Source organism: Cryptosporangium japonicum (assembly GCF_039524755.1).
Taxonomy (GTDB): Bacteria; Actinomycetota; Actinomycetes; order Mycobacteriales; family Cryptosporangiaceae; genus Cryptosporangium; species Cryptosporangium japonicum.
This window is the reverse complement of sequence record NZ_BAAAGX010000003.1, coordinates 172223-229036: the sequence shown is the minus strand read 5'-3', so window position 1 is coordinate 229036 and position 56814 is coordinate 172223. Positions and strand designations below refer to the sequence as shown.

Below are 56814 nucleotides of genomic sequence, written 5' to 3'. Positions count from 1 at the left end.
CGATCGGAGTCGTCAGCTCCGACGCCCGGGCGGACGCGATCCGCCGCCTCGGGTGCGACCTCGTCGTGAAGCGCTCCGACATCGGCCTGTCCGACGACGTGCCCGGCCCCGACGAGGTGAGGGCGATCGGGAGGCGCCTCGGATCCATCATCCGCGGACACCTCGGACGTGACCCGGACGTCGTCTTCGAACACGTCGGCCGGGCCACGTTCGGAATCTCGGTGTTCGTACTCAAACGAGGAGGCACCGTGGTGACTTGCGGTTCCAGTACTGGCTACCACCACGAGTTCGACAACCGGTACCTGTGGATGAAACTCAAGCGCGTGATCGGCAGCCACGCCGCCAACCTGCAGGAACAGTGGGAGTGTGCCCGCTTGTTCGAGTCCGGGGCCCTGGTGCCGACGCTCTCGGAGGTGTTCCCGCTGTCCGAGGCCCCGAAGGCGGCGCGCCAGGTACAGACCAACCGGCACGCCGGCAAGGTGGGCATCACGTGTCTGGCGCCCACGCCGGGGCTCGGGGTGACCGACCCGGCCCTGCGGGCCCGGATCGGCGCGGACCGGCTGAACCCGTTCCGCGTGGCCGCGGCGGTGACCGCGTGACGCCGCCGCGGGCCGTCGGCTTCTTGTCGACCGGTGCCTATCTGCCCGAGCGTGTCGTGACGAACGAGGAACTCGCTGACCGCGTCCCGGGCGTCACGGCGGACTGGATCGAGCGCAAGACGGCCATCCGTGCCCGGCGCTTCGCGGCCCCGGACGAGGCGACGTCGGATCTCGCCGCCGCCGCCGCGCGGCAGGCCCTGGCACGAGCGGAACTCTCCCCGGGGCAGATCAACTACCTCATCGTGTCGACCTCGACCGGGGACTTCCCCCAGCCACCGACCTCGAGCATCGTGCAGCAGAAGATCGATGCCCTGGCCGCGGCGTGCTTCGACGTGAACGTGGTCTGCGCGGGCTTCGTGTTCGGCGTCGAACTGGGGAGGGCGCTCGTGAGCGCCAACCCGGGTGCGCGAGCGCTCGTCGTCGCGGCCGACGTGTACTCGCGGATCCTCGATTTCGACGACCGGCGGACCGCGGTCCTCTTCGGGGACGGCGCCGGCGCGGTGGTGATCGGCGAGGTGGCCGACGGCTCCGGCATCCTCGACCTCGAGTTGAGCACGCACGGTGAAGCACAGGATCTGGTCAAGGTACCGGCCGGCGGGAGCCGGCGACCGACGTCCGCCGCGACCGTCGCCCGCGGCGAGCACTTCTTCACGATGCAGGGCCGCGAGGTGCGTGAGTTCGTGCTGGAGAAGGTGCCGCCCGCGCTGGAGAAGCTCTGCGGCCGGGCGGGCGTCGAGCTGTCGGACATCGACTGCTTCGTCCCCCACCAAGCCAACGGTGTCCTGCTCGACCAACTGGTCCAGCGAGCCGGGCTGGGTCACCTGTACACCCACTACACCTGCGGCAAGTACGGCAACGTCGGTAGCGCGTCGGTCCCGATCGCTCTGGACGACGCGGTCGTCAGCGGTCGGGTCGTCGGCGGCGACCTCGTACTGCTGTCGGCGATCGGGGGCGGCATCTCGGTCGGGACCTGTCTGGCGCGCTGGCCCGTCGAGGTGCCGGCCGGAGCCGGGCGATGAGCGGGCCGTGGCGGGTCGGCGTCATCGGGTGCGGCGTCATGGGTGCCGGTTTCGCCGAATCGTGTTGCCGGGCCGGTCAAGCCGTGACGGTCGTCGTCCGCGACGAGGACGCCCGCAAGCGGGGCGCCGACCGGCTCGCGGACGCACTCGGCCGGGCGGTGCGCAAGGGCCGGATCTCGGCCGACGAGCGGGACCGGGCCCTGACGCGGATCTCCTTCGCCACCTCGCTGTCGGCCCTGCGCGATTCCAACTTCGTATTGGAGGCCGTCCGCGAACGTGCCGAGGAGAAGGTGGAGATCCTCGCCGAACTCGACCGGATCGTCGACGACCCCGACGCGGTGCTGGCGACGAACACGTCGTCGATCCCGATCATGAAGCTGGCCTCGGCGACGCGTTCTCCCGAGCGGATCGTCGGCGTCCACTTCTTCAACCCCGTGCAGGTCATGCCGCTGGCCGAGCTGACCGGATCGCTGCGGACGAGCCCGGCGACGATGGACCGCGCGGAGTCGTTCGTGGTGGACGTTCTGTCCAAGCAGACCGTCCGTACGCAGGATCGCGCCGGTTTCCTCGTGAACGGGCTGCTCGTGCCGTACCTCATGTCCGCGATCCGCCTGCTGGAGTCGCGTGGGAACACCGCCGACGAAATCGATCGCAGCATGACGCTGGGGTGTGGGCATCCGATGGGCCCGCTGGCGCTCGTCGACCTCATCGGCCTGGACGTCGTGGCCGCGATCGGCACCGCGCTGTACGAGGAGACCAAGGAACCGCTCTACACTCCGCCGTCGCTGCTCCTGCGGATGGTCGAAGGCGGGCTGTTGGGCCGTAAGGCCGGCCAGGGCTTCTTCGGGTACGCGCGATGAGCGGCTCCCTGCACGCCATCAGCGATCTCCACGTCGCGTTCCCGGAGAACCGGCGGTTGCTCGACGAGGTCCGGCCGGCTTCCCCGGACGACTGGCTGATCGTCGCCGGCGACGTCGCGGAGTACGCCGCCGACGTCGAGTGGGCGCTGAGCGTCCTGGCCGAGCGGTTCCGCACCGTCATCTGGGTGCCCGGCAACCACGAACTGTGGACGCCGAAGGACGACCCGGTCACGCTGCGCGGCGCCGAGCGGTACGACCACCTCGTCGACACGTGCCGCCGGTTGGGCGTCCTCACCCCGGAGGACCCCTACCCGGTCTGGACCGGCGACGACGGCGCGGTCACGATCGCTCCGCTGTTCCTCCTCTACGACTACAGCTTCCGCGCTCCGGGCACGCATTCCACCAGCGAGTCGCTGCGGGCGGCGTACGAGTCCGGGGTGGTCTGCTCGGACGAATTCCTCCTGCACCCGGACCCCTATCCGACCCGCGAGGCGTGGTGCCGGGACCGGCTCGCGGTCACTCGCGAGCGCCTGGACGCCATCGCCGGGGAAACCGTCCTGGTCAGCCACTGGCCGTTGCTCCGCGCCCCGACGAGGGTCCTGCACTATCCCGAGTTCGCCCAATGGTGCGGGACGACGGCGAGCGCCGATTGGCATCTCCGGTACCGCGCTCGGGTCGCTGTCTACGGTCATCTGCACATACCTCGTACCACCTGGCACGACGGGGTGCGTTTCGAGGAAGTGTCGATCGGCTATCCGCGCGAGCACCGGGTCCGCGGGTTGCCCCGCGGGATGATGCGTGAAATCTTCCCGGCGCGGAGCGTGTCCCCGGCCGGCCGAGGTCCGGCGTGGTGATCGAGTCGATCCTGCCGCCCGGCGTGGCCGCTGCCGACTCGGTGGTGGATCCGCCCGACGCCGAGCTGTTCCCGGAGGAAGAGGCGTACATCGCGCGGGCCGTCGAGAAGCGGCGGCGGGAGTTCACCACCGTGCGATGGTGCGCGCGTCGCGCCCTGGATTCGCTCGGCCAGCGGGCCGTGGCGCTCTTACCGGACCGGCGGGGTGCCCCCGGCTGGCCGGACGGGGTCCACGGCAGCATGACGCACTGTGCCGGGTATCGAGCGGCTGCGGTCGCACCGACCGGCACGGTCGCCGGCATCGGTATCGACGCCGAGCCACACGAGGCGTTGCCGGCCGGGGTCTTCGACACGATCTCGTTGCCGTCGGAGCGGGCGTCGATCCGGCGCCGGCACGCTCGGGTGCACTGGGACCGGCTGCTGTTCAGCGCCAAGGAGTCGGTGTTCAAGGCCTGGTATCCCATGGCGCGGCGCGAGCTGGGCTTCAGCGAAGCGGAGCTGGACCTGGATCCCGGGGGCTCGTTCACCGCTCGTCTCCTCGTTCCCGGCCCGGTCGTCGACGGTCGGCCGGTGACCGGCTACCAGGGGCGGTGGCGGGTCGTCGATGGCCTGATCCTCACCGCGATCGTCGTTCCGAGGCGTGACGCCTTGTGATTGCGACCGTGCCCGCCACGGCGGGCACGGTCGCAATCCGTCCTGGTCGGATGGTCAGGTCACGTCCGCCGCACTGGCGAACAGGGCGGTCGGCAGGTCGGACCGGCAACGGACGTTGAGTTTGCGGTACACCCGGGTCAGATGTTGCTCGACGGTGCTGATCGTGATGAAGAGTGCCTTGGCGATCTCCCGATTCGTCTGACCCTGCGCGACCAGGCAGGCCACGCGGAACTCGGATTTGCTCAATGTCCGCGGTGCGGAGGGCTCGGGGACCGTCCGTCGGGCCGGCGATCGTCCCGCTCCGCTCCGGCCCCGCGCCGCGGTGAGCTCGTCCTGCGCGCGGACCAGCTCGTGGGGGTTCGGCGACCGCTGGAGCGTCGCGACCGCCTCGTCGAGCAACCGCAGCCGCCGAGACGGCTCGGAGACGGAGGCCAGGACGCACAGTGCCCGGCCCCGGTCCGTGTGTTGTAACGCGGAGAGGCTCGCCAGCTCTGTCGTCAGCAGCGCGGTAGCGGCGTCCGGGTGGCCGAGCCCGATCTGCGCCCGGGCCGCGTCGGTACGCCAGGGAACCAGGCCCGACCGTTCGAAACTCCAGCGCCGCAGGAGACTCCCACAGTGCTGGAAGTCCTCGAGGGCGGCCCGGTGCTGCCCGGCCGCGAGGAGGTAGTCACCGCGGGCATGGAGGTAGAGCACGCCCACCGGGGTCTGGAACATCCCCGCCGGAACCGGATGCCGGAGCACCTGCAGCGCTTCCTGGAACCTGTTCTCGGCGGTCAGCGCGCGGAGCAGCGAGGCGAGTGGTAGCCCGACCCCGACGCCCCAGCTCCGGGCCGGGAGCACGGCCAGCGCGCGTCGTGCCTGGGTCTGCGCAGCCGGGAACTCGCCGGTCCGGATGCTGATCGCGGCCCGGACCCCTGCGCCGAGCGCGCGGTGGACCGGGGTGCGCCGGTCACCCGGCGGGACGACGCGGTCGTACCAGTCGGCGGCTCGATCGGCGCGGTCGGCGACGATCAGCACGATCAGTGCCATGAGCAGGGGCATCATGCCGGTCGCCGGGGCGTGGGCGATGTGCAGGAAGTCGAGGACCTGCTCGGCGTCGGCCACCGACGCCTCGTCGGGACCGCCGACGAACACCCGGTGCAGCACTCCGGCGGCCTGGAGACCGACGGCCGTTTCGGCCGCGGCCGGCGGAGTCGCCGCCGCCTCGGCGAGTCGGAAGTGATCCGGGTACAGGCACCGCAGGAGCCGGCGGGGGAGCCTCAGCGCGGCGCCGGATCCAGGGAACCTCCGCAGTACCTGTGCGGCCGCGGCACCCTGCCCCTGCCACAACAGGAGCCGGACCGGCGCTCGGCTGTGGACCTCGTCCAGCCGGCCCTGACGAGCGGCCGTGGTAAGCACCGGGAGATGGCGCGTCGCGGTGTCCGGGTCGACCTGCCATTCGGCCTCCGCCAGCAGGGCGGTGGTCTCGGCCCGCTCGTCCTCGCTGCTGGCGGAGAGCGCGCGGTGCAGTAACCGCACCGCCCCGTCCCCGTCCTCGCCGGCCAGTGCCTGCGCCGCGGCCTCGGTGAGGGTCGAGCGGATCCATGGCCGATCAACTTCGCCGGAAGCCATCAGGTGTTCGGCGACCCGTCGGACGGGTGCTCCGTGCCGGTGCAGCACTTCGGCCGCGTCGGTGTGCAGGCGGGAGCGGGCTTCGGGAGGAATGCCGTCGAGGACGGCGGTACGGATCTGCTCGTGACGGAAGCGTCCGTCCTCGAGAAGCGCGAGGTCGTGGAGAGACCTGATGGCCGACTCAGTGACGACGGGGGACAACGACGCAATCTCGAGGAGCAGCTCCGGTTCACGGGCGTCACCGAGAATGGCCGCTGCCCGTGCCACGTCGCGTGCGGAACCTGCGGACCGATCGAGCCCGTGCCGGACGCTCTGCGCGAAGTGCCTCCCCGGACGCAACGTCCGACGCCTTTCTCCGTGCGGGCGTCGACTCCAGAGGCTGTCTTTCACGAGGGCCTGCATCAGCGCGGGGGAGCCACCGGTGATCCGGTGACAGTCGCTCGCCAACTCCTCGGCTTCGACGGGTTCGCCGCCGGCTTCCTCGAGGAACGTCGCGGCGCCGACCAGGCTGATCGGCTCGACCGGTAGGTAGGTAGCCTGCGGCAGATAAAGGAATTCGGAAAGAAGTCCGCCGCTCCACTGTCCGGTTTCGGTGCGTGTCGTCAGGATGAACAGGATCCGCGCGCGCGCCAGCCTTCGTGCTGCGTACAGCAGGCAGGCCAGCGACGCCTCGTCGGCGTGATGAGCGTCGTCGACGGTGATGACGAGCGGGCTCTCGGCGGCCAGCCGATCGAGCGTTCTGCGGACCGAACGCCGGGTCCGGGCCGACGGTTCCGCGGTTTCCTTGTCGGGAACGAGGACCTGAATTCCGGACGTCTGGAAAAGCTGGTCGAGCACGCTGAATTGCATGGTGCTTTCGGTGGCGGAGCACTGGGCCGCCAGGTGGACGGCTGCTCCGCCCCGGAACAGCTGTCCGGTGTGCTCGAGCAGCGCCGACTTACCACTTCCGATCGGTCCGCCCACGATCGCGATACCAGAGCTGCCATTCCGGCATTTCCGGTAAAGAGTTGTCAGAACCTCACACTGTTGTTCGCGTTCCACAAGCGCCATACAGCCTCCCTCCGCTGGATGCTGACGTGACTGCTGCTACCGCTCAATGAGCACGACGCTCTACGCCCGCATCGTCGAGTCGATGGGGCGACGGGTAGGTCAGGCGGTCAAGCAGCCGGCCGCGCAGGATGAGGCGGGCTCGGGGTGAGAAAAGACCCGGATGCCGGTATCGACAGGCGTCCGGGTCCCGCGAACAACTCTTTTCGCAGAGAGCCGTCAAGCAGTAAGAAAGAGCGCATTTGTCTATCTCCCCGTGTAACCTCTCCTGCCCGCCGGTCGGCAAGCAGAGGAGATTTCATGCCTTGTCGCCGCTGGCCGCTGCGGGATCGCCGGACCGGCCGCGACACCTTCGTGTGAATCCGTTATCAGGGTTGATGGGTGTCGGGATGAGCTGCCATGAATAGGACGACAATGTCCTATCCCGACTATAGTCGAGGAGGGTCGTCGCTGGGGCGATCGTGACAACCTGATCGATCGACGTCCGCCGACCGTCGGGCAAGAACCGCGCGGCGCCGAGCAGTTCGTCGTCGCTGGGCGGAGTACGGTCCAGATCCCCAGGTGCGCCAGGTTCAAGCCGTGCGTCAAGGGGGCGTCAGACGCCTGACCTCGGCCGCCTCGGGAACGTCACGGACATGGGTGAAGTGGGCAGCGGTTATCCGACGATCAGAGACGCACGCCACGCTGCGGTGTGTGCGTAGGGGTCGAACACGTCGAAGCTCTGCGGCGTTTGCTCTGGTCAGAGGACGCGCAAGCGCCGTTCGTGGTCAAGGGTGCGGGGTGACCCGCCCGGAACTGCAAATGATCATCGCTCCGGTGTCTCGCAATGTTTGAGCCAGCTAATTCGGCTCGGCGTCGTCTCCGCGGGGGCGGAGCGCGGCGAGGATGTGGTCTTCGCATTGGTAGACGGCCATGCGCTGGTGCGGCCGGTCAGGGCCGGCAGGGCACCTATCTGCGGCGCGGCTGGAAGACCGGCTCGACGACCTGCCGCGATCCGAACGCGGCACCGGCCGCGGACCTGGTCGAGCGGGACTTCACCGCCGGCGAGCCCAACCGGCTCTGGGTCGCTGATGCCACCCGGATCCCGTGCGGGCAGGGCGCGTTCTGGCTCGCCGCGGTCCGTGACGCCTACTCTCGCCGGATTGTCGGCAGGAAAACCTCTGATCGGTGTGACACCGATCTGGTTCTCGGAGCGCTCGAGTACGCCGTCTGGACCCACCGGTCCGGACCGGGGCAGCTACTCCATCACAACGACCACGGCTCGAACTACACGTCGTTCCGCTTCGGACAGACCCCGGCCGACCTGGGCATCACCGCCTCAATGGGCACCGTCGGGGACTCCTATGGCAACGCGCTGACGGAGAACTTCTTCTTACGCTGAAAATCGAACTGGTCTATCGAACCGCCTGGGCCACTCGTGAGCAGGCCGAGAACGCCCTGTTCGCCTACATCGACGGCTGGTACAACACCCACCGCATCCAACGCCGGCTCGGGTATCTCAGCCCTGACGAATACCAAACGATCCACGATCCTGAGAACATCGAACTGGCGCCTACCGGCGGCAGGTAACCAACCCTCCGGAGAAACGGGGGTTAGCTCCCGCTGCGAGAATACGAGGTCCCCACTACAAGTCGCGCAGATGAGGGTCGCACTGAGTAAGCAAGCGCAGTGCGCCTCCGCGGCGGGGAAGTAGGAATTCACGATCTGGTCCGACGGCGAGGACATCCAGGCGGTGACTAATCGGTGTTTACGGGTAGGTCAACGTCTCCGAATAGCGCCAGAATGTAGGGCTGGGGTTCAAGTCGGTCCTCGGACACAACCCATAAGCACATGGCCTTCGGGCCTGGCTTCGGCCGTGACGGTTCGCCGGCCCGGGTGGTAGGTCAAATCCAGATTCAAACTCCGGTAAGCCTGTGCCCGGTCGATCGGGTCGGCGTCGATCAGCACTCGCCGGATGCCACCCAAGCACTGACCAGCGCGTTCATCTCCTCGAGGTCATCCTCTGGCGGCCGGTCAGTTCTCGGATCTTCGCCTCGGCCTGGACGCGTTCGGCCTGCACTTCAGTGGTCCACTGCTGGATGTGGGTGAGCCACTCGTCGACCGGGCCGGCGAGCACGTCCTCCCGGAGGTAGACCGCCTTCGGGTGCTCGACGTGGTTGGCGGCGGCGTAGTCGGCCGGGTAGCGGCATCGGTAGTGGTTGCGGCCGTTGTTGAAGTTGCCCTGCATGAGCCGACCGCACAGCCCGCAACGGACGCGGCCCGAGAACAGGTAGTGCCGCTGCATGGTCCGGGTCTTCCGGACGTTCGGCCGGCGGCTAGCGGCTGCGGCGAGCGCCTGGACACACTCGAAATCCTCGGGGGTGACGATCGCGGGATGCGTCGGCTTCGCGGACCAGATCCAGGTGTCCTTGTCGTTCCAGCGCATCTTCGTCTCGTGGCCGAGCGCCACGTCTTCGACGTCGATCAGGACCTCGTCCTCACGCTGCTTGTTCCACTCCAGCAGCGCCATGAGCTCGGCGTAGGACGACTCCGGCATCGGTTTCGACGGCGTATACCTACACGCCGAGCCTCGCGCGGGTCACCGACCACGGCTCCGTCGCCAGCACCTCGCCGGCCGACAATCGATCGGCACGCTCAAGCATCCTCCGATGAGCGCGCTCGTCGCGCGACGACCACGTAACCCGCTGCCAGCGACGAAGCAACGCCAGGACACCGGTGAGCTCCAGAGTCTCGCCGGCCTCGCTCGTCGCCAGGCAGTACTCCCGGTCGAAGTCACCAACTTCCTCAGGCAGCAACGCGGCCGAATCGCCTTCCGGCCGGCAGGGGGACCGTCTGCTCGCGGTGGCCAAGAGCGGCGTCAGATCGCCCGCTCACCCGCCACGGCTGCGGGGCATTTCCACCACCGGCCCTGTGGCTGACGTCGTCGCCGGGCGCGTGCGTGGGCGACCTGATGGCCGATCAGGACGCAGTGCGTCGGTACGAACCCGGAGAAACCCCGAACGCTCGCCGGAACGCCTTGCTGAACGCGAACTCGGAGGTGTACCCCACCCGGGCGGCGACGGTCGCGAGCGTGCTGTCGTCGGCCCGCAGCATCCGGCCGGCGAGCGTCATTCGCCACCACGTGAGGTACGTCAGCGGCGGTTGTCCGACGAGGTCGGTGAAGCGGCGGGCGAACGCCGGCCGGGACAACCCGGCGACGCCGGCCAGACCGGCCACGGTCCACGGTCGCGCCGGACTGCGTTGGAGCTGGAACAGGGCACGACTGACCGCCGGATCGCGCAGAGCTGCGGCCCAGCCGCGGGCTCCCCGGTCGGCCTGCCGGTCGTACCAGGTGCGGACCGAGTAGAGGAGCAACAGGTCGAGCAGCGCGGGGATGGCCGCACTGGTGCCGGGTTGCTCACCGTCGAGTTCGGCGCCGAGGAGATCGACGACCGACCGCAGCCGCTGGTCGACGCCGGCGCGCGCCGGTAGGTGCATGGCCTCGGGCAGGCCGGCGATCAGCGGGTGAGGACGGGCATGGTGCAGCGCGAACGACCCGCAGAGCACGACGGTCGATGGTTCGCCTTCGCAGCGACCGACGGCCACGGCGTCGTCGTCCGGTAGTTCGAGGACCGCCACGTCGGGAAGCGGACTGTCCGGATCGTCGGCGAGCCCGTAGCCGGAGCCGTTGCGCACGACGACGACGTCCCCATTGCGAAGTTCGGTCGGGTTTTCGCCGTCCGGCGGAATGAGCCAGGCCGATCCCTGAAGCACGACGTGGAAACCGAGCCCGGGCCCGCCCGCGACCCGCAACCCCCACGGTCCGTGCAGCGCCGCTCGCCGCGAGACCGCAGGTCCCGCTCGCATCGTCATCAGCGCTTCACCGACCAGGTCCACGCGGTCAGAATAGACGATGGGACATGAATTCGACCGATGCGGACATGGATCGTCTTCAGGTGCGCGCTTACGGTCGAGTCAACGCCGTACCGACAAGGAGTCTCATGTCCCGCACCATCGCTGTTTTCGGCGCCGGCACCGGCCTCGGGAGCGCCATCGCTGACCGATTCGGTCGCGAGGGCTACCGCGTCGCGCTCGTCGCGCGCCGTCCGGGTCCGCTCCAGGACCTCGCCCGGAAGCTGAACGCAGACGGTATCGATGCCCACGCGTTCCCGGCCGATCTGACTGCGACCACCGACATTCCCGCCGTTCTCACCGCGATCGAGGAAACGGCCGGCCCGATCGATGTCGTCGAGTACGCGCCGATCACCACTGCTCCGTTCGTTCCGGCCGCGGAGTTGACGGCGGAGACAATGCGGCGATACCTCGACCTGTACCTCTTCACTCCGATGGCGATCGTCGGCGCGGTTGTGCCCGGCATGATCGAACGCGGCGACGGCGCCATCCTCGTCACGCACGGCGCGTCCGCGATCGCCCCTATGCCCGGCATGAGCGGCGTCGGCCCCGCGATGGCGGCGGCCCGCAACTACCTCGGCTCGCTGCACGGCGAGCTGGCAACCCGCGGGGTCTACGTCGGCACGATCAACGTCAACGCGCTCGTGCGCGGCAGCGCTGGGCACCGGGCGATCACGTCGGGAGAGCTGCCGGTCACGCTGCCACCCGGCGTCGAGCTGCCCAGTGTGGCACCCGAGGATCTCGCGGAACGCTACTGGGAAATGGTCACGACCCGGAAGGACTTCGAATTCACGATCCCGGCACTCGACCCCCGGCCGCACTGACGACTCGGCGCTGCCTACGGCTCACGTCATTCGGAGACGTGAAGGAATTCCCGATCGGCCGCGTGCCTGGCGGCTCGGACATCGAATCTAAACTGCGCATGCGGTTGAGGCCATGAACGGGATTCAGTGCAAATCCGGCCGCGCAGTGACTTGCCAGTTCATGCTGTGAGGAAGCGCGGAGAACTGCGTCCCGGCGGCGGGCCGAGGGACGGGCCGAAGGTCGCCGCGTCCGAGGCTGAACCGCCAGGGGTGACCGAGAAGGACCAGGACGAACTCACCCCTGTCCACCGCGTGCCGACCACGTTGCCCCCCGTCGAGGCCGGGGCACTCGTGGGCCGATGGACGCCGCCAGTGGCGGCGGAGCGGCGTCCGTCGAGTTCGCGGACGACGGCACCTGGACGGGGTGCGCCAGCGGCAACGGCCAGGGAGGCCGGTGGTCCGTGACCCCGACGTCGCCGCTGGCCACCGACGGTCCGAGCACGCTGATCGGCTGCGACGGCGCTCCCGTGGGTGGCTGGCTCGCCGCGACCGCGAATGGCGGGCTCATCGAGCGGTGTGCTGGTGCTCCTCGACCCGACCGGCGCCGAAGTAGGTCGTCTCCGGAAGCACTGGCGGCTTCCCAGAGTTCTCACAGAAGCTCTGCGACGCCGGCTAAGCGGGCCCGTCAGCATCACCGGCATGGCGATGATCGACGTAATCGGACTGACGAAACGATACGGCTCCACCACGGTGGTGGACGCCCTGTCGTTCACCGTGCGAGCCGGGCAGGTCACTGGCTTCCTCGGCCCGAACGGTGCCGGCAAGACCACCACCATGCGCATGATCGTGGGACTGGCCGCCCCGGACGGCGGCTCCGTCACGATCGACGGCCGCCGGTACAGCGACCTCCCGACGCCGCTGACCGAGGTGGGCACGCTGCTCGACGCCGGCGCGGTGCACGGAGCGCGGACGGCGTACGACCACCTGCTGGCGCTCGCGGTCAGCAACGGCCTCCCCAGGCGCCGCGTCGACGAGGTGCTGGCCCGAACCGGAATGGACAGCGCGGCGCGCAAGCGGGCCGGCGAGTTCTCGCTCGGCATGCGGCAGCGCCTCGGCATCGCGGCGGCTCTGCTCGGCGACCCACCGGTCCTGATCTTCGACGAGCCGGTGAACGGGCTCGACCCCGAAGGCATCCGCTGGGTCCGTGAGCTCATGCGCTCACTGGCCGCCGAGGGTCGCGGTGTGCTGGTCTCCAGCCACCTGATGAGCGAGATGGCACAGACCGCCGATCACCTGGTCGTCGTCGGCCGGGGCAAGCTCATCGCCGACACCGCGATGAGCGACTTCATGCGCGCCGCCGGCGGCGGCACGGTCCAGGTCCGGGTCGACGACCCGGGCGCCCTGGCGCGCCGGCTCACCGCCGCGGGCGCGACCGTGCGGAACGGGCTCGAGTCCTCGCTGGTGGTGTCCGGCATGACGGCCGGGGAGATCGGCGCGGCCGCGGCCGGTCTCGGCCTGGTGCTCAGCGAACTCACTCCGCAGCGGGCGTCGCTGGAGGACGCCTTCATGGAACTGACCAGCGACAGCGTCGAGTACCAGGGGGTAGTGGCGTGAACCGCGCGCTGCAGTCGGAGTGGGTCAAGTTCCGTAGTCTGCGCTCCAGCTGGCTGACGCTGGCGTGCCTCTTCTTCGTCGGACTCGGCATCACCGCCCTGTCCTCGCGCAACGCGGCAGCGGCGTACGCGGACGCCGGCGCGTCGTGGGACCCGACCGCCCACAGCCTCACCACCTATATCGTCGCCCAGCTGATCGTCGGGGTACTGGGCACGCTGATCGTGACGTCGGAGTACGCCACCGGTCTGATCCGCTCGACGTTGGCCGTCACGCCCCGCCGCCACCGCGTGCTGGGAGCCAAGGTGGTGATCGCCGTTCTCGTGGCCGTGGTGGCCGGGCAGGTGCTGATGTTCGCGGCCTTCCTCATCGGACAACCGCTGATCGCCGGTCAGGACGTACCGGACGCACGGCTCGGAGACCCCGGCGTGCTGCGCGCCGTGCTGGCCGGTGGGGTCTACCTCGCCCTGATCGCGCTGTTGGCCGTCGGGCTCGGCGCGATCATGCGGGCCACGGCGGGCGCGCTCACGGCCCTGGTGGGCATCGTCTTCCTCGTTCCCGCCCTGGCGGGCATCTTCCCGACGTGGATGCAGGACCTGTTCGCGATCTGGCCGACGCTCGGCGGGGCGGCCGCGCTGAGCACCGTCGCGGATCCGGACTTCCCCCACCCGTGGTGGAACCTGGCCGGCATGGGCGCCGCGATCGTCGGGGTGCTGGCCGTCGCGTTCGTGGTGGTGCGACGTCGCGACGTGTGAGTCGGCCGGTTGTGCCGGCGCGCCGTTCCAGGTGGTGCGGAACGACGTGGTGGGCCGGACGCCCGGCCCGGAGCGAGTCGCTACGCCGACGATCGGCGTCCGTGCACGCGCGACGGTTCTCTACGCGCGTGTCCGCCCGCGGCGGCCTTGGCGCTGGAGCTTGGGGTAGGGCGCGGAGTACGCGATAAGGCGGCTACTCAAGCCGCTACGAGACCGTTAGCCGTGCCCGCCACGCGCCCGCGTGTGCATACGGCACGACTTGATCCTCGGACACAATCCTTTAGTGCACGGCCTTCGGGTCGCGCTTCGGCCGTGACGACTTGCCGGCCCGGGTGGAACGTCAAACCGAGGTTCAGACTTCGGTAGACCTGTGCCCGATCGAGCGGGTCGGCGGTCAGCAGGATGCTACGGATGCCGCCTAGCGTGCTGACCAGTGCATTTAGCTCCTCGGTCGTCATCCGCTGGCGTCCAATCAGCTCGCGGACCTTGGCTTCGGCTTGGACGCGCTCGGCCTGGACCTCGGCGGTCCACTGCTGGATGAGCACCGGGTCGGCACCTGCTTCGAGCGCAGCGCGGTACCGCTGGAGCCGCTGCCGGCAGGAGTGGATGGCTTCTTTCGCGGCGGCGAGCGCTGCGTCGTCGGTGCTGTCCTCCGCCTCGCTCATCGCGGTGAGCGTCTCGGTCCGGTTGGCGGGTGCGAACGCCTGCTCGAGCCACTCGTCGACCGGGCCGACGAGGACGTCTTCCCGGAGGTACGGCGCTTTCGGCTGTTCGACGTGGTTAGCGGCGGCGTAGTCGGCTGGGTAGCGGCCCCGGTAGTGGTTGCGGCCGTGGTTGAAGGTGCCTTGCATCAGCCGTCCGCACAGGCCGCACCGCACTCGGACGGCGAAGAGGTAGTGCCTCTCGGTGGTGCGCGTCTTTCGCACGGTGGGGCGGCGTCCGGCGGCTGCAAGGGCCTGGACGCTCTCGGAGTCCTCCGTGCTGACGATCGCCGGATGGGTCGGCTTGGCTGACCAGATCCACGCGGTCTTGTCGTTCCAGCGCATCTTGGTCTCGTGGCCGAGCGCCACGTGTCATCTGACCCTGCTGCTCGATGCGGGGATGTCTGACGTCACCCTCGTGGCCAGTTCCTTCGGTGGGCGGGTGCGGCCGAGTTGGCCCTGCTCGCACCCTGGGAGGTGATCGGGCGGCTGGTCCTGCTCAACCCCGTCGGCCCGGCGCCGACCCTGCAGGAGATGACCGGGTGTCGCCCCTCGGGCGCGCCGGAACAGAGCTTGACCGTGATCCGGGCCTTCCTGACTCGGACGCCCGTGGCGCAGGCGCGACGGTGACGCCCACGACCCGGCGCGTCTACAACTCGAACTGGCCGGCCCACGCCAAGTTCCACCTCCGCCAGACCCTGGCTCTGGCCCGCCGGATCAACCGCGGTCAGCATCTGGCTGACCTGGCAACCTCGGTCAGGCGTTCCGCGGCTGCGGGGTGCGGTAGCGATGCCCGACCGGGCACCGGTCGAACCGCGAGAAGGGACCGCATGATGCGCACCGCGAGCACACGGCGGAGGCCGTACACAACCACAGTCCGCGGGGCACGGATCGCGGCAGCCGTGTCGTCGGTGCTGTCCAGCGGGGTGTTCTTCGGAACCACCGCCAGCCCGACCCCGTCGAAACGGGGATTCGACAGTCGCACCTACACCGCAGTGCACCAAGCCGCGGTCCGTAACGCCTACGTGATGGCCCGGCCTCCCGACCATGCGTCGGCCGGCTGGACGACCCAGCGCGACCGTTGGGAGACGGTCCACCTCATCCGAACCGCGACAGCCCTCATCGGTCTCGTCGGCACCCTCGCAGCAACTCCGAACAGCGATTAGATGTTGCTGGCACAAGGAGGTGACAGCTTTCGCTTGCCGTTCACGCTGGCCCAGCCCCACGCGATACCACCACGTGCGTGAGCCGGGTCGACGAGCCACTGGAGCATGAGGCCGGTCACCCGGGCGAGCGGCACCGATCCACCGAGGCCTTCCCGTCCCTCACGTTGGCAGTCGGCAAGGTGCCGGCTGGGTTCGAGACTGCGCGTCCTCGCTGCCGAAGCGGTAGCCGACGGCGGCGTGGTTGGCCCCGGCCGCCTCGGCGATGTCTCGGACCGTCGTGCGTGCCCAGCCCAGATCGATCAAGCACTGCCGTGCCCCCGAAGCAGGTCGTCGCGGAGATGGGGATCCTGGCCTAGGTGCGCACTCACGAAAGCGCGAAGCGGGCCACGGTCGTCGTCGACGAAGCAGGAACCGAACTTCAACGCCGGGGTCCCCGAGGTATTCGACGGTGACCTGGAGGTGCCGAAGCAGATGCTGACCACACTCCTGCAGCAGCTCACGCATGTCCGGAGCTGCTTTCAGCACGACGAACTACCTCGGTCTCGACCGCGCCGGGCTCATCAACTGGTTACGCTCGGCGACGACGTCGAGGCCGCGTTCACCGCCTACGAGCGCGAATTACGACCGCACGGGGGGTTGCGTCGGGGCCCATCTCCCAGATTTGCCGGGCCCCGTCCATCGATAGCCAGGGCGTGGCCCGGCTGACTTTGATTCGGTCGCCCTCGACCTCGTAGGCCAGAGGCAGGCGTGGGCATCTGGCGTAGATGGCGCGCTTTCCGGCCGAGGGGCGTGCTCGTCGCCTGATCCTCACGACGGCCGCAACACCTTCCTCGAGTCAGGTGCTCGTGCTGCACCGGACCGGACTCGGTGGGGTAGAGATCGAGTGGCCTGGCTGGCCTGGCGGTGGCGACTACGATCGTCGGGGCCTGCCGTTTCGTCGCTGGACCGGCGTTTCAGCTAGCGGGTGCGTCCTGGGCGAGTAGCTCCAACCACAGTTCCATGCAGCGCAGGCGGGCCGGGGAGAAGTCGTAGGGCATCTTGCCGACGGCTTCGAACGCGCTCATCTCCCGCCGGCCGAAGCGGGAGTCGGTCCCGTCCTCGTCGTGATCGGCGGCCGGAGGATGCAGAGCGTCCCAGGCGTCGAAGAGGGCATCGTCGTTCTGGTCCAGACCGGACTCCTCGATGACGGCGTGCAGGGCGCTTTCGAAGGCGTGCCGCTCGGCCGCCACCTGAGCCACCCGTGGGTCATCGACGGCGACGCCGTCATCGAGCGCCCGCTCGGCGTCATCAACGTGGTCGGAACGCTCCCGCAGCGCGGGATGCGTGGCCAGGACGACGAAGCGGGTGGCCTGGACGGCCGCGCCGAGCGGGCCGAAAATTCGCTCGGTGACCAGCAGAGTGTCCAGGTCCGCGGGACGCAGGGAACCGTCGGGCAGGTTCTTGAGGCGTCCGGTGACGAAGTCGGAGAGCAGGCCTATCCGGCTGCCTTCGGTGCGCATCCGCTGCACCACGGTCCGCTGCCGCCGCAACTCCGCCTCCTGCTCGGCGAGCGTTTCCTCCAACCGCTCCAGGAGGTCCGCGATACCGTCGCCGCTGTCCGCACCGGCGGGAGTCACACTGGTGGCACAGGCGTCACGGATGTCGTCCAGGGCGATCCCGGCGTCGGCCATCCTGCGGACCCACAGCAGACGGATCATGTCCTCGTACCCGTAGCGGCGGCGGCCGTCACCGCCCCGCGCAGGCTCGGGGAGCAAGCCGATCTCGTGGTAATGGCGAATCGCGCGCGGCGTGCTGCCGGTGAAGGCCGCCGCGTCACCGATCTTGACCTGGCGGGGTGGTAGGAAAGACCAATGCATCAGCGGGGACCCTTCCTCGGCGATCGAGACTGAAACCACTGGACCACATGCCGCTACGGAAGGTGCAAGCTGCTCGACGGCATCGGGACGACCCGTCGGCTTCGCCGGGACGGCGATGTGCTGTGGAGAACGAACCTGCGGGGCGCTCTACGGGGCGCGCCGGCTGAGGACCAGGCGACCGAGCAGCACGACCCACCGCGGCACCGCGGCCAGTGACCCCCACGGCAGGTAGCCACCCAGCACGGCGATTGGTGCGATCGTGCCGACGTAGCTCCGACTCACGATCCGCCGGTCGATCGCGTACGCGGGAATCGGGTCGTCGCCCAGATACGGGTCGTCCAGGGTGACCCGCATCGCTCCCACGATCGGCTCGTCGCCGATCCAGAAGGTCGTGGACGGGCACTCCACCCTGGTGCTCGTGGTGGCGAGCCACATCCTGGTCGTGGTCGTGCAATTGGCGTCGACCGCCGTCCCGAACCGGCCGACGTGATCCGCGTCGATGCGGACGACCGCGCCGATCACAGCGACGACGATCGGCCCGTAGCCGCGGACGGCGTCGAACAGCAACGCGATGGCGGCTGCGAGGCAGGTGTCCACGGCTAACGCGACCAGCCTGGTCGCGCACCACGTCGGGAGAGCTTCCCTGCGCATCGGCTCCGAATATCACGTGCACAGGGGGAGTGGCCGACAAAAAATGCTCCTGCTGCGGTGCTGATAGCTTGCGCCCGTAACCGAGGAGGAGGCGGAGGACAGCACCGCGGAGAGCCGGCTCGACCTCGTCCTCGGGCTGCTGTTGTGCACGGTGGTGGGTGGGTTGGTCGCGTGGTGGTTCCTTCCGCGGACAGACAGGGTGTGGAGTTCGGCGTTCGGCGCTCGCCGGGTGAGGCCCTGACGGCCGGACGCATGCTGGCCGCGTTGACCCGGGCCGACCTCATGCTCGACTGGCCGTGGATCTGGCTGTCGACCGGCGCCCCGAACAGCTGGGGCTGGCCGCGGCCCGGGACCGGGACGGCTACTCGGGTAAGGCATGGCGGGGTGTGCTGATGTCACCCGAGCTCGCCGCCCCGCTCACCACCGCCCGGCGGATACGCGACCAGTACTCGCACGTGGACGTCACCACGGGCGCACTCACGATCGACCGGCCCCAGGCCCGCGCGGAGCAGGCCGGCCTCCGCCGCGCGCTCCCGGGGGCCGGCTTCTGGCGCCGTCCAGCCCGCGTAGCGGAGACAGCTGGCGAGCCGGCGGACTATCGATGCGTTTTCTGGTCCGCCGCCGGCGGTGGCCGAACTCGGGTCCTGGGCCGACCGCCGGCCTCAGGATTCATACGGCACCGGGCGGCCGGTCGTGACCCCGTCGGTCAGGAAGGTCACCAGGTCCGGCCACAGCCGCTCCCACGCCTCGTGCTGGTGATCGATGTCGTGGCCCAGGCCGGGAACGACGACCAGGCGTACCGGCCCGCCGGCCGCCTCGGCCCGTTCGGCGAGTTCGTAGGCGTGCTGCACCGCGATCACCTCGTCCGTCCGGCCGTGCAGGACGTAGAGCGGGGCGGTCACCCGATCGAGTGCGTCCAGCGGCCGGCGATCCGCGGACGCCGCCAGGGCGTCGAGCGCGTCCCAGGTGGCGTCGGCGATCAGCCGCGAGGTCGTCGGGCGGGCGGCGCGCTCGTCGGCCACGTACCGGACCGGGTCGTAGAATCCCATCGCCAGCACGCCTCGGTGCCACACGCCGGGGGCCCTGGTCAGAGCCAGGAGCGCAGCGTACGCGCCCCGGCTGACGCCGTAGATGCTCAACCGATCCGGGTCGATGTCGTCCCGCCCGATCAGGTGGTGCGCCGCGGCCAGGATGTCGTCCACCTCCAGGCCGCCCACGTCGGTCCGGGCGGCGTACTCGTCGCCGTGCCCGAGCGCCCCGCGCCGGTCCACGGAGAACACCGCGAAACCGGCTGCCACCAGCGTCGCATGCTCGGGGATGTGCCGGTACCGGCCCTCGGCGTCGAGCACGCCGCCGGGATCGGGCGGGCAGACCAGCACGGCCGGGTGCGGCCCGGGACCGGCCGGCAGGCTCAGGTGGCCGTAAACGGTCAGGCCGTCCGAGGACGTCAGCTCGTGGACCACCGGCAGCACCGTCTCCGGCGCCGCGTCCTCGAGGGTGTCGGCGACGACCTCCACCAGACGACCGGCCGTCAGGTTCTGGAGCAGTTCGACGACGGGAACCGACACGCCCAGCCGGTCACGCAGCAGCACCCTGAGCTCGACGCTCATCATCGAGTCGAGCGAGACCACGCCCTGCTCGGCCACCTCCTCCTTCGGCAGGCCGGTGAGCAGGCAGAGCAGGTCCTCGACGAGGTCGGGCAGCAGCGCCAGGCGTTCCTCGCGGGTGCCCGCACGTAACCGGTCGGGCAGCGCTGCGTCGCTGCCCTCGGACGCCTGCGCCGGAGCCACCTCGGCGTAACGGGGCAGCGTGGCCAGGTGGGCGTTCGCCCGGACCCACCGGTCCCACCGGATCGCGCCGATCGATGCACGGACCGGGTCGGTGCGCAGCAGCGTGGTGAGTTCGGCCAGCAGCTGGTCGGCCGTCGAGCCGACAAAACCGCGTCGGGCCAGCGAGTCGCCGATCTGGTCGAAGCGGGCGGCCACCCCGACGTCGGCGACGGCGCCCCAGCCGACCGCGACGGCGGGTAGGCCGTGCGCGCGGCGATAGTCGGCCAGGGCATTGAGGAATTCGTTGGCCGCGGCGTACGGCCCGACCTTCGACCCCCCGAACTGCGCCGCGGTGGACGAGAACAGGATGAATAGGTCGAGCTGGTCCTGCTCGGTCTCCAGATGCAGATTCCAGGCGCCGTCCGCCTTGGCCGCGGTCGCGTCGAGGAAGTGCTCAGTGGACATGTCGGCCAGCAGGTCGTTGTCGTACACCACCGCCGCGTGGACGACGCCACGCAGCGGCGGCAGGGTGCGGCGGGCCTCGTCCAGCGTCCGGTGGAGCTGGGCGCGGTCGGTCACGTCGGTCGGGGCGACCCGGACCGTGACGCCGCGCGCGCGGAGTTCGGCGACCGTCCGGTCGGCCTCCGCCGACGTCAGGCCACGCCGGCTGAGCAGCAGCAGATGCCGTGCGCCGCGATCGGCCAGCCACCGTCCCGTCGCGAGCCCGAAACCGCTGGTACCGCCGGTGACGACGTAGGTGCCGGGCGCCAGCGTCACCGCCGGCATCGAACTCGCCGGTACCCGGACCCGCTGGTCGCTGATCCGCACGACGAGCTTGCCCACGTGCTCCCGGCGAGCCATCGCCCGGAACGCGGTGGCCACGTCGGCCAGCGGCACCTCGGTCGTCGGCAGCGGGGCGATCGCGCCGTCGTCGAGCAGCCGCACCACGTCGCGCAGGTAGCGCCGGCTGAGGTCGGGCCGCTCGAGCAGCAGGCGGTCGTAGTCGAGGGCGTGGAACGAGATCGAGCGGTTGAACGGCCGGAGCCGCAGGGCCCGGTCGGCGGCGAAGTCGGCCTTGCCCAGCTCCACGAACCGGCCCAGCGGGCGGAGCAGGTCGAGGCTGCGCTCCAGGATCTCACCGGGGATCGAGTTGACGACGACGTCGACGCCTTCTCCACCGGTCCAGGCGCGGACCTCGTCGGCGAAGGCCGTCGTCCGTGAGGTGGCGACCCCGGCCACCCCCTCGGCACGCAGCAGCTCGCGCCGCTCGGGCGTCCCCGCGGTGGCGAAGACCTCGGCGCCCAGCCACTTCGCGATGCGGATGGCGGCCAGGCCCACTCCGCCGGCCCCGGAGTGGACGAGCACCCGTTCGCCGGGCCGGACGTTCGCCAGGTGCACGAGCGCGACCTGCGCGGTGACGACCGGGAACAGCGCCGCGGACTCGACGAGTGAGAGCGACGCCGGGCGGCGGACCACGTGCACTTGGTCGAGCGTGACGTAGGACGCGAACAGACCCTTGCTGACCGCGAAGACCTCGTCGCCCGGGCGCAGGTCGGTGACCTGCGCGCCGACCCGGACCACTGTTCCCGAGCACTCGATGCCGATGTCCGGTCCGCTGTGGGTGTTCTCCATCGCCTCGTGTGCCAGCAGCCCGGTCGCCTTCAAGACGTCCTTGAAGTTCAGCCCGGTGTACGCGACGGCCAGTTCGACCTCGGTCGGCGCCGGTTCCCGCCGGGCGCAGGCTTCGAGCCGGAGGTCCTCGATGCTGCCGCCGGTACGCAGGCGCACCGGGGTGTCCGCCACGTCGACGGTGGCGTGATGGAGGGGTGACCTCTTCTCGGCGCGCCGGAACCGCAGTACGTAGCGGTGCCCGGACCGCAGCAGGACGTCGTCGGCGCCGGGGTGGATCAGCTCGTCGATCAGTGCGTCGCCCGGCGCGTCCGCGTCGATCTGCCGGCAGCGCAGCTCCGGGTGTTCGGCGTTGACGGCGCGGCCGAGCCCCCACACCGACGCGCCGAACGGATCCAGCGGTCGGTCGCCGGCCGGTCCCTGCGCGCCGCTGGTGACCAGGAACAGCGACGTGGGCTCGGAGATGGCCTGGATCAGCTCGAGCGCCCGCGTGCACCGTCCGCAGGCCCGGTCGTCGACGGGGCCGGGATCGACGACGAAGATCACGCCACGCGTCCCGGCGGTGAAGCCGGTCAACCAGTCACCCTCGGGCACCAGGTGTCGGACCGCGCCTCCCCGGGCGGCGAGCCCGTCGGCGATTCCGGCCGCCAGCGGTGACGCGCCGACGACCGTCCAGCTGCCCTCGGCGGTGCCGCCGTCCGCCATCGGTTCCGGACGCCACACCTGCTCGTAGTACAGGTCCTCGGTGGTCCGGTCGGGAGCGTCCGCCGAGTCGGACAGGGCCTGCGCCCGCATGCCGACGAGTTCGGCGACCACCGCTCCGTCGTCGGTGATCAGGGTCAGGTCGCCCACCACGCTGTCCGGCCCCGTGCGTCCACGGCCGTGCACCCACAGCGACCGGCCCGGTGAACGGTAGAAGCGGACCTCGTCGATGCGCACCGGCACGAACGTCTTCGACGTGCCCTCCGGCCGGGCGCCGACGAGCATGGCGTGCAGGGCGGCGTCGAGCAGGGCCGGGTGCAGGCGATGACCGGACTGATCGACCCGGTCGACGTCGATGCGCGCGAGCACCTCGCCGGATCGCCACCAGAGCCGTTCGATGCCGCGGAAGGCCGGCCCGTACGGCAACCCGGCCTCGGCCAGGTGCGCGTAGACCGCGTCGTGGGCCATCTCGGCCCAGCCGACCGGCGGCTCGGGAACGACGGCGGGCGGCGGGGTGGGATCGGCCAGCGTCGCGCGGCGCAGCCCGGCGTGCCGGGACCAGCCCGAGTCGTCGCCGCTGCGCCGGGCGTGCATGGTGACCTCGCGGGTCAGCGGGTCGTGGGTGACGCGCAGGGTGGTGACGCACTTCGGCGGCAGCGTCAGGGCGCGGTCCAGGACGACGTCCTCCAGCACGCACGGCGTCTGGTCGCCGAACGCGGCCAGCGCCGCCTCGAGGTAGCCGGCGCCGGGGAACACGACGGTGTCGGCGATCCGGTGGTCGGCCAGGTAGGGGAACTCGGCCGGCGACAGCTCGGTGTCCCAGGACGGCGTCGGGGTGGGGAGCCTGCGGCCGGCCATCAACCAGCCCTCGTCGCCGAGCCGGGCCGACCGGGCGTAGGGCGACTCCAGCCAGTGCCGCTCGCGCTGCCAGGGATAGTGCGGCAGATCGAGGTGGTGACGCCGACCGGGATGGATCGCCGCCCAGTCCGGCCGGTCGCCGGCGACGTAGAGCTCTCCGAGCGTCTCGCGCAGGACGCGTGCCCCGGGCCGGTCCCGGTGCTGCGAGGCGAACACCGGGATGTCGGCTCCGGCAGTGATCGTCACCTCGCGGATCGCCGAGGCCAGCACCGGATGCGGACCCACCTCGAGGAAGGCGGCCGGCTTCGTGGCCGTCGCCCGCGCGATCGCCTCGGCGAAGCGCACCGGCTCGCGGACGTTGCGCCACCAGTAGCCGGCATCCATCGCGGACCCGTCCAGCCAGTTCCCGGTCACCGTGGACAGCAACGGCAGGGTGGCCGCGCGTGGCCGCAGGCCGTCCAGTGCGTCGAGCAGCGGTGCCCGGACGGCGTCCATGACGTCGCTGTGGTACGCGATGTCGACGCGGAGTTCCCGGACGAAGACCCCGGCGTCACGCAGCCGGGCGGCCACCAGGGCGACCGCGTCCCGCCGGCCGGACAGGGTGCTGGTGCTGGGGCTGTTGCGGGCGGCCACCGACACCCCCGCGACGAGGTACGGCGCGAGGTCGTCGGCGCCCAGCCCCACCGCCAGCATCGCACCCGGTCCGGCCGTGCTGGTCCGACGGGCGCGGTGGACGCTGATCGTCAACGCGTCCTCGAGCGAGTACACCCCGGCCGCGTACGATGCCGACACCTCGCCGACGCTGTGCCCCACGACGGCGGACGGCTCGAGGCCCCAGGACCGCCACACCGCGGTGAGGCCCGCCTGCACGACGAAGTTGCCCACCTGGGCGTACAACGGCTCGGTCAGCCGGGATGCCTCCTGGTCACGCCGGAACTCGTCCTCCATCGAGATCCCGGACCGGGCGAGCAGCCGGTCGCACTCGCGGACGGCCGCCGCGAACGCGGGTTCCTCGTCCAGGAGGGCCCGGCCCATGCCCCACCACTGCGGACCCATCCCGGTGTAGACGAACACCGTGCCGGAGCCTCCACCGGCCCGGCGGGGTTTGTCGGGGATCTCCAACGCACGCAACGCGGTGGCCGCGGAGGCGGAGTCGTCGGCCACCACGAACGCCCGGAGCGGATGGTGCGCACGCCCCCGGCTCGCCGTCCGGCACACCTGGTGGAGCGCTGGGGCGTCGGCGGTGGCGAGCAGCGTGGCGTAGCCGTCGACGAGCGCACGGAGCGCACCGACGCTGCGCGCGGAGACCGGCAGGACGAACGGACCGGTCGCCGGATCGGGTTCCGCCGAGGTCTGCGGCGGCGGCTGTTCCACCAGCGCGTGCGCGTTGGTGCCACCGAACCCGAACGAGTTCACCCCGGCCCGCCGCGGGCCGAGCGCCGGGTGGAACTCCACGGGCTTCGTTGGCACCCGCAACGGCAGCGAGTCGAAGGGAATGGCGGGATTGGGCCGTTCGAAGTGCAGGTTCGGCGGTATGACGCCACGCTCAACGCACAGCGCAGCCTTGATCAGACCGGCGACCCCGGACCCGCCCTCCAGATGGCCGATGTTCGTCTTGACCGAGCCGATCCAGTGCCGCGCCGTCGACCCCGCGAGCGCGTCGCCGATCGCGGCGACCTCGATCGGGTCGCCGACCGGGGTCCCGGTGCCGTGCGCCTCGAAGTAGCCGATGGAGCCGGGCTCGATGCCCGCCACCCCGCACGCCGCGACCACGGCCGCGCGCTGGGCCGTCCGGCTCGGCACGGTGATGCCCGGGGTGCGGCCGTCCTGGTTGACCGCGGTGCCGAGGACCGCCGCGTAGACGTGATCGCCGTCGCGCAGTGCGTCGGCCATCCGTTTGACGATCACGACGGCCGCGCCCTCGCCCCGCGCGTAGCCGTTGGCCCGGTGGTCGAAGGCCTTGCACCGCCCGTCCGGGGACAGGAACTGGCCCTTGGCCAGGACGATGCTCGACGCCGGGTCGAGCATGACGTTCACGCCGCCGGCCACCGCGACCTCGCACTCGCCGCTGGCCACCACGCCGCACGCGTAGTGGAAGGCCACCAGCGACGAGGAGCAGGCGGTGTCGATGGAGAGGCAAGGACCGCGCCAGTCGAACGCGTGCGCGAGCCGGGCGGACAGCAGGGTGAGGCTGGCCCCGGTCGCCGTGTGCACGCCGATCATCTCCAGGTTGGGTTCGGAGACCTGGAGGTGGGTGGAGTCGACCATGGCGTTGCCGATGAAGGTACCGACGGCGCGACCGGCCAACGCGCTCGGTGGGATGCCGGCATCCTCCATCGCCTCCCACGTCACCTCGAGAAGCAGCCGCTGCTGCGGATCGACGATGGCCGCCTCGCGAGGGGTCAGGTCGAAGAACCCGGCGTCGAGCCGGTCGATCGGCTCGGTGAGGAAGGCGGCCTGGCGGACGGACATCCGGCCCGGGGTCTCCGGGTCGGGATCGTAGAACCGTTCGGTGCGCCATCGGTCCACGGGCACGTCGCCGACCGTGTCCACGCCGGACATCAGGAGGTCCCAGAACTCGCCGGGGCCGTGCACTCCGCCAGGGAAGCGGCACCCGATGCCGACGATCGCCAGTGGCTCCATTGTGGACTCTCCTGTCGTCGGGGATCTCATGGGAAACGAAAGGCGGGTTACGTGCGCGGAACACCCGAGATGCGGGCGCCCCGGGCGGGGACGAGCATGAGGTTGCGCACCCGGGTGCGCTCGGTGCGATCGCCGTCCGGCTCCAGCTGCCACCGGCGGAGTACTTCGCGCAGCACGATCGTGCCTTCGGTCAGGGAGAACGCCGCACCGATGCAGCGCCGGAGCCCGCCGCCGAACGGGAGCCAGATGGTGGGGGGCGGGTTGTCGTCGAGGAAGCGGGACGGCCGGAAGACCGTCGGCCGCTCGAACAGCGACGGGTCGGCGTGCACCAGCCCGATCGACCCCATCACCAGCGTGCCCGCGGGCAGACGGTATCCGCCGAGGTCGACGGGTTCGGTGATGACCCGGCCGACCTCGTGGATCACCGGATGCAACCGGAGCGACTCCTTGACGACGGCCTCGAGGTACCGCTGGTCGTTCTCGTCGGCCGCTCGCTGCGCTAGCGCGAGCTGGCCCGGGTCGTGGGAGAGCTCGTAGAGCGCCCAGGCCAGGGCGGTCGCGGTGGTCTCGTGCCCGGCGACCAGCATCGTGATCAGATTGTCGTGCAGCTCGGCGTCGGACAACCCGCCTCCGTCGTCCTCCTCGGAGAACCGTAGGAGCTGCGAGAGGACGTCGGTGCGTCCGGCGAGGTCGGGAGCGCTCCGCCGCTCGGCGGTCTCGGTACGGATCAGCTCGTCGACCCGCTCGTGCAGTTCGGCCTTGCGCCGCCACACCCAATACCGCTGAAGTTTCGGTATCTGCAGGCCGGGGAGGTCGAGCGGGCCGATGTCGAACAGCTCCGGCAACCGGGAACGCAATTCGTTCAGCCGTGGCCCGTCGGCGATGCCGTAGACGACCCGCAGCATGACCTCCAAGGTCAAGGCCTGCATCCGCGTGTGGGCGGAGAACGGCACCGCGCTCGGCCACCGTTCGGCCTCCTCGACGGCGAGGCCGGTGATCAACTCGCCGTAGCCTCGCAGCGCCGCGCCGTTGAACGCCGGGGTCAGCAGCCGGCGAAGACGCACGTGCTCGTCTTCGTCGGCTAGGAACAGGGAGTTCTCACCCAAGAGCGCGAGCAGCACGGCGTTGCCGCGGTTGGGATGGAAGGTCGTCGGCGAGCCGGCCAGCATCTGCCTGATGTGCTCGGGGTTGGACAGCTGGACGGCGGTGCGGCCGCCCGCCAGCCGCAGCCGGACGGTTTCGCCGTACCGGCGCCGCAGCACCGGCATGACCCGATGACGAAACCCGAGAAAGGCGGCGGACTGGAGCCACCCCGGCAGGCGTGGCCCGGGTGGCAGGTCGGGGACTCGGGTGTCCGTGCTGGTGTCAGGACCGCTTCTCATGGCGCCGCAGATCCCTTCTGAGGTGCTTCGTGGAAACAGATGACACGGTGCCGGGCTGTCTCGGGCGGCGTCGTCCCGACGCCTGAGATGGCTGGGTCGGAAGCCGCGGGGCGCCGCACCCGGCCGACTGTTCGGCGTCGGCCGTTCGGCGCCTCCGAACCGGATCGACCCGTGGGCAAAATCCTAGCCGACCCTTTCCCGGTTTTCTACATAGCGACATTTTCTCCTCGTGCGGATGCCGAGATTTTCGCCGTCCGGCACGCGAAGGTTCACCGGGCCGGAGCCGAATCGTCAGCCGGCCGCGGGGCTCTCCGCCGATTCCGGTGACGGCAAGGGATCGACATCGGGCGGGAGAGCGCGTCGGCGGGCTTCGCCCGAGGCGCCGTCGATGCGCGCCGCCACCAGGCCGGCCACGGGCAACATCAGCGTCGCCGCGCCCGGCACCACCGACAGGCCGTCGTAGGAGTAGCCGCTGCCGTCGATGTCGAAGACGAGATTCGGCACGAACATCAGCAGCAGCCCGCCGATCGCGACGGTCAGGACCGTGGCGGGAACCGCGGCCACGGTCAGGCCGGTCCACACCGCGAGTTCCCGCCCGGGTCGACGCCGGGTGTCCCGGCGCAGCACGGCGAGACACACGACCGCGAGTGGTAACGCCGCGAACGCGGCCAAGGCGGCGGGACCAATGCTGTCGCCGGACATCGGTGGCCGGATCAGTCCCGTCCCGACGATCAGGACGACCGGCGCCACGACCAGCAGGACCGCAGCCCACCGTGGCATCGGGTCGCGGCTGAACGCGATCGTGGGAACGGCCGCCAGCAGCACGCCGGCCACCGCGAGGACGATAGTCGTCGCCTTCAGGCCGATCGGCAGGAACGGGTGGTTCACACCGGGCGTGCCCTGCAACGTGATCAGCGGTAACACGCTCGCGGCCACCAACACGCCCACCATGACACGGCGCAGCACGGTGCCGGACAGCCGGTCGGTCAGCGCGCTCCCGGCCACCGCCCAGCCGACGATCACCGGCACCGCACCGACCAGCAGCGCGAGCCGCAGGCCGCCCGGCCCGGTGATGCTCATCCGGTGCAGTACCGCGTTCGCCAGCGTCAGCCCGGCACCGACCAGCAGCGCCGCCGCCGGGCCGAACCGACGGTCCGCGGTCGCCACGAGCATACTGAGTGTGGCCAACAGGATCGTGGCCGCGCGCAGCTCGGCGGTCCACATGAAGAGCTCACCGGAGCCGCCGGGCATCGGCGCGGACGCGGAGAGGTCGTCCATCGCCGGCGTGAGGATGGCCAAGGTGTACGCCCACGCGATCACGGCTACGGCGAGTGCACCGGCGGCGGTCACGACCGCGGCCACCGGTAGCGGCCCGCGACGTCCGGCCGCATCCCGCGCCGCGCTCCGTCCCGGCGCCCCCGCCGGTTCCCGACGCGGACGGAGCGCACCGAAACCGTACGCGAGCGTGAACGCCGCGAAGCAGACAAGCGTCAGTCCCCACGGACCCTGGTAGTAGAACGTCCGGCTGCTGTGCCCGTTCGTGATCTCCTCGAATGCTGCGGGCGGCGCGCCAACGGTCAGCGACGCCACCATCGTGGCCGTGGCATTCCGGCCGGCCAGCGCGATCGGCACGGTGGACGCGACCGCGGCGAGCGCGCTGACCAGCGGCACGCCGAACAGCATGAGCGCCGCGACCCGGCCGCGGCGAGCGGCCCGCACCGCGGCGACACCGACCGCCGCGGCGCCGGGCGCCCAGATCAGCAGTCCGACCAGCACGCCGAGTAGATACGGCAGGTCGTCGGCGAAGAGCGCGCCGAGCAACACCATCGGCGCGAACGCGACCGGCGCGAGCGCGGCCGGGCCCGCGGCGCCGAACCGGCCGGTACCAGAGATCGGCCCGCGTCGCCCCAGCCAGCGCCCGGACAGGAGGCACCAGGCCAGCGTGACGACCGCCCCGACGAGCGAAACCACCCACGCACCGCCAGGTGGGGCCGGCTCCACGCCGGCCAGGTTCAGCAGCCGGACGGCGAGGTCGGGCGAGTATGCCGATACCGACAGTGCGATCAGTGCGGCGACCAGCAAGCCGACGGCAGGCGCGCCGGGCGCCAGCGAGGCGCCCCACCCGCGCGGCTCTCCGTCCGCGTCCCGCATCGGCGGCGCGGCGAGCAGGCTGAACGCGTAGCCCAACCGCTGCTTCGCGGTGCCCTGGTGCGCTTCGAGGGCAGCCAGTTCGGCGAGCCACTCAGCGTGCATCTGCTCGCGCAACTCGGCCGGCCAGCGCCTCGCGGCTCGCGCCAGGCACCAGCGAGCGAGCCGACCCACCCAGTTCATCCTGCCCTCGTTTCCCGGCGACCCCCCGCCCGGCGCGTTCACGCGGTCCTCGGGTCAGTCGCCGGCTTCCCCGCGCCGAGGCTGTGGTTCAACTGGGCTCGCAACGCCGCCACCTCGGTCTGCGCCGTGACCCGGCCGTCCGGCGTGAGCCGGTAGTACCGGCGGGCGGGACGACCGGCCGCGACCGGGTCGATCTCCTCCCAGTACGCCTCGATCCAGCCGGCGTTCTGCAAGCGCACCAGGATCGGGTACAACGTGCCGCTGGGATGCCCGCTGGCTCGCATCAGATCCAGGCCGTAGCGGACCGCCTCCGGGTCCTCGAGGAACGCGGCCAGCACCTTGGACACGGCCGCGGTAATCCGCACTGGATTCACCATGAGGACACTTTAGATGACGCTATATCTTGTTTCTACATAGGGTCCGATCTGCGTGGCTCACTTACCTCGGCTTCGGCACGGGCGAGCCTGTCGGACCCCGGCGATCACGTCGGACGCGGGGAACCGCCTCCTGGTGTTAACGATCGCGCCGGAAGAGGGCCGGCGGCCGTCTCGCCGCCGAGATGGGCACAGGCCCACGCCGGTGTCCACGACAATGACCAGGAAGACAACCACGGGGCAGAGCCGCCGTCAGCACGAGGAGACAGCGGCCCGGCCCCGCTTGCGAAGGGTTCAGCAGGTCGGCGAGTCCATGATTCGAAGCCCGACGACGTCACCCACGCTGGCTCGCGTCCGTCCGAGGGCGCTGAACTGTCAGCCCCCGGCTGCGGGTGCCGAGCGTCTAGAAGCCGCTCGTCAGATCCTGGTAGGACGCTGTCGGTGAGCTCGAGATCCAGTTCGCGGCACTCAGGTAGAAACAGACCCTCGGCCACGCGCATCCCCGGACGTCAGGCTCGGCGGTGGCCGGCGAGGCGGTGAACAGTCCGCCCGCGAGCACGGTCGTCGCGGCCGCCGATGCCTCCCCGGATCTGCGCACCGCGCTGACCCGCGGCAGGCCCTCGACGAAGTTGGCCAGCACTCGCGCGACCAGGGCGGCGGGACACAGGTCGCTCACCCGCGATTGACCGCGCTCAGCACTGACCGCTCCCCAGCCCGACGAGCGTGGAGCAGCACGCTGCCCGAGGCGCCCCCGCCGAGCGGCGTCCGGCGCCCCCGCCGGAGGCATTGGCGGTGTGAGGGCGGCGCCGATCGCCGCCGTCGACGTCCGCGACGAGGTCCTGCTCCGCGGCAATCGCGTCGCCCGTGAGTGAGCACTGCGCCCCTGGGTAGACCACACATCGTCCGTGTGGGGTGTGGGCGGCGTGTTCGGCCCGTGAGGTTCCGGAGGCCGTCATGACGTCCGAGCAGTGCCAGGCCGACGCGATCCGGAGTCTGGTGCTGGACACGTTGGACAGCACCTCGGCGATGCTCGCGAGGTTGGCGACCCGGGTCACTGCGTCCGCGTCGTCCGCGCGGTTGGGCGTGCTGGCCGAGGAGGCGCAGCGGCGCGGCGTGCAAATCAGGGCACGACGGATCGACTGCGTCACCATGTGCCGCAGATGCCTGGCGTCCGAGCATCACCGCTCGAGGTGACGGTGTCGTTTCGAGAAACTCTCTCCGGTTCCGTCTTTACCGGTCAGACCGGGCTACGCTGGGTCTACCGAGGTCATCTCGAGCGTTGACATCTCCGTCGGCGTCGTCCTGGGCGATTCGCAAACCACCGGAACCCCCGGGGACAGGCCGACGTCGTGACACCGATTCCTTTTTGCTGTGGTCGTTCCGTGCTCTGCTTCGCGGACGACGTGAGCGCGTCATGACGCCGGAGTCCCGGCGTGAGTCCGGCGCCGATCGGAACGTCGCGCCGCTGCGGCGGCGGCGAGAGCGGATGGCAGCTGCGGCCGGCGCACGCAGCCCTCACCGCGACGAGGATTCCTCGGGTGGCACCGTACGGGCGCTGACCGCGGCTCTCGCGCCGCACTTGTCCACGGCCGATCCGGAGCTGCACGGTCTGGCGGCAACTCTGCTCACCGCGCAACAGGACTACGCGCTGAGTATCTCCGATGCTCCCGGCGCCGTTCGGGACCAGGCGTGTCAGCGGTTCTCCGAGGCGGCGCACGACTACTGCCGAGCGCTGGACCAGCGAGGGTTGGCGCTGCCGCCGGGCCTGCTGGAGACCGTCGAGTGGCTCACCGACCGCACGGCCGTCACGGATGCGCGATGAGCAGCGTGACCGTGGTGGCGTTCGTCCGGGTCCCGTCGGAACAGGCGCAGGGGCTGGAGGTCTACGAGGACGTCGCCCTGGGCTTACTGCCCCGTCACGGAGCGCTGGTGGAGCGTCGGCTGCGGTCGGCGGACGGCGGCACCGAGGCGCATCTGCTCAGCTTTCCGTCGCGGGAGGCGATCGATGCCTTCGACGCCGACCCGCGCCGGGCAGCGGCGCGCGCCGGCGTCGACGGCTCGGGCGTGCGGGCGCTGCGATTCGTGGTCGAACCGGAGGAAGGGCCGCAGGGGATCGTGTTCTGGCGGTTCCGAACCGACGCCGGGTCGGCATCGTGCTGAAGCAGGGACAAGACATCGCCGAGGTCGACTACCTGCTGGTCGCCGATGTCCTGCTGGCCCGCGACCGCTACATCGCGGCTGCGGAACGACTGACGCGGGCCACGCTGGGCGCCTCCGTCCAACCGTCCGGACCGGAATTCACCTTCTATGTCGGGTCCGAGTGGGTGCTGCGGTTCACCGACGGCGGCCGGGAGCCGATCGGAATTTTCGTGATCTTCAACGATCGGGACGCGGTGCGGCTGGAAGACCTCGAGTCGGGCGATCTTCTCGAATAGGTTCGCGGATGGGAATTCGATGACTTCTGACGATGATCGGGTACGTCTGGCGCTCAGCGAGCAACGCGCCGGGGACTGTGTCCTCGACGGCGCGTGGTGGCCCCGCACCCGCCATCCGCTGATCGAGTTGCCGCTGTTGATGGCGGAACTGGTCGCGGTCATCGGTGAGGTGGAGCGCGTGTCGCTCGGCGGAGCCGGGTGGTTCACGACTCCGCGCGCGGTGCCGTTCGACCGGAACCGGGTCGACATCTGCTGGTTCAACCCGCACGACCCGCACGAGGTGGAAATCGTGGCGAAGAACGACTTCGTGTTGGATCTTCTTCTGATCCCGCCCGCGGTCGCGCCGATCGCCGCGAGGGCGGCGATGGCCGCCGCGAGCCGCGGCACCAGCGCAGCCCGCGGCTCGGAGGTGCTCGCCCGTCACGGGGTGATCCCCGGCGGCCCTGGATGATCAGCGGACGGCGCCGGGTAGAGCGAGCCGCAGGACGGCGTGGGCATAGCCGCGGTTGCCCAGCAGGCTGTGCACCAGTGTGCGCGAGATCGGTGTTTCGACGACGTCGCTCATCGGGCTGACCCACAGCTCGGCCGCGGTCGCGCCCAGCAGGATCGTGCTGATGACCTCACCGGCCGCCAGCCAGGACGCCGGGTCGTCGAGCGGGCTCCAGAGCACCAGGTACCGGGCGCCACGGTCTCGCCCGGGGCCGGGCAACACGACGTCCTGTCCCTCCGGACACAGGGCGCGAAGCGGTATTCGCCGTGGTGTCGACGGGGTCTCGTCCGTCGGCGCGGTTCGGAGGTGACGGACTTCGCCCGCACGGCTGTCGGAGACCTGGAATTCGACGAGATCATCCGGCTCGAGTTCAGTCAGGTACACGCCCCAGCTCTCGGCTATCCGACGCAGGCGGTCGACGGTCCCGGCCGGTACCGGTGTAGGGGAGCAGGGGCGGTGATCAGTGCGACGCCCGGTGACCGCGCGGAGGAGCCGCGCGTCGGATGACGTCGGTTCGTACGTCCCGGTCGGGGTGATCCGGGCCATCATCCCCGGACGTTCGTCGATCGGAAGCCGGTCGACCGACGCCCAGCAGCCGGCCGCGGCCAGGGCGACCAATGCGTGGTCCAACGCGATTCCGCAGCCGAGCGTCACGAGACGCCCCCGTGGGTCGACGCCCGCCAGCGGCCCGGCGTCGTCGACGCGCAGTTCCAACTGGTGCGATTCGATTCCCCAGCGCCACGGCTCGGAGCGGAACATCGACGGGGCTCGTCCGGCGACGTCGATGGCCTGACGCAGGCTCTCGTCCACCTCGGCGTCCGTGCGGGGTCGCTGGTTCACGATCGACCCGGGGTCAGGTGCCGGGTCTCGTCGAGGATGCTGGTCGCGTGTGAGCCGTTGTCGCCGCGCGCCGCGGTGGCCATGGCGGCCAGGGCGCACGCCTCGCTGGTGTCCGGCGGGACGACGAGGAGGTCGAGGCGGTCGCGGCCGGCGCCCGAGACGCTCATTTCGTGGACGTCGCTCGGGCCGTGCCATCCCAGCCGCACCGTTCGCCCGGACACGGTGATCCGCCGGGGCGCGCGCCGCCAGAGTTCATCGTTGAAGGTGATCCGGTGGACCGTGCCGACCTGCGCGTCCAGCGCCGCGATCAGGCCGGGTAGCTCCGCGAGAGGGTCGGTAGAGCGCGGCCACCACCCGCCGTCGAGCATGCCCCGCCCGGCGAGAGCCGGATCGAGACGGAGTCGTGCCGGTGGGAGCTCGGAGCTCATGACATCGGCCTGTCCCCGGTGGACCACCGGTGGTTGCTGTTCGCCTAGGGCGACGCCGACGCGGATGCCAACGCTCGATATGACCTCGGTGACTGAATGGTAGATGGTTCTGACCCGCTGTGCGGAATTCGCAGAGACTATTTCGGCCGTCACTCGTCGGCGCACTCGTCGTCCCTCGTGCGACACGGCCGCGGACCTGATCAGACGCTGAACCCAGCCGAAGAGCCGCGAGAGGGTTTCGTCGGCTGATCGGGGGTAGTACAGGGTTGCCCCGCCGTGTTGAAGCGTCCACGACGGTCGGCCGTCCGGACTCCGCGGTCTGTCCTTCCTTCACTTGCTACGCCCACCCGGTACCTCCCGTTCACGTGAACAGAGCCGGCCGGCGTCGAGGAGCCATCGCATGACCACTGACTTCGCCCCGATCAGACCTGCTGCCAGCCCACGTCGGCCGAGACCGATCGTGGTGGACGGCGAGGCCTCCCTCCTCTCCCTGATCACCCTGTGGACGTTCGTGGCGCTGCCGTTCGCCGCCCTGATCGCCGCGGTGCCGATCGCCTGGGGCTGGGGCCTGACGGCGCTCGACGCCACTGTGGCCGTGGTGGCGTACCTGATCACCGGCTTAGGAGTGACGGTGGGCTTTCACCGCTACTTCACGCACGGTTCGTTCAAGACCCGTCGGTCTGTCCGGGTGGCCTTGGCGATCGCCGGCTCGCTCGCGGTGGAGGGATCGGTGATCCAGTGGGTCGCCGACCATCGACGTCACCACGCGTTCACCGATCGGGAGGGTGACCCGCACTCGCCGTGGCGGTACGGAACCAGTCCCGGTGCACTGGCCAAAGGCATGTTCTACGCGCACTGCGGGTGGTTCTTCGATCGTGAGAAGACCACCAACCGGGCACGTTTCGCGCCTGACCTGCTCGCCGACCGTGACCTGCGGGTAGCCGACCGGCTGTTCGGTCCGTTGATCGCGGTCTCGCTTCTCGCGCCTGCGCTGATCGGTGGTCTCGTCACGTGGTCGTGGACGGGTGCCCTGACCGGGCTGTTCTGGGGCGGTCTGGTGCGGATGGCGCTGCTGCACCACGTGACGTGGTCGGTGAATTCCGTCTGCCATGTCGTCGGGAGCCGGCCGTTCGTCAGCAAGGGTTCCGACCGGGCGACGAACTTCTGGCCGCTGGCGGTCCTGTCGTTGGGCGAGAGCTGGCACAACTCCCATCACGCCGATCCGACCGGCGCACGCCACGGGGTACTGCGCGGGCAACTCGACCCCTCGGCTCGTGTGATCTGGATCTTCGAGCGGTTCGGCTGGGCCTGGGACGTCCGGTGGCCCGACCCGGTCCGGCTGGCGAACAAGCGCAGCGTCGGCCACTGATCATGCCCGCGCCGGTCGTCGACCGGCCGATCCTGGAGAGGATTCCCATGGAATCCCGCAACCCACTGGTCCGATCACTGCACGACACCGGTCTGGCCAGCTGGTTCGTCAAGACCGGCGTCACGGCTGCGGCCGCCACCGCGTACAACGGCGCGCTCGGCGCTCGGGTCGCGACCGCGGGGAAGGTTCCGGCCGAGGGCGGCGTCGTTCCTGGTGAGGAGACCCCGCACGACGTCGCGGCGACGCAACGACAGCTGCGCGTCGTCCAGCGGGTGATTCCGGTGCTGACCGGGACGCTCATCGTTCTCGGTGCGCAGCGGGTTGAGCAGCAGAAGCCCGACCAGCTGTCGGTCGGTGTGGCGAAGCGGTCGGCTCGGACCGCGCGCCGGCTCGCCCGCCGATAGGACCGTCGGCCGAGACCTTGCGGTGCGCCTCGTGAGCGTTGAAGCACTACTGCTTTTTTTCCTGTCCGGGCTGGCGGTGGTACTGACCGTCCGGTGGGTCGCCGAACGCACCGGCCTGCCGGCGGCCGCGCTGCTGACGGTGGTCGGCATCGGCTACGCGTTCCTGCCGGGCCCGAACGTCGTCCTGGATCCCGAGGTCGTGCTGACGTTCGTCCTTCCGCCGTTGCTCTACAGCGCGGCCCTGGACTCCTCGCTGACCGCGATCAGGCGCAATCTGCCGACCGTGGTCAGTCTTTCGGTGGCGCTGGTGCTGGCCACCGCGTTGACGATCGGCATCGGGTTCGAATGGTTCGTCGAAGGTGCGACGCTGGCCGTGGGAATCGCCGTGGGTGCCGCGGTCGCACCGCCGGACCCCGTTGCCGCGCTCGGCGTGGCACGCACGGTGGGTCTGCCGGTCAAGCTGGTCACGTTGATCCGAGGTGAGGGTCTGCTCAACGACGCGACCGCGCTGACGCTGCTCAGCGTCGCGGTGGCGGCGGCGGCCGGCGGCGGGTTCTCGGCGCCCGCGGCGGTCGGCCAGTTCCTGCTGGCGGCGGCCGGAGGACTTCTCGTCGGTGGGGTAGCTGCCTACGGGGTTCGTCTGCTGCGGCGAGTGGCCAGGGATCCGCTCACGGCGAACGCCCTCTCGCTGGCCACTCCGTTCGTCGCCTACCTGACCGCGGAGAACGTCCACGTGTCCGGGGTCCTGGCGGTCGTGGTCACCGGACTGATCGTCGGCCATGACGCCCCGAGGTTCGCGTCGGGAGAGAGTCGGCTGCAGACCGGGGCGGTCTGGCGGCTCGTGGACGTCCTCCTCGAGGGGTTCGTCTTTCTGCTGATCGGACAACAGGTGCCGGTGATCCTGAACGGGCTGCGCGACTATCCCGTGAGCGTTGTCGCGCCTGCGCTGGCGATCACGGTGGGCGTCGTTCTCCTGCTCCGCCCGGTGTGGTTGGTCGTGACTCAATCGCTGCCGCGTTCGCTGCACCTGCAGTTCGGTGCCGAGCCTGTCGTCGCTGAGGGCGCGACGGTCTCCCGACGTTCGCGCTGGATCGCCGACCGGCTCACCGGTCGGGAGGTCGTGGCTCTGAGCTGGGCCGGGACCCGTGGTGTGATCAGCCTGGCCGCGATCTTCACCTTGCCGACGTCCACGGACACCGGTGCGCCGTTCCCGGTCCGCGACCTGTTGGTGTTCTGCACGTTGACAGCGGTGCTGGTCACCCTGCTCGGGCAGGGACTGACCTTCGCGTTCGTGGTTCGTGCCCTCGGGCTCCGCGCCGGTGAAACCGACCAGGCCCGGGTGCGCAACGAGGCCCGCGAGGCATCCGTGCAGGCGGCGCTGGTCCGATTGGACGAGCTCAAGAACGAGGAGCCGGACGCCGATCTCGCCTCGATCGCGGCTGCCCGTGCACGTCTGCGCGCGCGTTCGGTCCGGTACCGGGATCGGCTCGATGCACTCCGGGACGCCCACCCCGACGACCTCCCGGTGTCCCCGGAGCACGAGTCCGCCCTCCGGGTGCGTCGCGCCACGATCGACGCTCAGCGCGACGAGTTGCTGCGCTGGCGTGATGCCGGTCGTCTGCCCGACGAGGGCCTCCGTGTCCTCGAACGCGAGCTCGACCACGAGGAGCGCGTCACGCCGGACCGCCCCGCCCGCTGACGAGGTCCTCGAACAGCTCGGGCCTTCAGGGCGTCTCGTCGTCGGCCGCCGCGGCGAGATCGGCCGGACGGCCGGCGGTGCTCGTCGCGGTCAGCGCAGCGGCGAAGAGGACCAGTTGATTGACGGCGTTGAGGAAGACCAGCAGTCCGACGGAGCCCGCGACCAGCTGGTAGGTGGGGTTGGCTTCCGTGCGCTCCACGTAGAGTCGGCCGAGGGTCTTGAGCAGCTCCAGCCCGGCGGCCACCAGTCGCGCCGGTCCCAGGATTCGGCGCAGGGGCATCCGCACCCGGGGCAGCCCGGTGAGCATGCCGAGGGCGAGAATGGTGTTGACTCCGACGCCGATCAGGATCCCGACCGCGTCGAGCAGCCACCGGGAGCCGGTGGCGTCGGAGTCCGCAGCGATCACCAACCAGCCCGCGGCAACCGTGGTGCCGTACGCCACCGCGAGTGAGGCGGCCAGCAACAACCCGAGTCCGATCAGCACCAGGAGATCGACGAGCACGCGGACGGCGAGTCCGCCAGGGTATTCGGGTAGTTGCCACACCCGGCGGATCGACGACCGCAACACGTCGACCCAGAACCATCCCGTGATCGGCAACCCGACGAACGCGATGACGCCGATGGTGCCCCGTGCGTTGCGCAGCGTCTCCACGTCGAGGCTCGGCACGTTGTTCGCGACGTACCGTTCCACCATCCGCAGCACCGCCGGGTCGTCCAGGACGAAACCGAAAGCGGCGATGCTCAGCAGCCCGAGCGCGAACAGCGCGAAGAACGCGTAGTAGGTCACCGCGGCGGCGAGTCGGCCACCGTCCGCTTCGTCGTAACGCAGCGCGGCGCGGGCGAGGTGATCCAACCAGCCGACGCGCCGGCGGAGTCTCCGCCAGACCGCGGAGACCCGCTTCCCGCCCGTCGTCAGGTGCAGATGCAATCGCGGGTCAGCGCGTTCGTCAGCGTGGCCGCGCAGTAGCGGCGGGAGATCGGGTCGTGGGCCGCGGTGTCATGGCCACAGACGTCGCAGGCGTGAGGTGCGGTGCCCGTCGCGTCGGATCGTGTCTTTCGGCGGTCGATGGTCGATGCCGGGCTAGTCATGAGTACTCCGTAACTGGCGGTGGGGTCGGGGGATCAACGCCGGTCTCCGGTGCCACCGTCGGTGGGCGCGGCGGTCTGCTGGTTGCCGCCCGGCCGGACCGGGCCGACCAGGGCGTCGCGGACGCTATCGCGGGCGGCCGTGGCGACGGCGTCGGCCGTGATGCCGAACTCCTGGTAAAGCCGCTGGTAGTCGGCCGAGGCGCCGAAGTGTTCGAGGCTGACGATCCGGCCGGCGTCGCCGACGATCTCGCGCCAGCCCTGGCCGATCCCGGCCTCGATGCTGACGCGTGCGCGCACGCCGGGCGGCAGGGTCTCGTCCCGGTAGTGCTCGGACTGCTCGGCGAACCACTCCCGGCAGGGCATCGAAACGACTCGCGCGGGGATGCCCTCGGCGGCGAGCAGACTGCGGGCGTCGAGCGCGATCTGGACTTCGGAGCCGGTGGCGATCAGCAGGACGGCCGGGTCGGCTTCCGTGGTCAGGGCGTATCCGCCGCGTGCCGCACCGGCCGCTCGGGCGTAGCCGTCGGGTCCCCGGTCCAGGACGGGCAGGTTCTGCCGGGTGAGGATCAGGCCCGCGGGCCGGTCGGTGTGTTCGAGGACGGCGCGCCAGCAGGCCACGGTCTCGTTCGCGTCGGCCGGCCGGACGACGTCGAGCCCGGGAATGGCCCGCAGCGCGGCCAGGTGCTCGACCGGCTGGTGGGTGGGGCCGTCCTCGCCCAGACCGATGGAGTCGTGCGTCCAGATGTAGGTGGCAGGGAGCTGCATGAGCGCCGCGAGCCGCACCGCCGGACGCATGTAGTCACTGAAGACCAGGAACGTGCCGCCGTAGGGGCGGGTCAGGCTCTGCAGCGCGACGCCGTTGAGGATCGCGCCCATGGCGTGCTCACGGATGCCGAAGTGCAGGGTCCGCCCGTACGGGCCGCCGCTCCAGTCCCGGGTTTGCCGGTCGGCCGGGACGAACGACGGTTCGCCGCTCATCGTCGTGTTGTTGCTCTCGGCGAGATCGGCCGAACCGCCCCAGAGCTCGGGCAGCACCGGGGCGAGCGCGGTGAGGATCTCCCCGGACGCCTTGCGCGTGGCCATGCCCTTCGGGTCGGGCGCGAAGGTGGGCAGTGCCGTGGTCCAGCCGTCGGGGAGTTGCCGCTTCTGCAGCCGGTCGAGCAGCGCCGCGCGGTCGGGGTTGGCCGTACGCCACGCCGAGAACCGCGGCGACCAGCGCTCGTGCAGCCGCGCGCCCCGGTCCACGGCGCCGCGCGTGCGGCTCAGCACGTCCGCGTCGATCGCGAACGCGGTGTCCGGGTCGAACCCGAGCACGGTCTTCGTGGCGGCGATCTCGTCGGCACCCAACGCGGAGCCGTGGGCTTTGCCGGTGTTCTGCTTGGTCGGGGCGGGCCAGCCGATGATCGTCCGCAGCAGGATCAGTGACGGTCGGCCGGTGTCCGCTTTGGCGTTCTCCACCGCGGCGAGCAGCGCGTCGACGTCCTCGACGTACTCGCCGGAGCCGGTCCAGTCGACGGTCTGCACGTGCCAGCCGTAGGCGGCGTAGCGGGCGGCGACGTCCTCGCTGAACGCGATGTCGGTGTCGTCCTCGATCGAGATGTGGTTCGAGTCGTAGAACAGCACCAGGTTGCCGAGTTGCTGGTGCCCGGCGAGCGAGCTGGCCTCGGCGGTGACGCCCTCCATGAGGTCGCCGTCGGAGGCCACCACGTAGACGTGGTGATCGAACGGGCTCTTGCCCGGTGCGGTGTCCGGGTCGAGCAGTCCGCGTTCGCGTCGCGCCGCCAGCGCCATGCCGACCGCGCTGGCCAGTCCCTGGCCGAGCGGCCCGGTGGTGATCTCCACTCCGCGGGTGTGCCGGTACTCGGGGTGACCGGGTGTGGCCGACCCCCAGGTCCGCAGGGCCTGCAGATCGCTCAGTTCCAGGCCGTACCCAGCCAGGAAGAGCTGGACGTAGAGGGTCAGGCTGGAGTGGCCGCAGGACAGCACGAACCGGTCCCGGCCGAGCCACTGGTCGTCGTTCGGATCGTGGCGCATCACGTTGTGGAACAGCAGGTAAGCCAGCGGAGCCAGGCTCATCGCGGTGCCCGGATGCCCGTTGCCGACTTTCTGCACCGCGTCCGCGGCCAGCATCCGGGCCGTGTCGACGGCACGGACGTCGACGGCGTCCCAGCCGGTCGCGTCGGCGATCGGCGCTGCCACGCGTCGGACGAGGGAGAGGTCCTGGGTCATGACGTGTCCGATCCGTTGGTGGTGGCGACGAGGGCGGACCGTTTGTCGGCGATGCCGTCGAACAACTGCTGGAAGGACGCGACGAAGGCGGCGACGCCCTGGCGTTCGAGCTCGGCGACGACGTCGTCGTAGTCGACTCCGGCCGCGGCGAACCGTTCGAACGTGCGGCGGGCCCCCTCCACGTCGGTCGACAGCGTGTCGATCACCTGCCCGTGGTCGGCGAACGCCTCGAGCGTCGCCCTGGGCATCGTCGTGACGGTGTTCGGGCCGATCAGCTGCTCGACGTAGGTCACGTCGCGTCGCTCGGGGTTCTTCATCGACGTGGACGCCCACAGGCACCGCTGCGGCGAGGCTCCGGCCGCTTGCAACTCGGACCATTCGTCGCCGGTGAAGATTTCCCGGTAAGCGTGATAGGCCAGTTCGGCGTTGGCGATCGCTAGCGTGCCCCTCAGGTCGGCGGGGCCGTCGATCTCGTCGAGACGGCGATCTGCTTCGGCGTCGACGCGTGAGACGAAGAACGACGCGACCGACGCCACCGCGCTCAGATCACCGCCGGCGTCGCGCAGCCGTCGCAGGCCGCGCAGGTACGCCTCGGCGGCCGCACGATGGCGGGCCAGCGAGAACAGCAACGTGACGTTGACCGGGATGCCGCGGGCGATCGTCTCCTCGACGGCGTCCAGACCCGCCTCGGTGCCCGGGATCTTGATGAACAGGTTGGGCCGGTCGATACGCCGGTGCAGGGCGATCGCCTCCTCGACGGTGGCCCGGGCGTCATGGGCCAGATGTGGGTCGACCTCGAACGAGACCCATCCGTCGCGGGACGGGTCGCCCCGGTCGTAGACCGGCCGCAGAAGATCGCAGGCGGCCCGGATGTCCTGGATCGCGAGGGCGAGGAACACCTGCTTCGGGTCGTCCTCCGACCGCAGGACCTCGCGCATCTGTTCGTCGTAGGCGTCGCCCTCGGCGATCGCGGCCTGGAAGATCGTCGGATTGGACGTGACGCCCGTGACGCCGTCGGCGACGAGGCCGGCCAGGTCACCGTCGTGGACGAACCCTCGCGAGAGATAGTCCACCCAGGGACTTTGGCCTCGAGCGGCCAGGGATTGCAGTGACGTGGGCATGGTTCTCCCGTGTGTCGATGCCGCGAGGTGTCGGCCGGGCGCGGGATGCGCGGATGGTTGCGGGTGCCGGAAGGCACTCCTGCATCAGCGGACGCGGCGAATCGGCTGTTCGGAGACGCGATGCTTACCCTCGGCTGCCCCTCACCGGGGGAAGTAAACCGTCAGCCACGTGTTCGTTGCCGGACGGGTGATCGGGCGGCGCGGCCGGTCATGACTGGTAGTGGGGGTGCCGGTCGTGCTGCTCACGGAGGAACGTGGTTCGGCGTAGAGGTAGCCCTGGCCGGTGGTGCAGCCGAGAGCCCGCAGTTCGTCGGCCTGGGTGGTGGTCTCGATTCCCTCGGTGATCGTGCTGAGATGCAGGGTGCGGGTCGAGTGGCCTGCTAGAGGGCGAGGTCGGCGCGGCTGAACAGGGTCGCCGGCGTGTCGGTGGGAGTCCCCGGTCGCGATACCGACGTGGGCGCGCAGCAGCAGCGCGACCTCGCCCCTACCGCGTGGAGACGTATCCCTTCGAACGGCAGGCCTCAGCCTGAACGTAGGTCTTTGAACCGAGCCGGCTGGCCGCAGAACGCCGGCAGGCCGGCGCCCGATCCCGGTATCGCCTCTGGACTGCTGCGACGCTGGCCGCCCCCAGACGGGGCTCTACGCTATATGTGTCCTGTCGCTGTCAACTGTCTCGTGCCGAATGGTGGTGAGCCTGTGACCGCTGGCGGGACCGTCACCGGTGAGAACGTCCAGGACTTGGTAACCCGCCTGCGCCTGCTGGCGGTCGCCTGCACCCAGGTGGAGTCGATCGACGACCTCATGGGGGTCGCGCTCGCGCAGAGCGCAGCCGGATGCGATGCCACCGGTGCCGTGCTGTTCCTTCGTCGCGGGGACGCACTGGTGAACGTCGGGTCATGTTGGTTGCCGGAAGCCACCGAACCGCGATGGGGTGAGTTGCGGCTCGAAGCGGACCTGCCACTCTGCGTAGCCGTTCGCACTCAACGCGCAGTCTGGGTCTCCACCGCGGCGGAGCGACGCCGCCGATTTCCCGCGCTGGCCGAGCGGTCACAAGGATTCGTCGCGACGGCGTCGCTACCGCTTCGCCGGGGCGACCACGTACTCGGTGTGCTCGGCGTCGCCTACCGAGGGCCGCACGAGTTCACCAGCGCTGAGCGGCTTTTCCTCGCGACGCTGGCTCAGCAGGTCGCCGAGGCTCTGGTCCGTCTCGCCGATGCCGGTCAGGCGTCCGAATGGCAGCTTTCCCTGCAGGAACCGACGCGGCGGGCCGTGATCGAGTCGTTGCGGCCAACTGCTCCCACGCGCCGCGCCCACGCGGATCGAATCACGGCGCTGGCCGGTCGGCTATGCGCTGCCCCCGTGGCGCAGCTCACCTTGCTCGGCGCTCAAGAAGTCGTGGTGAGCACTCACGGGTCGGCCGCATCCGTGCCCTCGCTGAAGCGGTCGCTGACCGATGTCGCCCTGCGTGAAGGCGCACCTCTGCGAATCTCCGACGCGACCCGGGACAAGCGGGTTGCTGCTCTTCCCGCAGTGACCAGCGGAGCGGTGCACGCCTACCTGGGTGTGCCCGTGCGACACGGGAACCTCGCGATCGGCACGCTCAGCGTTTCCGACACGAGGCCGAGGGAGTGGGGGGACGATCACGTCGATAGCCTCACGCTTCTCGCCGAGGTGGCCGTCGACGTACTGGCGGCCCCCGCCGCGAACGGAGACGCCGCCCCGAACCGGGGGTGGGCGCCTCGCCTCGTGGACTTCGTCGCGGACCTGGCTGCCTCGGATAACGCAACTCAGGTATTGCAGGCGCTGGTCACGGCTGCGGTCGACACCGGCGGCGTGGACTCGGCTGCGGCCGTGTACCGGTCACGGGCCGGCGCGGCGGCGCCCACGCACGCGTCGTCCGGCCCCCACCGCCGTCGGTGGCCCGTGGACGAGTCAGCGGCCCGAGCCGTGGAGCGAAGGCTGACAACGTCATCGGTCACCCGGTTGTGCGGAGCCGACGCCCTCCTGACGGCCTTCCCCGATCAACTGCCCGCGATCGAGGCATCTCAGGTCACCGATCTGATCGTCGTGTCTCTGCGTCGACAGGGTGAACAGGTAGGTGCACTCCTGGCCACCGTCAGCGACGTTCTGCCCTTGGACGGTGGAGCCGACCGTTTCCTCAGCCGCTTGGCGGCCCTGGCCGGCTCAGCGCTCACCCGGATCGTGGCTCAGCGGGAGCAAGTCGAAGCACGAGCGCGTCTCGCCTTCCTCGCCGAAGCGTCCCTGGTACTGGACGCCAATCTGGACGTCGACGAGACCCTGCACCGGCTGGCCCGTATGGCAGTGCCCCCGGTGGCCGATGCGTGCCTGGTTTACCTGCGCGGGAACGGCGGCCTCGAACTAGTGGCCGTCACTCACGTCGACGCGAGCATCGAAGCCGGCCTTCGCGCGCACGCCGTGCACTGCCCGGCGATCGCCGGGCACCTCGGCTCCGCGTTCGGTTCCACGGATTCCCAGCTCATCCCGGCGGGCTGCGACTGTGCCGCCGCGCCGGGGGTATGGCGCTACGGTGGCGGCCAAGTTGTTGCTCTGCGCGCGCGTGGACGCGTCCTGGGGGCGATGTGGCTGGCCTCCGAGCAGGAGCAGCGTATCGACGGGCTGTTCACGAGCAGCCTGGCGCAACGCGCGGCGCTGGCGTTGGACAACGCGTTGCTCTATCGCGAGCGTCGCCGCGCGGTCATCGCCCTGCAGAGCCGCCTCCTTCCGCCGCGGCTGCCGCGGCTGGTCGGATTCGATCTGGCCGCCTGGTACGAGGTAGCGGACGCGTCGCTGGACGTGGGCGGGGACTTCTATGACGTCGTGCCGGCAGCCGACGGCTCGTTCACCTTGGTGATCGGCGACGTCTGCGGTCGTGGAGCCGAAGCGGCCAGCATCACCGGTCTTGCCCGGCACACGCTCAGGGTTCTCCTCGAAGACGGGTGGGCGCCGGCGGCCGCGCTCTCGCGACTGAACAAGGCGCTCCTATCCGAGGCGGTGCCGCGTCGCTTCTGCACTGTCCTGCTCATCACGATGCTGCCGTCCGAAGCGGGCGTAGAGGCGACCATCGCCAGCGGCGGCCACCCACTTCCTCTTTTGCTACGCCGATCCGGCGAGGTGACCGAGGTCGGTCGGCCGGGCCACTTGCTCGGCGTCCTCCCCACGGTGCGCAACCGTGAAACGGACCTGAAGCTCGAGCCGGGCGACACGATCGTGCTGTACACCGATGGGGTCAGCGAAGCACGGGGAACAGACGGCATGTTCGAAGATCGGCTCCACGCCGAAGTTCGTGCCCGCGCAGGACTACCCCCCGGCGAACTCGTCGGAGGGCTTCGCCGTGCCGTGACCCGGTACCGGCAGTCCGGAGCGGACGACATGGCGATGCTGGCGATCCGGGTGCGCGGGCGTGAGCTGCTCCACGCCGATCTTCAGCTCGACGGCGATCCCGCCGCGCGCCTCGACGAGGCCTTGCGTGCCGCCCATCCGGATCCGACCGACGTGGATCAGACGCCCGGCCTGGACCGGCTGCTGCGGGCGTCCGGTCTGAACAACGGGTTCGTCGGGGGAGACGGGACGGCGGAGGTCGTCATCGAGGAACTACCGGATGCGATCCGGATCGAAGTGGTCGCCCCGGCCCGTGATGCGACACCGCTGGCACCGGCGGTCCCCCACATACTGGACGGAGGAGGGGTACACAGCAGCGTCGCCTGGGCAGAGGTACGGCATCGCGATGAGTGACGTTCTCGTGCTGGTCGAAGACAGCGAAGAAGACGTCGAAGCGGTGCGTCGGGCTCTGGGGAAATCCCACCCCGCGCTGATCGTGGAGTGGCTCCCCGACGGTGTCACGCTGCTGGCGCGGATGACCTCCGAGGCCGCACCACGACCGTTCCTGATTCTGCTGGACCTCAATCTTCCCGGCTTCGGCGGACACGCCGCGCTGACCGAGCTGCGGAATCGCGCATGCGACGCCGCAGTCGTCGTCTTTACCTCGTCCAGCAGTAGCCGTGACGTCGACGACGCGTATGCGGCGGGTGCAGACGGCTACCTGGTCAAGCCGGTGAGCTTCGAGCTGCTCCAACAGGCGCTTGAGCACACGGTCACCTACTGGCTGCAGCGGGGAGACCGAAGATGGTGAATCAGGCTCCCGGTTCCGCTGACCGTCGCGGTCGTAGATCTTGGCGTGGGCAGCCGCCAATGCGACGGCACTCCGCGAATGGTGGATGCCACCAGGACGATCATCCTGGGGAACTGGGGCGGGACTTCGGCTCTGCCGAGGAGGTCGCCACCGTCGTGGCCGACACGCCGCTCACGAAGGTGGCGAAGCCGCTGGGCCGCCGGCGGATCAGCGGCGTCCCGGTGCTCGACGGTGAGGAGCACGTCGTTGGTGTGTGACGATCAACGACCTGCTGCACACGACGACCGGACCCGAGGACGCGGCTGACGTGCGAGCGCGCGATCTGATGACCGCACCGGCGGTGACGATCGATCCCGACGCTTCTCCCCTGGAGGCCGCGGCGAGACTCGGGGACACCGGCGTCGGGCGGCTGCCCATCGTGGACCGCAGTGGTTCGCTGGTCGGTGTCCTCAGCCGGGGAGATTTGGTGGAGGTGTTCACCCGGCCCGGAACTGCTCACGATCAACGTGGCCGACCGGGTGGTGACCCTGCGCGGCCACCTGGAGCGACGGTCGCAGGTCGATCGGCTGGTCGAGCTGGTGCGCCGAGTCGACGTCGTCGACGAACTCAGCTACGGCCGGGCGGCTCGACGGCCGTGACCGCCTCGGTCAGCGGCGAGTGAGCCGACGCAGTGTTTCCTCGACGACCAGGACGCTTCCGGCCACCGCTCCGCAGATCGCCCACTGGGCCGCGGTCAAGGGCACCGTGCCGAACAGAGACTCCGCCCAGGGCAGGTGGACGAGCGCCAGCTGCGTGGCCAGCACGGTACCCAGCGCCACCCACAGCGCCGGGTTGCGCAGCTGGTCGCGGTGGAAGACGGTGCGCCGGCCGGCCCGGGCACTGACCACGTTGACCAGCTGGAACAGCACGAACGTCGTGAACGCCATGCTCATCGCGGTCGGCTCACCGAACGGCCCCCGCGCCAGCGCCAGCACGCCGAGCGTTCCCGCGGCCATCACCGCGCCGACCCGGACGACGTCGGTCAACCGGCCCCGGGAGAGGATCCGTTCGCCGACCGGGCGAGGCCGCCGCCGCATGACGTCGGAGCGGGCGGGGTCGACGCCGAGCGCCATCGCGGGCGGGCCGTCCATGATGATGTTGATCCAGAGCAACTGGAGCGCGGTCAGCGGAGCCGGCAGCCCGAGCAGCGGGGCGGCGAGCAGCGCCAGGATCGCGCCGATGTTGGTGGAGAGCTGGAACCGGACGAACGTCACGACGTTGTCGTAGATGGCCCGGCCCTGGCCGATGGCGCGCACGATCGTGGCGAAGTTGTCGTCGGTGAGCACCATCGCCGCGGCCTCCTTGGCCACGTCGGTGCCCGACCGACCCATCGCCACCCCGATGTGCGCGGCGTGCAGAGCGGGTGCGTCGTTGACCCCGTCGCCGGTCATCGCCACGATCTCACCGCGCGCCGCCAGGGCGCGGACGATCGCCACCTTGTGCTCGGGCGCGACCCGCGCGAACACGCCGACCCCGTCGACCTTCGCGATGAGCTGCTCCTCGGTGAGGCCGTCGAGCTCGGCGCCGGTGACGACGGCCCCGGTGATGCCCAGCTCGCGAGCGATCGCGGAGGCCGTGTCGGCGTGGTCGCCGGTGATCATCGTGACCGCGACGCCGGCTCGGCGGCACAGCTCGATGGCGTCCCGCGCCTCCGGGCGGGGCGGGTCCGCGATCCCCACGATCGAGACCAGCGTCAGGTCGTCGGGTAGCCCGTCGGGATGATCCACGACGGCCGTGGCGGCAGCGAGCACACGCAATCCGTCGTCCGCCATGTCGTGCGCGGCCGCGTGGAGCTCGCGTTCGACGATCGCGTCGAGCAGCCCCACGCCCGCGACGCGGGAGCAGCGCGGCAACAGGACCTCCAGCGCGCCCTTGGCGTAGACCCGGCTCCGGCCGTCCGGCTCCGGGTGGAACGTGACCATGTAGCGGGCGGCCGCGTCGAACGGCACCTCGCTGGTTCGGGGCACTGGTGCGTGCACCCCGGCTTTGGCGCCCAGCACCAGCAGCGCGGCTTCGGTCGGGTCGCCCACGATGCCGCCGCCGGGGAGGAGCCTGGCGTCGTTGCAGGCGACCATCGGCAGCAGGGCCGGGGTGAGGTCAGCGTCCGGGCCGCCGGTGATCGCGCCGGTCGGGGAGTAGCCTTCGCCGGTCACCCGGTAGCGGTGGCCGGCGAACCACATCGTGCGCGCGGTCATCTGGTTCGGAGTCAGCGTGCCGGTCTTGTCGGTGCAGATCACGGTGGCCGAGCCGAGTGCCTCCACCGACGCCAGCCGCCGGACGATGGCGCCGTGGCGAGCCATCCGGTGCACCCCCAGCGCCAGGGTCACCGCGAGCACGGCGGGCAGTCCTTCCGGCACGGCGGCGACGGCCAGGGCGACCGACCGCAAGGCCAGCTCCGACAGGCTCTCCCCACCGGCCAGCGTGAGTTCCACGACCAGGTAGACGGCCACCGCGACGCCGCCCAGCAGCGCGAGGCGTCGGCCGAGGCTGTCCAGCTGCACCTGCAGCGGGCTGGGCGGTTCCTGGCCGGTGCGCAGCTGCTGCGCGATGGCCCCGATCTGGGTGCGCATCCCGGTGCCGGTCACGACCATTTCCGCCCGGCCCCGCGTCAGCGCGGTGTTCATGAAGAGCACGTTGGTGCGCTCCGCGATCGGGACGGTCGTCTCCACGGCGGTGGTGGATTTGCTGACCGGGACCGACTCGCCGGTCAGCGCGGCTTCGTCGACGTCCACGGCCTCGGCGACCGTCAGCCGTCCGTCGGCCGGTACGCGGTCCCCGGCTTCGAGCAGGACGACGTCGCCGGGCACCACCTCGGCCGCGGGCACCACCCGGGTGCCACCCGCGCGGCGGACCCGGGTGGTGGCGACCAGCATCTGGCGCAGCGCTTCGAGGCTGTGCTCGGCCCGGCGCTCCTGGACGAAGCCGATCACCGCGTTGATCAGCAGGACGAGGAGGATCACGGCGGCTTCGCCGAGCTCACCGACGGCGGCGGCGAGGACCGCCGCGCCGAACAGGATCGCGAACAGCCAGCTGCGGAACTGGTCCAGGAAGCGCAGCCAGGGCGAGCGGTGCGTGGGTTCGGGGAGTTCGTTGGGGCCGTACCGGTCGAGCCGGGCGGCGGCCTCGTCGTCGCTCAGACCCCGCTCGGGCCGTACCTCGAACAGCGCGGCGACCTCGGTCGCCGTGCGGTCGTGTCCGTCGACGAGCTGCTGGTCGCGCGCGAGTGTCACGGTCACCGAGACCTTCCTCCCGCCGGTTCCGCGAACCGGCCTCTCGGGAAGGTCTCCCCGGAGCCTCGAACTCGGCGAGGCCCGTAGCGGCCGGGTCCCGATCGTCGGGACCGTGCTGACGGCCTGCCACCTGGCGGGTACTCCCCCTCATCACCAGCATCAACGGCAGTGTTCCCGGTCAATAGAGGCGAAGGGCCCTTCACGGCGTCAGATCGTGGTCAGGTTCGGCGGCCTACGGGCGCCCCGCTCTCGTCACCGCCCACCCCGCGGGCCAGGCGCCGGACGAGCGGAAGTCGTCTCGAACCAGAACGCGGACGCCGTCCGGCCTGGCCTCGGCCGTGGGGACAAGCTCCGCGACCGCATACCGCACCGCGCTGTCCAGCAGCGGCGCGAGGATCCGCTCCAGCCGGTCGGGGCCGACACCGGCGGTCACCGCCGGATCGGGCACGGGTCGACGCGGACCGGATCGGACGCCACTCCGGCCAACACGCTGATCGGATCTCACGACGGCCGACTGCCGGTCCAGCAACCCGTCGATCTCGCCGCGGGCGAGGCGGTCGGCCAGCACGGTCTCCGGTGGTCGTCCGGGTCGCTCGCGCCCGCTACCACGCACGAGTGCGACGACGACCAGGACGACGAGCGCCCCGAACGCCACCGTGCTCAGCGTCATGTCGTGAACGAGATCGAACGCACTTCGCGTGCTCATGCTCCCGCCCGGCATGGCCTCCGTCGAGGTCGCGGACGGTGTGGTCACCATCCGCGGCATGCTGGCGCGGGAACGCGAGACCGAGGTCGCGGGCGATCTCGTCCGCCGCGTCGACGGTCTGGTGGGCGTGGACAACAAGCTCACGTACCGGATGGACGACACCACGTACCGCGCGATGCGCGACGCCGACGCGCCGCGGGGCGTCACGACAGCTGGCCGAGATTCAGAGTGAACTCGGTGAGGCCGTTACGGATCACCTGCCGCCCGGCCGGGCCCGCGAGCGACTCGAGACGGGTGACCGGGGCGTTCTCGGACAGGCTGACCGACTGCACCCGACGGACGCCACGCTCGGCCGCGGCCTCGACGAGCAGCTCCACCAGCACCGTGGCGAGTCCGATGCGTCTCCAGCCCGGGTCCACCACCACGGCGAACTCCACGACGCCCGACTCGAGCGGCTCGTAGCGGCAGATACCGATGCCCCGGCCGCTGTCCGGGGCGAGCGCGACCAACGCGAAGCGACGGTGGTAGTCCACCGTCGTCAGGTGGCGCAGGACCCGTTCCGACGGACGCGGTGCGGCGCCGAGGAAGCGCCGATGAAGGGTGTCGGCATCGGCGTGCGGATCGCCTCGGCCAGAGCGGGCGCGTCGCCAGGAACGATCGGACGGATCGCCGCCGCGCGGCCGTCCGCCAACGTGACCCGGCGCTCGAACCCGGGCGGGTACCCGGCCGGTCGGCTGCTACTCACCGCCGGCGATCCGATCGGCTTCATCGTCGCCCTCCGAGCTCGTGTGCCGCGCACCCTATCGGTCGACGACACTGCATGTGGAGGCGTTGGTGGCCCCGCGACCCGCGGCGGCCGGCGATCGGTGCGCTGGTCGCCGGGGCCGACTACCCGGTGGTCGTGGCGCGGTCGGCGCGCTGGCCGAACCCCGAGGCTCCGATCGCGGTCGCTCTCGACGGATCGGATCGTGACGACGCGGTATCTCGCGTCCCGTTGTGTCTGCCCGCTGGTCGCGATTCACCTCAGCCCGGGGGGACCGGATCGGGTCACCGCCACGCGGGTCGCGACCCGACTGGCGCACCGGGAGCGGGCCCACGCCCGCGTGCCGGTGCGGTTCCGGGCGGCGGTCGGTCCGTCGGCGCCGATCCAGCTGAGAGCCGAGCGCAGGCCGGGCCTGCCCGTCGTGGCTCCACCGCGAGCCGACGGGGTCACGCGCGCGGTGACGCACGCCGCCGTGTGCCCCGTCCGGGTCGCGCGTCCCTCGATCATCCGGCCGGAGATGAGCGATCTGGCCGCCTCGGCCGCCCGCTGAGGGGACCTTCGACTCTGCCCGTGGTGCCCCGGCTCGGCGCACGCTCGAAGGAGAGGGAGGAGGCAGTCATGACCATCACTCCTGTCGTCACCGTCGGGATCGACGGTTCGGATTCCGCGCGCGCCGCCCTGGACTGGGCGATGGCGTACGCGCGGGCGCACGGCACGTCGTTGCGTCTCGTGAACGGCTTGGAGGTGCCCGAGCCGTCGCCCGCCTACGTGCCGTATCCGCTCGGGGACGTCCGGGACGCCGTCGAGAAGGAGGCTCGGCAGGCCCTGGAGACGGCGCTGGCCCGGGTACACGCGGCCGCGCCGGACATCGAGGTGACCACGTCGGTGGTGGCCCATCCGCCGGTGCCGGCGTTACTCGAAGCGTCGAAACACAGTGCGCTGCTGGTCGTCGGGTGCCACGGCTGGGGCGAGTTCGCCAGCCTCTTCCTCGGCTCGGTCTCCGCGTCGGTCACGGCGCACGCCTCGTGCTCGGTCGTCGTGGTCCGCGGAAGCGGTGCGGTCCGCACGGCCGCGCCGGTAGTCGTCGGGGTGCACGGGGGCGGCGGCGAGGACGCCACGCTGGAGACGGCGTTCGACGAGGCTGCGCGACGCCGGGTTCCGCTGGTGGCGGTGAGCGCGTGGAGCGACGTCACGCTGGAGAACGCGGCCGGCACCATCGTCGGGGCCTGGCCGACGTGGGACCGGCTCCGCACGGAAGCGGGCAACCGCCTCGAGACGACCCTGGGCCCGTGGCGGGCCAAATATCCGACGGTCCACGTCGGCACCGTCGTGGCTCGTGACCGTCCGGCGGCGGCCCTGCTCGACCAGGCGGTCGAAGCCCAGCTGCTGGTGGTGGGATCCCACGGACGCGGCGGTTTCCCCGGCATGCGTCTCGGCTCGGTTCCCCGGCGCCTCGTTCACCACGCGAGTTGCCCCGTTCTCGTCGTTCGTCACGCCCGGAACGACTGACCTGGCGAAGGAGGAGCCATGCGCGCTCGAGATCCGATGCCCACACCGGTGCGCACCGGGTACCGGTCGACCACGATCGCCGAGGCGGCCGCTCTGCTCACCCGCTCCGACATCACGGCCCTCCCGGTACTGGACGACGACGATCGTCCGGTCGGCATCGTCAGCCGGCATGATCTGCCGCGGACCCAGGTCCAGCGCGACGAGACGCTCGCGGCCGACGCACACGGCCGGCTCGACGCCACCAGTGTCCGATGATCGCCCACCGGAAGCCCGTCGTCGTGGGAGTCAGCCCGACCGACTCGGCCAACGACGTGGTGGCCTGGGGAGCGCGGGAGGCCCAGCTGCGGAGGCGGCCGCTCCGGCTCGTCCACGCGCACGAGTTCGCGCCGGGTAGCACGGCGTCGCCGGCCGCCGCACGGTTGGCCTACCGCGACGCGGCCGGATGGATGCGCGGGCAACGCGCGTACGCCGCCCGTCTGCTCCCCGACGGCGAGGTCGAGACCACGGTGCTCGACGGCTCCTGGGTCGAAGTGCTTCTCCAGCAGGCCCCGGACGCGGACATGCTCGTCGTGGGCAGCGGCGACGAGTGGCGGACCGACGGTCTCGCCATCGCGCGCGACGTTCAGCTCGTCGCTCACGCCGGGGTGCCGGTGATCGTCGTGCGCGGAGGCGGGCAACCGGGTGCGGCGGCCCGTCGGGTCGTCGTCGGCTGCGGCGACGGTGACCCACCGGACGTCCTGCTCGCCGCGGCCTTCGACGAGGCCGACCGGCGCGGAGCGGTCCTGATGGTCGTCCGCTCCCGGAGCACCGAGGACGTCCCGCGGGAAGCGGACGTCCTCGGTGGTTGGTATGCGAAGTATCCGCATGTCGCCGCGGGACTCCGGGTGTGCCACGAGCCGCCGGCGGCCGCGTTGGTCGACGCGTCGCGGGCGGCCGATCTGGTCATCGTCGGGAGCCGCGGAGCGGGAGGGTTCGCCGGACTGCGGCTGGGGTCGGTGACCGACGCGGTGCTGCGGCACGCCGCGTGCCCGGTGCTGGTCGTCCCGGTCGAACGGTGAGGGCACCACGAGGGGCCACCGCCCGACGGCGGTGGCCCCTCGCGCGGGTACGCCCAGACGAATCAACGGCATGCCCAGTGGGTCCGTGCGCCGGCCCGGGGGCCCCGGGTGGCCAACCGGCTCGTCGTGCTCACCGAGCCTCTCCCTCGCGCGTGCGATCCTGCAGCGATGCGGCCAGCCGTCGTCCCCAGGCCTTCGCGTGGTCGAGCTCGCCGTCGCGCAGCGGTCCGACGGTGTCGAGCACGAAGAAGTCCTCCGGTGGCGCCGCGCGTCGGTAGCCGTGACGTTCGAGCTGCCGGGCCGCCGCCTTGGCCGCCGAACCCGTGACGAACTTCTTCGGGATCCGGGTCGTGAACGCGGCCGCGGCGGTGCCCGGTAAGCACGGCGAGAGGTCGGCGAGCCACTCGCGGATGCCGCGGGCGCGGTGCGCCGCGCCCTGCTGCTCGGCCGCGTGACGGGTGTTGGGGCGGGACAGGCCGAACGCGTGCGTCGGGCCGCCGATCACCAGCAGGTCGACGCCCACGTGCGGAGCCGGCGGCGCGTCCGCGAGGTCCAGCACGGTGACGGGTCCGGCGGGCGCCAGCCCTTCCGCGACGGCGTCGGCCACGGTCCGGGTGTTGCCGAACATCGACTCGACGATCACCAGTGAGCGCATCATGATCTCCTGAGCTCTCTCAGAGGAAAGGACCGGACGGATAGCTGACCTGCTCCCGTAGCGCCCGGTAGCTGGTGTCGTCGTCCACGTAAGCCAGCGCGTCGACGACCTTCACGACGCCGTCGATGCGGCGGGCGAACTCGACCGCGATGCCGACGTCACTGCGGCGTCGCAACGTGCCGCTGAGCGTCACCACGCCGTCGGTGACCTCGGCGGTCACCTCCGCCGGGTGGAGCAGGACGCGGCCGAGCACCTCGGTCTCCACCTCGTCACGGATCGCGGTGTCGGACCGGACGAACAACCGGACGAGGTCACTGCGGCTGACGACGCCGAGGAGCTTGCCGGTGTCGTTGACGACCGGCAGCCGCTTGACGTTCCGCTTCTCCATCAGCTGCGCGGCCTGCACGACCGACGCGTCCGCGTCGATCGTGATCGCCGGTGTCGTCATCAGGTCGCGGGCGACCAGCCCTTCGGCCTTCGCGCGGTCCGTGCGGTGGCGACGCAGCAGCCGGGGCCACTCGTCGGGCTCGTCCTGGTAGGTGAGCTTGTGCAGCAGGTCGGACTCCGACACGACGCCGACGACGTCCGCCTCGTCGTTGAGCACCGGCATCGCGCTGATGCCGGCGAAGTCGAGCTGCTCGGCGATGCGCCTCACCGGCGTGCCCTGGTAGACGATCCGAACGGTGGCCGTCATGACGTCGGAGACCTTGCGGTGGCTCATGACACGCTCCTCTCTCTTCGCCTCCATGGTTCGCCGCTCACGCATCCGTCGGCAGGGGAGGAAGTCCCGGGTGCACCGGACCGAGGTCCACCGGGTCGCGCCGATCGTCGTCGACCAGGCGGCCGTCGGCACCGACGACGGCGCGGATGGTGACCCGGGGCCGCCGTGGCCCGTCCTCGCGTGGCGGCGTTCACATGCCGACGTAGACCGTGTCGTCGGTCCGGTGGCCGAGCTCGTTGTTGACGTGCACGACGCCGTCGACCCGCTTGACCAGGCCCGCCGCGACGGTCGTCTGGGTGAGGCGGTCGAGCGTCCCGCGCAGGGTCACGACTCCCTCGGTGACCTCCACGGCCAGGTCGGGGGCGTTAACGAGCAGCGCCTCGCCGAAGACCTCGTGCACGATCTCGTCGTGGATCTGCTGGTCCGGGCGCAGCAGGACGCCGACCAGGTCCCGGCGGGTGACGATGCCGACCAGCTCGCCGACGCCGTCCACCACCGGCAGGGTTTTCACGCCGTGCCGCTCCATCCGCTTCGCGGCCTCGACGATCGTCGCATCGGGGAGCACGGTCACCGCCGGCGACGTCATCAGATCGCGCGCGACCGAGGCCCGCGACTTGGCCTTCGCGTCGTGGTGCCGGCTGAGCAGCCGCGTCCATCCCTCGGTCTCGGCGTCGGCCAGATCGGCGTAGGTGATCTTGTGCAGCAGGTCCTGCTCGGAGACGACACCCACGACGGTGCGCTGCTCGTTCAGGACCGGCAGGGCGTTCACGTGCCGGGTGTCCAGGAGCTGGGCGATCACCTTCGCCGGGGTGTCGAGCCCGACGGTGACGACGTCGGTCGTCATGACCGTGCGAAGAGTTCGGTGTGACACGGTGCGCTCCGATCCCGCGCCGCAGCGCGTGCTGGGTTCCTGCGTCGAGCGTCGCGCCGGCGAGGTGTGCCGGGACAGAGCCCGAAGTGGGCAGTGCGAGGGCCGAAGGTCCCGGCCCGTTCGGGGACGGCGACTCTGCTCCGGCGGTCCGGCGGGGCCTACGAAGGAAGTGAGGCTCTGACGAGGAGGAACCCATGACCAAGACCGTGGCGCCCCGCCGGCTCGACGCCTGGCGCGGCTTCTCGGGGCACCGGTGGCGCCGTGTCGTCGACGTCCACCGCTTCATCCTCGACAACGTGACGCCGTACGTGGGCGACGGCGGGTTCCTGGCCGGGCCGACCGAACGGACCACCGCTCTGTGGCAGCGCGTCTCCGACCTGATGGCGGTCGAACGGGAGCGCGGAATCCTCGACGTCGACACGGCCACACCCTCGACGATCACCAGCCACCGGCCGGGCTACGTCGACCGCGCGAACGAGCTGATCGTCGGCCTGCAGACCGACGCGCCGCTCAAGCGGGCGATCATGCCCAACGGTGGCCTGCGCATGGTCGAGAACGGTCTGGCCGCCTACGGTTACCGGCTCGACCCCGGCGTCCGGACGGTCTTCACCACCTACCGCAAGACGCACAACGACGGGGTCTTCGACGCCTACACCCCGCGTATCCGCGCCGCGCGCAAAGCCGGCATCGTCACCGGCCTGCCCGACGCCTACGGGCGGGGCCGGATCATCGGCGACTACCGCCGCGTCGCGCTCTACGGCGTCGACACGCTGATCGCCGCGAAGGAAGCGGAGAAGGCGACGCTCGACGACGTGCTGTCCAGTGCGGACGTGATCCGTGACCGGGAGGAACTCGCCGAGCAGATCCGCGCTCTGCGTGAGCTGGTGACGATGGCCGCCGGGTACGGCTGCGACGTCACGCGCCCGGCGACGACCGGCCGCGAAGCGGTGCAGTGGCTCTACCTCGCCTACCTCGCCGCGATCAAGGAGCAGAACGGCGCGGCGATGTCGCTGGGGCGCGTGTCCACGTTCCTCGACGTCTACCTCGACCGGGACCTGCGCGAGGGGCGGCTGACCGAGCGCGAGGCCCAGGAACTCGTCGACGACCTCGTGATCAAGCTCCGGATGGTGCGGTTCCTGCGTACCCCGGAGTACGACGCGCTGTTCTCCGGCGATCCGACCTGGGTCACCGAGGCGATCGGCGGCATGGCCCGCGACGGACGGCCGTTGGTCACCCGGACGTC

General features: G+C 70.7%; 53 protein-coding genes and 1 pseudogene (2 of these 54 only partly in view). 28 read left to right on the top strand and 26 right to left on the bottom strand.

The window, feature by feature from the left end; genetic code table 11:
* The 5 genes in view from ccrA to ABD437_RS02900 are tightly spaced (each overlapping or abutting the next) and all read left to right on the top strand, a layout consistent with a single transcriptional unit that may run on beyond the window.
* Positions 1–599: the end of a crotonyl-CoA carboxylase/reductase gene (ccrA, locus tag ABD437_RS02920; protein ID WP_344647150.1), read on the top strand. It extends 745 nt beyond the left edge of the window; 599 of the gene's 1344 nt are visible here — the last part of the coding sequence; the start codon falls outside the window, past its left edge; its stop codon occupies positions 597–599.
* Positions 596–1618: a 3-oxoacyl-ACP synthase III family protein gene (locus ABD437_RS02915; protein WP_344647149.1), complete on the top strand. Its 1023-nt coding sequence runs from the start codon at positions 596–598 to the stop codon at positions 1616–1618. Before ccrA ends, ABD437_RS02915 begins: the two co-directional genes overlap by 4 nt.
* Positions 1615–2478 (top strand): 3-hydroxybutyryl-CoA dehydrogenase, encoded by an 864-nt coding sequence (locus ABD437_RS02910; protein WP_344647148.1) that lies wholly within the window; start codon positions 1615–1617, stop codon positions 2476–2478. Before ABD437_RS02915 ends, ABD437_RS02910 begins: the two co-directional genes overlap by 4 nt.
* Positions 2475–3332, top strand: a complete 858-nt coding sequence (locus tag ABD437_RS02905; RefSeq protein ID WP_344647147.1) for a metallophosphoesterase family protein — start codon at positions 2475–2477, stop codon at positions 3330–3332. The genes ABD437_RS02910 and ABD437_RS02905 overlap by 4 nt, the downstream gene beginning before the upstream one ends.
* Complete coding sequence (locus tag ABD437_RS02900; RefSeq protein ID WP_344647146.1) at positions 3329–3985, top strand: 4'-phosphopantetheinyl transferase family protein; 657 nt, start codon at positions 3329–3331, stop codon at positions 3983–3985. Before ABD437_RS02905 ends, ABD437_RS02900 begins: the two co-directional genes overlap by 4 nt.
* 54 nt (positions 3986–4039) lie before the next feature.
* Here the strand turns inward: ABD437_RS02900 and ABD437_RS02895 are convergent, their stop codons facing one another.
* Positions 4040–6646 (bottom strand): helix-turn-helix transcriptional regulator, encoded by a 2607-nt coding sequence (locus ABD437_RS02895; protein WP_344647145.1) that lies wholly within the window; start codon positions 6644–6646, stop codon positions 4040–4042.
* Between the two features lie 823 nt (positions 6647–7469).
* On the opposite strand from ABD437_RS02895, the gene ABD437_RS02890 reads away from it, so the two are divergent.
* On the top strand, positions 7470–8024 hold the full coding sequence (locus tag ABD437_RS02890; RefSeq protein WP_344647144.1) for a DDE-type integrase/transposase/recombinase: 555 nt from the start codon (positions 7470–7472) through the stop codon (positions 8022–8024).
* The gene (locus ABD437_RS42965) at positions 8021–8212 is read left to right on the top strand and encodes an IS3 family transposase (protein ID WP_425558078.1); all 192 of its coding nucleotides are present in this window, start codon (positions 8021–8023) and stop codon (positions 8210–8212) included. The genes ABD437_RS02890 and ABD437_RS42965 overlap by 4 nt, the downstream gene beginning before the upstream one ends.
* Positions 8213–8624: 412 nt before the next feature.
* On the opposite strand, the gene ABD437_RS02885 is transcribed toward ABD437_RS42965, so the two are convergent.
* The 3 genes from ABD437_RS02885 to ABD437_RS02875 all read right to left on the bottom strand — a co-directional run bounded on the left by ABD437_RS02885 (position 8625) and on the right by ABD437_RS02875 (position 10519).
* Entirely contained in the window at positions 8625–9179 is a 555-nt protein-coding gene (locus ABD437_RS02885) for a recombinase zinc ribbon domain-containing protein (protein WP_344647143.1), read from the bottom strand.
* A 19-nt stretch (positions 9180–9198) separates the two neighbouring features.
* The gene (locus tag ABD437_RS02880; protein ID WP_344647185.1) at positions 9199–9438 is read right to left on the bottom strand and encodes a DUF6247 family protein; all 240 of its coding nucleotides are present in this window, start codon (positions 9436–9438) and stop codon (positions 9199–9201) included.
* Between the two features lie 163 nt (positions 9439–9601).
* On the bottom strand, positions 9602–10519 hold the full coding sequence (locus ABD437_RS02875) for an AraC family transcriptional regulator (RefSeq protein WP_344647142.1): 918 nt from the start codon (positions 10517–10519) through the stop codon (positions 9602–9604).
* A gap of 104 nt (positions 10520–10623) precedes the next feature.
* On the opposite strand from ABD437_RS02875, the gene ABD437_RS02870 reads away from it, so the two are divergent.
* From ABD437_RS02870 to ABD437_RS02860, 3 genes are all read left to right on the top strand, one after another.
* Positions 10624–11358: an SDR family NAD(P)-dependent oxidoreductase gene (locus ABD437_RS02870; protein ID WP_344647141.1), complete on the top strand. Its 735-nt coding sequence runs from the start codon at positions 10624–10626 to the stop codon at positions 11356–11358.
* A gap of 684 nt (positions 11359–12042) precedes the next feature.
* On the top strand, positions 12043–12951 hold the full coding sequence (locus tag ABD437_RS02865) for an ABC transporter ATP-binding protein (RefSeq protein ID WP_344647184.1): 909 nt from the start codon (positions 12043–12045) through the stop codon (positions 12949–12951).
* Positions 12948–13703, top strand: a complete 756-nt coding sequence (locus tag ABD437_RS02860) for an ABC transporter permease (protein WP_344647140.1) — start codon at positions 12948–12950, stop codon at positions 13701–13703. Before ABD437_RS02865 ends, ABD437_RS02860 begins: the two co-directional genes overlap by 4 nt.
* A 197-nt stretch (positions 13704–13900) precedes the next feature.
* Here the strand turns inward: ABD437_RS02860 and ABD437_RS02855 are convergent, their stop codons facing one another.
* From ABD437_RS02855 to ABD437_RS02815, 9 genes are all read right to left on the bottom strand, one after another.
* Positions 13901–14773, bottom strand: a complete 873-nt coding sequence (locus tag ABD437_RS02855) for a hypothetical protein (protein WP_344647139.1) — start codon at positions 14771–14773, stop codon at positions 13901–13903.
* A gap of 956 nt (positions 14774–15729) precedes the next feature.
* Positions 15730–16074: a TetR family transcriptional regulator gene (locus tag ABD437_RS02850; RefSeq protein WP_344647138.1), complete on the bottom strand. Its 345-nt coding sequence runs from the start codon at positions 16072–16074 to the stop codon at positions 15730–15732.
* A gap of 449 nt (positions 16075–16523) precedes the next feature.
* Positions 16524–17426, bottom strand: a complete 903-nt coding sequence (locus tag ABD437_RS02845) for a MerR family transcriptional regulator (protein ID WP_344647137.1) — start codon at positions 17424–17426, stop codon at positions 16524–16526.
* Positions 17427–17573: 147 nt separating this feature from the next.
* Complete coding sequence (locus ABD437_RS02840; RefSeq protein ID WP_344647136.1) at positions 17574–18077, bottom strand: hypothetical protein; 504 nt, start codon at positions 18075–18077, stop codon at positions 17574–17576.
* A 662-nt stretch (positions 18078–18739) separates the two neighbouring features.
* Positions 18740–25678, bottom strand: coding sequence for an SDR family NAD(P)-dependent oxidoreductase (locus ABD437_RS02835; RefSeq protein ID WP_344647135.1), 6939 nt, complete (start codon positions 25676–25678; stop codon positions 18740–18742).
* A gap of 47 nt (positions 25679–25725) precedes the next feature.
* On the bottom strand, positions 25726–27060 hold the full coding sequence (locus ABD437_RS02830) for a cytochrome P450 (protein WP_344647134.1): 1335 nt from the start codon (positions 27058–27060) through the stop codon (positions 25726–25728).
* Between the two features lie 291 nt (positions 27061–27351).
* A complete protein-coding gene (locus ABD437_RS02825) occupies positions 27352–29391 on the bottom strand; it encodes a hypothetical protein (protein ID WP_344647133.1) in 2040 nt (679 codons plus the stop codon).
* 38 nt (positions 29392–29429) lie between these two features.
* On the bottom strand, positions 29430–29768 hold the full coding sequence (locus tag ABD437_RS02820) for a PadR family transcriptional regulator (protein WP_344647132.1): 339 nt from the start codon (positions 29766–29768) through the stop codon (positions 29430–29432).
* Between the two features lie 400 nt (positions 29769–30168).
* Entirely contained in the window at positions 30169–30441 is a 273-nt protein-coding gene (locus ABD437_RS02815; RefSeq protein ID WP_344647131.1) for a hypothetical protein, read from the bottom strand.
* Positions 30442–30719: 278 nt separating this feature from the next.
* On the opposite strand from ABD437_RS02815, the gene ABD437_RS02810 reads away from it, so the two are divergent.
* From ABD437_RS02810 to ABD437_RS02790, 5 genes are all read left to right on the top strand, one after another.
* Positions 30720–30959 carry a hypothetical protein gene (locus ABD437_RS02810; protein WP_344647130.1) on the top strand — a complete coding sequence of 80 codons (240 nt, stop codon included), beginning with the start codon at positions 30720–30722 and terminating at the stop codon, positions 30957–30959.
* 292 nt (positions 30960–31251) lie between these two features.
* Positions 31252–31587 (top strand): hypothetical protein, encoded by a 336-nt coding sequence (locus ABD437_RS02805; protein ID WP_344647129.1) that lies wholly within the window; start codon positions 31252–31254, stop codon positions 31585–31587.
* Positions 31584–31925, top strand: coding sequence for a hypothetical protein (locus ABD437_RS02800; RefSeq protein ID WP_344647128.1), 342 nt, complete (start codon positions 31584–31586; stop codon positions 31923–31925). Before ABD437_RS02805 ends, ABD437_RS02800 begins: the two co-directional genes overlap by 4 nt.
* Positions 31919–32200, top strand: a complete 282-nt coding sequence (locus ABD437_RS02795) for a hypothetical protein (protein ID WP_344647127.1) — start codon at positions 31919–31921, stop codon at positions 32198–32200. Before ABD437_RS02800 ends, ABD437_RS02795 begins: the two co-directional genes overlap by 7 nt.
* Positions 32201–32219: 19 nt before the next feature.
* Positions 32220–32651 carry a DUF5994 family protein gene (locus ABD437_RS02790; protein WP_344647126.1) on the top strand — a complete coding sequence of 144 codons (432 nt, stop codon included), beginning with the start codon at positions 32220–32222 and terminating at the stop codon, positions 32649–32651.
* On the opposite strand, the gene ABD437_RS02785 is transcribed toward ABD437_RS02790, so the two are convergent.
* On the bottom strand, positions 32652–33530 hold the full coding sequence (locus ABD437_RS02785) for a nitroreductase family protein (RefSeq protein WP_344647125.1): 879 nt from the start codon (positions 33528–33530) through the stop codon (positions 32652–32654).
* Positions 33527–33958, bottom strand: a complete 432-nt coding sequence (locus ABD437_RS02780; protein ID WP_344647124.1) for a DUF5994 family protein — start codon at positions 33956–33958, stop codon at positions 33527–33529. Before ABD437_RS02780 ends, ABD437_RS02785 begins: the two co-directional genes overlap by 4 nt.
* Before the next feature lie 400 nt (positions 33959–34358).
* Here ABD437_RS02780 and ABD437_RS02775 point away from each other — a divergent pair, with 400 nt between their 5' ends.
* The 3 genes from ABD437_RS02775 to ABD437_RS02765 are packed head-to-tail and all read left to right on the top strand — an operon-like array spanning position 34359 to position 37430.
* On the top strand, positions 34359–35327 hold the full coding sequence (locus ABD437_RS02775) for an acyl-CoA desaturase (RefSeq protein WP_344647123.1): 969 nt from the start codon (positions 34359–34361) through the stop codon (positions 35325–35327).
* A 47-nt stretch (positions 35328–35374) separates the two neighbouring features.
* On the top strand, positions 35375–35731 hold the full coding sequence (locus tag ABD437_RS02770) for a hypothetical protein (RefSeq protein ID WP_344647122.1): 357 nt from the start codon (positions 35375–35377) through the stop codon (positions 35729–35731).
* A 22-nt stretch (positions 35732–35753) separates the two neighbouring features.
* Positions 35754–37430: a Na+/H+ antiporter gene (locus ABD437_RS02765; RefSeq protein ID WP_425558076.1), complete on the top strand. Its 1677-nt coding sequence runs from the start codon at positions 35754–35756 to the stop codon at positions 37428–37430.
* 25 nt (positions 37431–37455) lie between these two features.
* Here ABD437_RS02765 and ABD437_RS02760 read toward each other — a convergent pair whose 3' ends face one another.
* The 4 genes from ABD437_RS02760 to tal are packed head-to-tail and all read right to left on the bottom strand — an operon-like array spanning position 37456 to position 41869.
* Positions 37456–38358, bottom strand: a complete 903-nt coding sequence (locus ABD437_RS02760) for a YihY/virulence factor BrkB family protein (protein ID WP_344647120.1) — start codon at positions 38356–38358, stop codon at positions 37456–37458.
* Positions 38343–38519, bottom strand: a complete 177-nt coding sequence (locus ABD437_RS42960; RefSeq protein ID WP_425558075.1) for an RGCVC family protein — start codon at positions 38517–38519, stop codon at positions 38343–38345. Before ABD437_RS42960 ends, ABD437_RS02760 begins: the two co-directional genes overlap by 16 nt.
* A 33-nt stretch (positions 38520–38552) precedes the next feature.
* Positions 38553–40748 carry a transketolase gene (gene tkt, locus ABD437_RS02755; protein WP_344647119.1) on the bottom strand — a complete coding sequence of 732 codons (2196 nt, stop codon included), beginning with the start codon at positions 40746–40748 and terminating at the stop codon, positions 38553–38555.
* Positions 40745–41869: a transaldolase gene (gene tal / locus ABD437_RS02750; RefSeq protein WP_344647118.1), complete on the bottom strand. Its 1125-nt coding sequence runs from the start codon at positions 41867–41869 to the stop codon at positions 40745–40747. The genes tkt and tal overlap by 4 nt, the downstream gene beginning before the upstream one ends.
* 696 nt (positions 41870–42565) lie before the next feature.
* On the opposite strand from tal, the gene ABD437_RS02745 reads away from it, so the two are divergent.
* From ABD437_RS02745 to ABD437_RS02735, 4 genes and pseudogenes are all read left to right on the top strand, one after another.
* Entirely contained in the window at positions 42566–45622 is a 3057-nt protein-coding gene (locus ABD437_RS02745) for a SpoIIE family protein phosphatase (protein WP_344647117.1), read from the top strand.
* Positions 45615–46019 carry a response regulator gene (locus ABD437_RS02740; RefSeq protein ID WP_344647116.1) on the top strand — a complete coding sequence of 135 codons (405 nt, stop codon included), beginning with the start codon at positions 45615–45617 and terminating at the stop codon, positions 46017–46019. Before ABD437_RS02745 ends, ABD437_RS02740 begins: the two co-directional genes overlap by 8 nt.
* Before the next feature lie 325 nt (positions 46020–46344).
* Positions 46345–46485, top strand: a pseudogene (locus ABD437_RS42955) (CBS domain-containing protein); the annotation flags it as partial.
* A 40-nt stretch (positions 46486–46525) separates the two neighbouring features.
* Complete coding sequence (locus ABD437_RS02735) at positions 46526–46657, top strand: hypothetical protein (protein ID WP_344647115.1); 132 nt, start codon at positions 46526–46528, stop codon at positions 46655–46657.
* A 9-nt stretch (positions 46658–46666) separates the two neighbouring features.
* On the opposite strand, the gene ABD437_RS02730 is transcribed toward ABD437_RS02735, so the two are convergent.
* Positions 46667–49294 carry a cation-translocating P-type ATPase gene (locus ABD437_RS02730; RefSeq protein ID WP_344647114.1) on the bottom strand — a complete coding sequence of 876 codons (2628 nt, stop codon included), beginning with the start codon at positions 49292–49294 and terminating at the stop codon, positions 46667–46669.
* Positions 49295–49520: 226 nt separating this feature from the next.
* Positions 49521–49994 (bottom strand): hypothetical protein, encoded by a 474-nt coding sequence (locus ABD437_RS02725; RefSeq protein ID WP_344647113.1) that lies wholly within the window; start codon positions 49992–49994, stop codon positions 49521–49523.
* 13 nt (positions 49995–50007) lie between these two features.
* Between ABD437_RS02725 and ABD437_RS02720 the strand changes: the two genes are divergently transcribed.
* Positions 50008–50226: a BON domain-containing protein gene (locus ABD437_RS02720; RefSeq protein WP_344647112.1), complete on the top strand. Its 219-nt coding sequence runs from the start codon at positions 50008–50010 to the stop codon at positions 50224–50226.
* Here the strand turns inward: ABD437_RS02720 and ABD437_RS02715 are convergent.
* Both ABD437_RS02715 and ABD437_RS02710 read right to left on the bottom strand, forming a co-directional pair.
* A complete protein-coding gene (locus ABD437_RS02715) occupies positions 50198–50527 on the bottom strand; it encodes a GNAT family N-acetyltransferase (RefSeq protein ID WP_344647111.1) in 330 nt (109 codons plus the stop codon). The genes ABD437_RS02720 and ABD437_RS02715 overlap by 29 nt on opposite strands.
* Positions 50528–50532: 5 nt before the next feature.
* Positions 50533–50763 carry a hypothetical protein gene (locus ABD437_RS02710; protein ID WP_344647110.1) on the bottom strand — a complete coding sequence of 77 codons (231 nt, stop codon included), beginning with the start codon at positions 50761–50763 and terminating at the stop codon, positions 50533–50535.
* Positions 50764–50962: 199 nt separating this feature from the next.
* On the opposite strand from ABD437_RS02710, the gene ABD437_RS02705 reads away from it, so the two are divergent.
* The 4 genes from ABD437_RS02705 (at position 50963) to ABD437_RS02690 (ending at position 53324) form a co-directional block, all read left to right on the top strand.
* Positions 50963–51307 (top strand): hypothetical protein, encoded by a 345-nt coding sequence (locus ABD437_RS02705; protein WP_344647109.1) that lies wholly within the window; start codon positions 50963–50965, stop codon positions 51305–51307.
* A gap of 68 nt (positions 51308–51375) precedes the next feature.
* The gene (locus ABD437_RS02700; RefSeq protein WP_344647108.1) at positions 51376–52266 is read left to right on the top strand and encodes a universal stress protein; all 891 of its coding nucleotides are present in this window, start codon (positions 51376–51378) and stop codon (positions 52264–52266) included.
* Positions 52267–52284: 18 nt separating this feature from the next.
* Entirely contained in the window at positions 52285–52521 is a 237-nt protein-coding gene (locus ABD437_RS02695; RefSeq protein ID WP_344647107.1) for a CBS domain-containing protein, read from the top strand.
* Entirely contained in the window at positions 52518–53324 is an 807-nt protein-coding gene (locus tag ABD437_RS02690; protein ID WP_344647106.1) for a universal stress protein, read from the top strand. Before ABD437_RS02695 ends, ABD437_RS02690 begins: the two co-directional genes overlap by 4 nt.
* Before the next feature lie 130 nt (positions 53325–53454).
* On the opposite strand, the gene ABD437_RS02685 is transcribed toward ABD437_RS02690, so the two are convergent.
* The 3 genes from ABD437_RS02685 to ABD437_RS02675 all read right to left on the bottom strand — a co-directional run bounded on the left by ABD437_RS02685 (position 53455) and on the right by ABD437_RS02675 (position 55544).
* Complete coding sequence (locus tag ABD437_RS02685) at positions 53455–53979, bottom strand: flavodoxin family protein (protein WP_344647105.1); 525 nt, start codon at positions 53977–53979, stop codon at positions 53455–53457.
* A gap of 19 nt (positions 53980–53998) precedes the next feature.
* The gene (locus ABD437_RS02680; protein WP_344647104.1) at positions 53999–54700 is read right to left on the bottom strand and encodes a CBS domain-containing protein; all 702 of its coding nucleotides are present in this window, start codon (positions 54698–54700) and stop codon (positions 53999–54001) included.
* Between the two features lie 190 nt (positions 54701–54890).
* Positions 54891–55544 carry a CBS domain-containing protein gene (locus ABD437_RS02675; RefSeq protein ID WP_344647103.1) on the bottom strand — a complete coding sequence of 218 codons (654 nt, stop codon included), beginning with the start codon at positions 55542–55544 and terminating at the stop codon, positions 54891–54893.
* 221 nt (positions 55545–55765) lie between these two features.
* Between ABD437_RS02675 and pflB the strand changes: the two genes are divergently transcribed.
* Positions 55766–56814 carry the 5' portion of a formate C-acetyltransferase gene (pflB, locus tag ABD437_RS02670; protein WP_344647102.1) on the top strand. Its footprint extends 1204 nt past the window's final position, so 1049 of the gene's 2253 nt are visible here — the first part of the coding sequence; the start codon lies at positions 55766–55768; the stop codon falls past the right edge of the window.

Coding starts and splice junctions, on each gene's coding strand:
- tkt (WP_344647119.1), bottom strand. CDS start 40,748: ATGACCCAGGACCTCTCCCTCGTCCGACGCGTGGCAGCGCCGATCGCC.
- ABD437_RS02905 (WP_344647147.1), top strand. CDS start 2,475: ATGAGCGGCTCCCTGCACGCCATCAGCGATCTCCACGTCGCGTTCCCG.
- ABD437_RS02680 (WP_344647104.1), bottom strand. CDS start 54,700: ATGAGCCACCGCAAGGTCTCCGACGTCATGACGGCCACCGTTCGGATC.
- ABD437_RS02685 (WP_344647105.1), bottom strand. CDS start 53,979: ATGCGCTCACTGGTGATCGTCGAGTCGATGTTCGGCAACACCCGGACC.
- ABD437_RS02865 (WP_344647184.1), top strand. CDS start 12,043: ATGATCGACGTAATCGGACTGACGAAACGATACGGCTCCACCACGGTG.
- ABD437_RS02720 (WP_344647112.1), top strand. CDS start 50,008: ATGGCCTCCGTCGAGGTCGCGGACGGTGTGGTCACCATCCGCGGCATG.
- ABD437_RS02690 (WP_344647106.1), top strand. CDS start 52,518: ATGATCGCCCACCGGAAGCCCGTCGTCGTGGGAGTCAGCCCGACCGAC.
- ABD437_RS02710 (WP_344647110.1), bottom strand. CDS start 50,763: ATGAAGCCGATCGGATCGCCGGCGGTGAGTAGCAGCCGACCGGCCGGG.
- ABD437_RS02800 (WP_344647128.1), top strand. CDS start 31,584: ATGAGCAGCGTGACCGTGGTGGCGTTCGTCCGGGTCCCGTCGGAACAG.
- ABD437_RS42960 (WP_425558075.1), bottom strand. CDS start 38,519: ATGACTAGCCCGGCATCGACCATCGACCGCCGAAAGACACGATCCGAC.
- ABD437_RS02805 (WP_344647129.1), top strand. CDS start 31,252: ATGGCAGCTGCGGCCGGCGCACGCAGCCCTCACCGCGACGAGGATTCC.
- ABD437_RS02725 (WP_344647113.1), bottom strand. CDS start 49,994: ATGAGCACGCGAAGTGCGTTCGATCTCGTTCACGACATGACGCTGAGC.
- ABD437_RS02810 (WP_344647130.1), top strand. CDS start 30,720: ATGACGTCCGAGCAGTGCCAGGCCGACGCGATCCGGAGTCTGGTGCTG.
- ABD437_RS02790 (WP_344647126.1), top strand. CDS start 32,220: ATGACTTCTGACGATGATCGGGTACGTCTGGCGCTCAGCGAGCAACGC.
- ABD437_RS02910 (WP_344647148.1), top strand. CDS start 1,615: ATGAGCGGGCCGTGGCGGGTCGGCGTCATCGGGTGCGGCGTCATGGGT.
- ABD437_RS02895 (WP_344647145.1), bottom strand. CDS start 6,646: ATGGCGCTTGTGGAACGCGAACAACAGTGTGAGGTTCTGACAACTCTT.
- ABD437_RS02740 (WP_344647116.1), top strand. CDS start 45,615: ATGAGTGACGTTCTCGTGCTGGTCGAAGACAGCGAAGAAGACGTCGAA.
- ABD437_RS02675 (WP_344647103.1), bottom strand. CDS start 55,544: ATGACGACCGACGTCGTCACCGTCGGGCTCGACACCCCGGCGAAGGTG.
- ABD437_RS02825 (WP_344647133.1), bottom strand. CDS start 29,391: ATGAACTGGGTGGGTCGGCTCGCTCGCTGGTGCCTGGCGCGAGCCGCG.
- ABD437_RS02770 (WP_344647122.1), top strand. CDS start 35,375: ATGGAATCCCGCAACCCACTGGTCCGATCACTGCACGACACCGGTCTG.
- tal (WP_344647118.1), bottom strand. CDS start 41,869: ATGCCCACGTCACTGCAATCCCTGGCCGCTCGAGGCCAAAGTCCCTGG.
- ABD437_RS02845 (WP_344647137.1), bottom strand. CDS start 17,426: ATGCATTGGTCTTTCCTACCACCCCGCCAGGTCAAGATCGGTGACGCG.
- ABD437_RS02700 (WP_344647108.1), top strand. CDS start 51,376: ATGACCATCACTCCTGTCGTCACCGTCGGGATCGACGGTTCGGATTCC.
- ABD437_RS02775 (WP_344647123.1), top strand. CDS start 34,359: ATGACCACTGACTTCGCCCCGATCAGACCTGCTGCCAGCCCACGTCGG.
- ABD437_RS02820 (WP_344647132.1), bottom strand. CDS start 29,768: ATGGTGAATCCAGTGCGGATTACCGCGGCCGTGTCCAAGGTGCTGGCC.
- ABD437_RS02885 (WP_344647143.1), bottom strand. CDS start 9,179: ATGCCGGAGTCGTCCTACGCCGAGCTCATGGCGCTGCTGGAGTGGAAC.
- ABD437_RS02850 (WP_344647138.1), bottom strand. CDS start 16,074: ATGCGTGAGCTGCTGCAGGAGTGTGGTCAGCATCTGCTTCGGCACCTC.
- ABD437_RS02840 (WP_344647136.1), bottom strand. CDS start 18,077: ATGCGCAGGGAAGCTCTCCCGACGTGGTGCGCGACCAGGCTGGTCGCG.
- ABD437_RS02695 (WP_344647107.1), top strand. CDS start 52,285: ATGCGCGCTCGAGATCCGATGCCCACACCGGTGCGCACCGGGTACCGG.
- ABD437_RS02870 (WP_344647141.1), top strand. CDS start 10,624: ATGTCCCGCACCATCGCTGTTTTCGGCGCCGGCACCGGCCTCGGGAGC.
- ABD437_RS02780 (WP_344647124.1), bottom strand. CDS start 33,958: ATGAGCTCCGAGCTCCCACCGGCACGACTCCGTCTCGATCCGGCTCTC.
- ABD437_RS02890 (WP_344647144.1), top strand. CDS start 7,470: ATGTTTGAGCCAGCTAATTCGGCTCGGCGTCGTCTCCGCGGGGGCGGA.
- ABD437_RS02835 (WP_344647135.1), bottom strand. CDS start 25,678: ATGGAGCCACTGGCGATCGTCGGCATCGGGTGCCGCTTCCCTGGCGGA.
- ABD437_RS02830 (WP_344647134.1), bottom strand. CDS start 27,060: ATGAGAAGCGGTCCTGACACCAGCACGGACACCCGAGTCCCCGACCTG.